Source organism: Halomonas halocynthiae DSM 14573 (assembly GCF_000425725.1).
Taxonomy (GTDB): Bacteria; Pseudomonadota; Gammaproteobacteria; order Pseudomonadales; family Halomonadaceae; genus Halomonas; species Halomonas halocynthiae.
Genome location: NZ_KE384441.1, coordinates 91,176 through 148,846 on the forward strand (window position 1 = coordinate 91,176; position 57,671 = coordinate 148,846).

The 57,671-nt window shown below is 56.3% G+C and carries 42 protein-coding genes and 3 tRNA genes (1 of these 45 only partly in view); 26 read left to right on the forward strand and 19 right to left on the reverse strand.

Going from position 1 to position 57,671, the window contains the following annotated elements; all coding sequences use genetic code 11:
• Positions 1 to 107 precede the first annotated feature (107 nt).
• A complete protein-coding gene (locus tag H616_RS0112275; protein WP_027967629.1) occupies positions 108 to 545 on the reverse strand; it encodes an REP-associated tyrosine transposase in 438 nt (145 codons plus the stop codon).
• Positions 546 to 826: 281 nt separating this feature from the next.
• Between H616_RS0112275 and H616_RS14965 the strand changes: the two genes are divergently transcribed.
• Positions 827 to 2,224 carry a cytochrome P450 gene (locus H616_RS14965; RefSeq protein ID WP_051234281.1) on the forward strand — a complete coding sequence of 466 codons (1,398 nt, stop codon included), beginning with the start codon at positions 827 to 829 and terminating at the stop codon, positions 2,222 to 2,224.
• 17 nt (positions 2,225 to 2,241) lie between these two features.
• On the opposite strand, the gene H616_RS0112285 is transcribed toward H616_RS14965, so the two are convergent.
• The 10 genes from H616_RS0112285 to H616_RS0112330 all read right to left on the reverse strand — a co-directional run bounded on the left by H616_RS0112285 (position 2,242) and on the right by H616_RS0112330 (position 23,926).
• Positions 2,242 to 3,495, reverse strand: a complete 1,254-nt coding sequence (locus H616_RS0112285) for a glycosyltransferase (RefSeq protein WP_035573190.1) — start codon at positions 3,493 to 3,495, stop codon at positions 2,242 to 2,244.
• The gene (locus tag H616_RS0112290) at positions 3,492 to 4,763 is read right to left on the reverse strand and encodes an aminotransferase class I/II-fold pyridoxal phosphate-dependent enzyme (protein WP_084155939.1); all 1,272 of its coding nucleotides are present in this window, start codon (positions 4,761 to 4,763) and stop codon (positions 3,492 to 3,494) included. The genes H616_RS0112285 and H616_RS0112290 overlap by 4 nt, the downstream gene beginning before the upstream one ends.
• Before the next feature lie 35 nt (positions 4,764 to 4,798).
• Positions 4,799 to 12,394: a type I polyketide synthase gene (locus H616_RS0112295; protein ID WP_027967632.1), complete on the reverse strand. Its 7,596-nt coding sequence runs from the start codon at positions 12,392 to 12,394 to the stop codon at positions 4,799 to 4,801.
• Between the two features lie 20 nt (positions 12,395 to 12,414).
• On the reverse strand, positions 12,415 to 14,010 hold the full coding sequence (locus H616_RS14970; RefSeq protein WP_035573192.1) for an LTA synthase family protein: 1,596 nt from the start codon (positions 14,008 to 14,010) through the stop codon (positions 12,415 to 12,417).
• The gene (locus tag H616_RS0112305; RefSeq protein WP_027967633.1) at positions 14,007 to 14,807 is read right to left on the reverse strand and encodes an SDR family NAD(P)-dependent oxidoreductase; all 801 of its coding nucleotides are present in this window, start codon (positions 14,805 to 14,807) and stop codon (positions 14,007 to 14,009) included. Before H616_RS0112305 ends, H616_RS14970 begins: the two co-directional genes overlap by 4 nt.
• Positions 14,786 to 16,039, reverse strand: a complete 1,254-nt coding sequence (locus H616_RS0112310; RefSeq protein WP_027967634.1) for a capsule biosynthesis protein — start codon at positions 16,037 to 16,039, stop codon at positions 14,786 to 14,788. Before H616_RS0112310 ends, H616_RS0112305 begins: the two co-directional genes overlap by 22 nt.
• Complete coding sequence (locus H616_RS0112315) at positions 16,040 to 18,088, reverse strand: capsular polysaccharide biosynthesis protein (protein ID WP_027967635.1); 2,049 nt, start codon at positions 18,086 to 18,088, stop codon at positions 16,040 to 16,042.
• A gap of 102 nt (positions 18,089 to 18,190) precedes the next feature.
• Positions 18,191 to 21,007 carry an FAD-binding and (Fe-S)-binding domain-containing protein gene (locus H616_RS0112320; RefSeq protein ID WP_027967636.1) on the reverse strand — a complete coding sequence of 939 codons (2,817 nt, stop codon included), beginning with the start codon at positions 21,005 to 21,007 and terminating at the stop codon, positions 18,191 to 18,193.
• Between the two features lie 42 nt (positions 21,008 to 21,049).
• Positions 21,050 to 22,204 carry an FMN-dependent L-lactate dehydrogenase LldD gene (gene lldD, locus H616_RS0112325; protein WP_027967637.1) on the reverse strand — a complete coding sequence of 385 codons (1,155 nt, stop codon included), beginning with the start codon at positions 22,202 to 22,204 and terminating at the stop codon, positions 21,050 to 21,052.
• A gap of 21 nt (positions 22,205 to 22,225) precedes the next feature.
• Complete coding sequence (locus H616_RS0112330) at positions 22,226 to 23,926, reverse strand: L-lactate permease (RefSeq protein WP_027967638.1); 1,701 nt, start codon at positions 23,924 to 23,926, stop codon at positions 22,226 to 22,228.
• A gap of 249 nt (positions 23,927 to 24,175) precedes the next feature.
• Here H616_RS0112330 and H616_RS0112335 point away from each other — a divergent pair, with 249 nt between their 5' ends.
• The 6 genes from H616_RS0112335 (at position 24,176) to H616_RS0112360 (ending at position 31,710) form a co-directional block, all read left to right on the forward strand.
• Positions 24,176 to 24,955 carry a GntR family transcriptional regulator gene (locus H616_RS0112335; protein WP_027967639.1) on the forward strand — a complete coding sequence of 260 codons (780 nt, stop codon included), beginning with the start codon at positions 24,176 to 24,178 and terminating at the stop codon, positions 24,953 to 24,955.
• A 216-nt stretch (positions 24,956 to 25,171) separates the two neighbouring features.
• On the forward strand, positions 25,172 to 26,155 hold the full coding sequence (gene fmt, locus H616_RS0112340) for a methionyl-tRNA formyltransferase (RefSeq protein ID WP_027967640.1): 984 nt from the start codon (positions 25,172 to 25,174) through the stop codon (positions 26,153 to 26,155).
• Positions 26,152 to 27,510 (forward strand): 16S rRNA (cytosine(967)-C(5))-methyltransferase RsmB, encoded by a 1,359-nt coding sequence (gene rsmB / locus H616_RS0112345; RefSeq protein WP_027967641.1) that lies wholly within the window; start codon positions 26,152 to 26,154, stop codon positions 27,508 to 27,510. The genes fmt and rsmB overlap by 4 nt, the downstream gene beginning before the upstream one ends.
• Positions 27,511 to 27,528: 18 nt before the next feature.
• Complete coding sequence (trkA, locus tag H616_RS0112350) at positions 27,529 to 28,902, forward strand: Trk system potassium transporter TrkA (RefSeq protein ID WP_027967642.1); 1,374 nt, start codon at positions 27,529 to 27,531, stop codon at positions 28,900 to 28,902.
• A 24-nt stretch (positions 28,903 to 28,926) separates the two neighbouring features.
• Entirely contained in the window at positions 28,927 to 30,375 is a 1,449-nt protein-coding gene (locus H616_RS0112355) for a TrkH family potassium uptake protein (protein WP_027967643.1), read from the forward strand.
• 96 nt (positions 30,376 to 30,471) lie between these two features.
• Positions 30,472 to 31,710: a TraB/GumN family protein gene (locus H616_RS0112360; RefSeq protein ID WP_027967644.1), complete on the forward strand. Its 1,239-nt coding sequence runs from the start codon at positions 30,472 to 30,474 to the stop codon at positions 31,708 to 31,710.
• Here the strand turns inward: H616_RS0112360 and H616_RS0112365 are convergent.
• Positions 31,707 to 32,456: an SIR2 family NAD-dependent protein deacylase gene (locus tag H616_RS0112365; protein WP_027967645.1), complete on the reverse strand. Its 750-nt coding sequence runs from the start codon at positions 32,454 to 32,456 to the stop codon at positions 31,707 to 31,709. The genes H616_RS0112360 and H616_RS0112365 overlap by 4 nt on opposite strands.
• 288 nt (positions 32,457 to 32,744) lie before the next feature.
• On the opposite strand from H616_RS0112365, the gene H616_RS14975 reads away from it, so the two are divergent.
• Genes H616_RS14975 through H616_RS0112380 form a run of 3 tightly spaced genes read left to right on the forward strand, consistent with a single transcriptional unit; the run spans position 32,745 to position 34,597 of the window.
• Positions 32,745 to 33,539, forward strand: a complete 795-nt coding sequence (locus tag H616_RS14975; RefSeq protein ID WP_051234282.1) for a pseudouridine synthase — start codon at positions 32,745 to 32,747, stop codon at positions 33,537 to 33,539.
• Entirely contained in the window at positions 33,536 to 34,345 is an 810-nt protein-coding gene (tcdA, locus tag H616_RS0112375) for a tRNA cyclic N6-threonylcarbamoyladenosine(37) synthase TcdA (RefSeq protein WP_027967646.1), read from the forward strand. Before H616_RS14975 ends, tcdA begins: the two co-directional genes overlap by 4 nt.
• A 12-nt stretch (positions 34,346 to 34,357) precedes the next feature.
• Positions 34,358 to 34,597, forward strand: a complete 240-nt coding sequence (locus H616_RS0112380; RefSeq protein WP_027967647.1) for a DUF1653 domain-containing protein — start codon at positions 34,358 to 34,360, stop codon at positions 34,595 to 34,597.
• A 6-nt stretch (positions 34,598 to 34,603) separates the two neighbouring features.
• On the opposite strand, the gene H616_RS0112385 is transcribed toward H616_RS0112380, so the two are convergent.
• Positions 34,604 to 35,293 (reverse strand): type 1 glutamine amidotransferase, encoded by a 690-nt coding sequence (locus H616_RS0112385; protein ID WP_027967648.1) that lies wholly within the window; start codon positions 35,291 to 35,293, stop codon positions 34,604 to 34,606.
• A 42-nt stretch (positions 35,294 to 35,335) separates the two neighbouring features.
• Between H616_RS0112385 and H616_RS0112390 the strand changes: the two genes are divergently transcribed.
• Both H616_RS0112390 and H616_RS0112395 read left to right on the forward strand, forming a co-directional pair.
• Entirely contained in the window at positions 35,336 to 35,629 is a 294-nt protein-coding gene (locus H616_RS0112390; RefSeq protein WP_156906466.1) for an MGMT family protein, read from the forward strand.
• A 50-nt stretch (positions 35,630 to 35,679) separates the two neighbouring features.
• Positions 35,680 to 36,285: a YjaG family protein gene (locus tag H616_RS0112395; RefSeq protein ID WP_027967650.1), complete on the forward strand. Its 606-nt coding sequence runs from the start codon at positions 35,680 to 35,682 to the stop codon at positions 36,283 to 36,285.
• Between the two features lie 55 nt (positions 36,286 to 36,340).
• On the opposite strand, the gene H616_RS0112400 is transcribed toward H616_RS0112395, so the two are convergent.
• From H616_RS0112400 to hisB, 5 genes are read right to left on the reverse strand one after another with little or no spacing between them, the layout of a single operon-like run.
• Positions 36,341 to 36,943 (reverse strand): hypothetical protein, encoded by a 603-nt coding sequence (locus H616_RS0112400; protein WP_240470594.1) that lies wholly within the window; start codon positions 36,941 to 36,943, stop codon positions 36,341 to 36,343.
• 3 nt (positions 36,944 to 36,946) lie between these two features.
• The gene (gene hisF / locus H616_RS0112405) at positions 36,947 to 37,720 is read right to left on the reverse strand and encodes an imidazole glycerol phosphate synthase subunit HisF (RefSeq protein ID WP_027967652.1); all 774 of its coding nucleotides are present in this window, start codon (positions 37,718 to 37,720) and stop codon (positions 36,947 to 36,949) included.
• Between the two features lie 2 nt (positions 37,721 to 37,722).
• Entirely contained in the window at positions 37,723 to 38,475 is a 753-nt protein-coding gene (gene hisA, locus H616_RS0112410) for a 1-(5-phosphoribosyl)-5-[(5-phosphoribosylamino)methylideneamino]imidazole-4-carboxamide isomerase (protein WP_027967653.1), read from the reverse strand.
• Between the two features lie 19 nt (positions 38,476 to 38,494).
• Positions 38,495 to 39,136, reverse strand: coding sequence for an imidazole glycerol phosphate synthase subunit HisH (gene hisH, locus H616_RS0112415; RefSeq protein ID WP_027967654.1), 642 nt, complete (start codon positions 39,134 to 39,136; stop codon positions 38,495 to 38,497).
• Between the two features lie 40 nt (positions 39,137 to 39,176).
• Positions 39,177 to 39,770 carry an imidazoleglycerol-phosphate dehydratase HisB gene (gene hisB, locus H616_RS0112420; RefSeq protein ID WP_027967655.1) on the reverse strand — a complete coding sequence of 198 codons (594 nt, stop codon included), beginning with the start codon at positions 39,768 to 39,770 and terminating at the stop codon, positions 39,177 to 39,179.
• A 200-nt stretch (positions 39,771 to 39,970) separates the two neighbouring features.
• Between hisB and H616_RS14980 the strand changes: the two genes are divergently transcribed.
• The 8 genes from H616_RS14980 (at position 39,971) to H616_RS0112460 (ending at position 46,005) form a co-directional block, all read left to right on the forward strand.
• A complete protein-coding gene (locus tag H616_RS14980) occupies positions 39,971 to 40,444 on the forward strand; it encodes an acetyl-CoA sensor PanZ family protein (protein ID WP_051234283.1) in 474 nt (157 codons plus the stop codon).
• Positions 40,441 to 42,744, forward strand: a complete 2,304-nt coding sequence (locus H616_RS0112430; RefSeq protein ID WP_027967656.1) for an AsmA family protein — start codon at positions 40,441 to 40,443, stop codon at positions 42,742 to 42,744. The genes H616_RS14980 and H616_RS0112430 overlap by 4 nt, the downstream gene beginning before the upstream one ends.
• 7 nt (positions 42,745 to 42,751) lie before the next feature.
• Positions 42,752 to 43,864, forward strand: coding sequence for an A/G-specific adenine glycosylase (mutY, locus tag H616_RS0112435; RefSeq protein WP_027967657.1), 1,113 nt, complete (start codon positions 42,752 to 42,754; stop codon positions 43,862 to 43,864).
• Positions 43,865 to 44,140 (forward strand): oxidative damage protection protein, encoded by a 276-nt coding sequence (locus H616_RS0112440; protein ID WP_027967658.1) that lies wholly within the window; start codon positions 43,865 to 43,867, stop codon positions 44,138 to 44,140.
• Between the two features lie 87 nt (positions 44,141 to 44,227).
• A tRNA-Phe gene (locus H616_RS0112445) sits at positions 44,228 to 44,303 on the forward strand.
• 7 nt (positions 44,304 to 44,310) lie between these two features.
• Positions 44,311 to 44,385 (forward strand) — tRNA-Gln (locus tag H616_RS0112450).
• A 48-nt stretch (positions 44,386 to 44,433) separates the two neighbouring features.
• Positions 44,434 to 44,509, forward strand: a tRNA-Thr gene (locus H616_RS0112455).
• Between the two features lie 722 nt (positions 44,510 to 45,231).
• On the forward strand, positions 45,232 to 46,005 hold the full coding sequence (locus tag H616_RS0112460) for a metallophosphoesterase family protein (protein WP_027967659.1): 774 nt from the start codon (positions 45,232 to 45,234) through the stop codon (positions 46,003 to 46,005).
• Between the two features lie 107 nt (positions 46,006 to 46,112).
• Here the strand turns inward: H616_RS0112460 and H616_RS0112465 are convergent, their stop codons facing one another.
• Positions 46,113 to 48,842 (reverse strand): AAA family ATPase, encoded by a 2,730-nt coding sequence (locus tag H616_RS0112465; RefSeq protein ID WP_027967660.1) that lies wholly within the window; start codon positions 48,840 to 48,842, stop codon positions 46,113 to 46,115.
• Between the two features lie 215 nt (positions 48,843 to 49,057).
• Here H616_RS0112465 and H616_RS0112470 point away from each other — a divergent pair, with 215 nt between their 5' ends.
• The 6 genes from H616_RS0112470 to H616_RS14985 form a co-directional block, all read left to right on the forward strand.
• On the forward strand, positions 49,058 to 50,356 hold the full coding sequence (locus H616_RS0112470) for a serine hydrolase domain-containing protein (protein ID WP_027967661.1): 1,299 nt from the start codon (positions 49,058 to 49,060) through the stop codon (positions 50,354 to 50,356).
• On the forward strand, positions 50,353 to 52,029 hold the full coding sequence (locus H616_RS0112475) for a ShlB/FhaC/HecB family hemolysin secretion/activation protein (RefSeq protein WP_027967662.1): 1,677 nt from the start codon (positions 50,353 to 50,355) through the stop codon (positions 52,027 to 52,029). Before H616_RS0112470 ends, H616_RS0112475 begins: the two co-directional genes overlap by 4 nt.
• Before the next feature lie 159 nt (positions 52,030 to 52,188).
• The gene (locus tag H616_RS0112480) at positions 52,189 to 53,382 is read left to right on the forward strand and encodes a patatin-like phospholipase family protein (protein WP_240470595.1); all 1,194 of its coding nucleotides are present in this window, start codon (positions 52,189 to 52,191) and stop codon (positions 53,380 to 53,382) included.
• A gap of 362 nt (positions 53,383 to 53,744) precedes the next feature.
• Positions 53,745 to 54,755, forward strand: a complete 1,011-nt coding sequence (locus tag H616_RS0112485; protein ID WP_051234284.1) for a helix-turn-helix transcriptional regulator — start codon at positions 53,745 to 53,747, stop codon at positions 54,753 to 54,755.
• Between the two features lie 271 nt (positions 54,756 to 55,026).
• On the forward strand, positions 55,027 to 57,105 hold the full coding sequence (locus H616_RS0112490) for a TonB-dependent siderophore receptor (RefSeq protein WP_420835263.1): 2,079 nt from the start codon (positions 55,027 to 55,029) through the stop codon (positions 57,103 to 57,105).
• 429 nt (positions 57,106 to 57,534) lie between these two features.
• A protein-coding gene (locus tag H616_RS14985) for an ABC transporter substrate-binding protein (RefSeq protein ID WP_240470596.1) crosses the window boundary here: on the forward strand, positions 57,535 to 57,671 show its 5' end (the start). Its footprint extends 829 nt past the window's final position; only the first 137 of its 966 coding nucleotides appear in the window; it begins with the start codon at positions 57,535 to 57,537; its stop codon lies off the right edge, out of view.

Here is a 57,671-nt window from a genome sequence, read left to right on the forward strand (position 1 = left end):
CGGTTTTGTGGGAGCTGGATTTATCCGGCGACTGATTGATTCTTGCGAGGTGGTTGGAATCGCCCGATAAATCGGGCCCCTACAGGGGGCGGGTGGTTGGTATTGCGTTACAGTAGCCAAATGGTGTTCCAATAGGGGTAGTCGTTGATGTTGTCGACGAGTTTTGCGCGAACTGGGTTGGCGATAATGTAGCGTGCTGTTTCGCGAATGTTTTCTTCCTTACGTAAGGCGTGGTCGTGAAAGCCGCGCTGCCATATTCCACTGCCAAGATCCCATGATACTCGTGCTTTGTATTTACGGGTGGCTTCTGAGAGGCCCTGATGTAGGTTGATTAGCCAGTGAATATGGTCTGGCATTATGACGTAGGCTAGTGTCTGGGCATTTTTCTGTATGGTCTCATGGTAGAAGTGATGTGCCGCGATGGTGGCGTTCTCGGGGTTAGTGAAGTGCTTTTCTCGATTTTTTGTCACGATTGTTATCAGGTAGTAGTGGTTTGGTAGTGAGACTCGGCCTTTGCGTAGTGAGTTGCCGTGAGGTTTGTGCATGGGGTGATACCTGAGCAGTGAGTTGGTCGTAGTATAGTTCTTGTTTTCTGGGTGGAATCGCCCGATAAATCGGGCTCCTACGAAGGTCAGTACAGCGATGGCTTTTGCCTGTGGGGTTTGGTTTTTGTGAATTAGTTGGAATCGCCCGATAAACCGGGCTCCTACGAAGGCCAGTACAGCGGTGACTTTTGCCTGTGGGGTTTGGTTTTGGTAGGAGCTGGATTTATCCGGCGATGGGGTTGGGGTGTTCAATGGGTTGATTCAGGAGCTCAGGAGGGGTCTTGGAAAAAACAGTGCAGCCAACGGCGTCTGAGCCGGTCAAGGTGCCGATGCCGCCGGATGGCGCGAGTCTTGTGAAGCGGATGTCTATGGCGCGGCATAATCTGCTTTCTGTATGGCAGGAGCGTGACTACCGGGTTAAAAGCATTCGCTTTCAGGTGTTGAATCAAGATTATGTGATCTGTAACAGCCCGCAAAGTGTGCGGCATGTGTTCATGCAGGAGCATGCGAACTATGACCTTAAAAGTCCGCAGATGCGTCAGGCGCTGGAGCCGTTGCTGGGTGATGGGCTCTTTGTCAGTGATGGTGATCTGTGGCGGGAGCGGCGTAAGGCGTGTGCGCCGGCGCTGAGTAATCAGTTACTGCCTGGGTTTTCTGATGTGATGAGTTCCTCTGCTCAGGAAACGGCACGCCACTGGCGGCAGCTTCCGGCGGATCAGCCAGTGGATATGCTGGGTGAAATGGCGCGGTTGACGGCGCGTATCATTGGTCGGACGGTATTTGGTGATGATACCCGAGAGGAGGAGGCGGCTCAGGTGGTGGCGGGGTTTACTGAGTATCAGCGCCATGTGGAGCAGCTTGATCTGGGCAGTACGCTTGGGCTGCCATTGTTGAGCCTGTTAGGGAACCCTTTGCGCCGACGCCGTACGCGTTATTCGGCGCAGCAAGTACACGATATTATCGACCGTATTATTGATCGTCGTGAGCAAGGTGATGCGAGCGACTTCAGTCTGATCGACCATTTTTTGCAGCGGGGGTCGGCGCAGACAGGGAAGTGTCCGATGAGCCGTGATGCGGCGCGTAATGAGGCAGTGGTGATGTTTATGGCGGGCCATGAAACCACGGCCAATGCGCTGACATGGGCTTGGTATCTGCTGGATCATGACCCGCAAAGTATGGATCGCCTCCACCAGGAGTTGGATGACGTGCTGCAAGGTCGTGATCCGACATTTGCTGATGTAGAGCGCTTGCCGTTTACCCGGGCAGTATTTGAGGAGGCGATGCGGTTGTATCCGCCGGTACCCTTGTTGAGCCGTCAGGCGCGTGAGTCTGACCGAGTTCTCAACCGGGATGTTCGGCCCGGTACGGTTATTCTGGTGCTGCCATGGTTGCTGCATCGTCACCGGTTGCTTTGGGATAATCCGGATCATTTCGTGCCTGAGCGTTTTATGCCTGATAGCCCGCGGCCTGATAAGTGCGCCTACCTACCCTTTAGTGTGGGGCCGCGCGTGTGTTTGGGAAAACGTTTTGGCTTGACGGAAGCGATTCTCTGCCTAGCGACCTTAGCGCAACATTTCCGCCCGCGCAGAGTGCCGGGCCATGAGGTGAGTATTGATTGTCGTTTGACGCTTCGCCCAGCAGGTGGGATGCCAATGTTTCTGGAGCGGCGGGTTGGTTGAGGGTGAGACGTGAGTCGTTAGTGGTGAATGGGTTTTTCAGCTAGGCAGCTTTCGAGGATGTCAGCGGCGTTAGCTGCGCCGTCGGACGTCTGTACGGCGCTGGAGAGTCTTGCGGCTTCCTGGCGGAAGCGGGGTTCGTGGAGCAGCCGCTCAAGGTTATTGATCAGTTTTTTGATACTGACTCGGCGTGCGGGCATGCGTAACCCGAAGCCGTGCTGTACGCCAATTTTTGCGTTGAGTCGCTGTTCGTAATGAGCCGGTAGAGCCAGCATGGGCACGCCGGCTGCCAGCGCTTGATACATGCTGCCGTTGCCACCGTGGTAAATCATGGCCTGGCAGTGCTCCAGAAGCTTTGAGCCGGGCGCGTAGCGGGTCAGCCGAAAGTTAGCGGGAGCCGCATCGAGGGTGGCCTGGCTGGCTTGGCCGCCGGTAGTCACCAGAAAGCGGTAGGGTAGCTTGGCGAATTGAGGGTAGATGGCGTTCAGGAACTGATCCAGTAACCCTGTGGATCCCATGGTGATGTAGATATTGGGGGTGTTGTCCCGAGCTTCTGTCTCAAGCGTATTTTCAAGTTCTGCAAACCAATCGGGCAGCGGTGCCTGCATGTCGGGAAAAATAGGCCCCACCATGTGGTAGTCATGGAAGCGTTTCGGTAAGGGGTAAAGTCCGGGCAAGTCTGGCGAGATCATCGGCATTCGGTAGAGCTGCTGGAAGGCGTCGGTATCCGCCAGGCCATGCTTGAGATACAGCTTGCGGCGTATCTTGGCCAACAGGTAGCGGTCGTAACCCCAGGCGGCGTAGTAGGTGAGTGCCGGCGGCGTTAGTAGGCGGGCGGCATAGCCGTTCATGACGCCCGCAACAGGTCGCCCGGTAATATAGGCTGCCGTACTGGTGCTGACGGTGGCATCTGCCACGACCAGGTCTGGGGCGACGGCTTCAATAGCACTCACCTGTGACTCGGTGATCTTGGTCAAGGGAGACCAGTGACGCAGGTGGGCCAGGTCCCAGAGTGATGCACGCCACCCGAGTCGCTGAAAGCGATCCCAGGCGTAAGGTAAGTTGGGCTCACGGGCATATATCAGGCGAAACCCGGCTTCTTCGACAAGGTGAAGCCGTGAGTCGGGGTGAGTCGGGTCATCGCCGGCAAATACCACTTCGTGTCCACGCTGGCGCAATACGTTGGCTATCTCGATACAGCGCAGCGTATGCGCCAGAACCCAGCCCAGCGGAAAGAACAGAATCGTTGATGGCTTCACTGTTTGAGTGCTCACGTCAAAAAGCTGCCCAGTGCCTGAAGCGTGGTGTCAATTTGTGCCTTGCTGTGCTCGCTTGATAGAAAAAAGCGCAGTCGCGCGCTTTTTTCCGGTACGGCGGGGTGAAGGATCGGCTGGACATTGATGCCATGTTCGAACAGCTGGTGAGAGAGCTGGGCGGCAAGCGGTGAGCTGCCAACGATGACCGGTACAACCGCAGCGCCGATGCTGTGGCCGGTATCCAGTCCCATGCCACGTGCCTGCTCAAGAAAATATTGCGAGATGGCGTGCAACCGCTGCAGCCGTTCGGGTTCTTGCTGCATCAGTTGTAGTGCTGTCAGTGACGGCGCTGCCACCTGAGCGGGTATGCCGACGCTGTAGAGAAAGCCTGGCGCCAGATAGCGCAGGGTTTCCACCAGCGGCTGACAGCCAGCGATATAACCACCGCAGCCCGCCAGGCTTTTGCTCAGGGTTCCCATCCAGATATCCACATCGTCGGCGGAGACGTCGAAGTACTCGCGTATGCCCAGGCCACGCTCACCAAGGACGCCGAAGGAGTGGGCTTCGTCAACCATCAGCCAGGCTTGATGTCGGCGTTTGATATCGATGAATCGCGGTAGGTCCGGCACATCGCCGTCCATGCTGTAGAGCCCTTCGATGACTACCAGTACGCGCTCGAAATGATGGCGATGGCGGGTTAGCAGTGCGTCTAGTGCGTCGCTATCGTTGTGAGCGAAGGAGATACGTTTGGCCCCCGACAGCTGGGCGCCCACCAGCAGGCTGTTGTGGCTGTATTCATCGTGCAGGATGAGGTCGTTGGGCCCCATCAAAAAGCCCAGCGTCGAGATGTTGGTGGCGTGTCCGCTGACGAAAACCACGGCGTCATCGACGTCGTAGCTGTCTGCGATGGCGCGCTCCAGTTGTTGATGCACCGGTCGTTCGCCAGAGACCATCCGGCTGGCCGAAACCGAGGTGCCGTAGCGTTCTACGGCATCGCGGGCGGCCTGGTTGAGGCGGCTGTCACCGGAAAATCCGAGATAGTTATAGCTGGCGTAGTTGATATAAGACTGACCGCCGATCGTGGTGGTGGCACTTGCACAACCTTCGTGAACACGAAAAAACGGGTCCTGTACGCCCAACTGGCCAGCACCCTGGCGCATCATGGTGATCTGCTGGTAGCCGGGCTGTTGGTCAAAGCGGGTAAAGCGTTCTGGCACCTTGGCACCGGCGGCGGGTTCCGCGTTGGTGGTAGCTGGCGCTTGCCGAGTGCGTTGGCGTGCCTGCATCAGCAGTTTGGCTTTGAGCGTGTCTCGATGCTCACTCACTGGGTACTCTCCGAGCCTGGGACGTCATAGCTTTCTGCTCCGTGGCGTGCGGCCAATGAGGCGAGTTCAGCATCGCTGTTATTGGCGTCGGGTTTGGCTTGATCCATCCGTGTCAGCAGAACGTTGGCGAGTTTGTTGATTGTGGAGGCTTCGCTGAGCACCATGACAGGAACCTGTACGCCAAGACGAGACTCGATAGCGGTCATCAGCTCTACTCCCATCAAAGAGTCGAAACCCATGTCGTAGATGGAGCGGTTCACGTCGATCCTGTCTTCATCGGCCAGCAGAATGGCGGCCAGCTCTGCACGCAGCAGCTCACAGAGTGTGCTGTGCTGTTCTTTCGGGCTGAGTCCGGCAAGTAATGCGGAGATGTCACCACCGTCATCATGACTGTGGTGTTCATCATCGGCTTGACGGGAAATTTCATTAAAACGTGGTGCTTCGGCATTAGGCAGCGAACGACGCAATGCGCTCCACTCCAGTTCCAGCACGCCCAGCGTTGGCTCGGATGATCCGGCCCTGGCGGAGCCAGTGCTGCCATGCCCCGCATAGTGGATCAGTAGCTGTTCGAGTACGCGCAGAGCGTCGTCGGAGTGCAGGGCCGAGCCGCCCAGTCGCTCTTGCAGTGCATCACGGGTGCGGGTGTTGCGGGCTAGGAAACCGACATCGTCGATGGCGCCCCAGCGCAGGCAGCTGGCCGGCAGCCCTTGGGCGCGGCGAGCGGCAGCCAGTGCTTCTAGCCAGTGGTTGGCGGCGACGTAGCTGGCTTGTCCGGGGTTGCCGAACAGAGTGGTGGCCGATGAGTACAGCACAAAGAAGTCGAGCTGATCGTTGCGTGTCAGGGCATCAAGGTGGCGGGCACCGTCGATTTTGGGTGCCAGCACCCGAGCGATACGCTCGGCGTTGAGATTGCGGATCAGGCCGTCGTCAATCACCGTGGCTGCGTGAACGATTCCGCGCAGTGGGCTAAGGCGCGTGCGGCAGTCATCGAGCAGTGTGCTCAGTGCTTGGCAGTCAGTAATGTCGCAGGCTGCCGCAATAACCTGTACACCCTGGGCTTCAAGCTCAGCAACGGCGGCTTTTGCGGCATCGCTGGCAGCGCCGCTGCGACCCACCAGAATCAGTTGGCGGGCACCGCGGCTGGCAAGCCATTGGGCTGTTTTCAGTCCAAAACCGCTCAGTCCGCCGGTAATCAGGTAGCTGCCAGTGTCTGGCAGCGTCAGGATGTCGCGGCCAAGGGTGTGCGGTTCTGCTGGCTGTAGCGGTTGATCGTGGGTGACCACTATCTTGCCAATCTGGCGCGCTTGCTGCATGTAGCGGAAGGCATCCACTACCTGCTGGCTGGAAAAGGCGGTGTAGGGCAGTGGCGTGAGGCTGCCGTCGGCAAACAGACCCATGAGCTCACTGAACAGCTCGCTGGTCAGTTCGGGCAGCTCCTTCATCAGCTGGTCGGAGTCGATACCGAAATAGCTGAGGTTGTTGCGGAACGGACGCAGGCCGACCTGAGTGTTGGCGTAGAAGTCGCGTTTGCCAAGCTCCAGGAAACGGCCGAAAGGGCGCAGTGCCCGTAAGTTCTGGTGAATTGCCTCTCCGGCCAGCGAATTGAGTACCACATCGACACCGCGGCCGTCAGTGGCATCGAGGACTTCCTCGGCAAAGGTCAGGGCGCGGGAGTCGTAGATATGCGTTACGCCCATCAGATGCAGGAAGTCGCGCTTGTCGTCGCTGCCTACGCTGGCATGGATCTCCGCACCGAGCCACTGGGCGACCTGTATGGCGGCAATGCCGACGCCGCCAGCGGCACCATGAATCAGTACCCGCTCACCGGGTGCCAGCCGTGCCAAGTATTTCAGCGCGTAGTAGACGGTGAAAAACGCCGTGGGTAGGGTGGCGGCAGCGGCAAAGCTGTGCCCCGTGGGAAGTGGTGCGATGGCTAGGTGGCTGGCAATCAGCCGGTCGCTGAAACTGGCCGGGCCAAAGCCGACCACGGCGTCGCCCACGCTCAGACCGCTAGCATCATCGCCGAGTGCTTCGATGACGCCGGAAAACTCAAGCCCTAAGGTGGGGCCGGCGAAACCATTTTCGATGGCTTCATCGGACAGCAGCCCTAGGGTGTACATGACGTCGCGGAAGTTGAGGCCGGTGGCCTTGACGCGAACGGTGACTTCTCCTGGGCCGGGCTTGGGTAGCGGGTGGGCTGTCCAGGCCAGGTTGCGCAGCTGGCCAGGCAGCTCGAACCCCAGGCGCATACTCTGCTCGGGGGTATCGGCGCGGCGGATAGCTGTTGAGCTGGGTGCTGGAAGCGTGCGAAGCCGAGTGACGAAGCGCTGCCCCTGGGCATCCAGCACGATTTCGGTTTCGGCATCGGGGGTGCTCAGCTCATCGGCCAGGGCGTTGATTTGCACATCGCTCAGCGCAGTGTCTGGCTGGCCTGATGAGAGATCGAGCAAGCGTACTGTGTAGCCGCTGGACTCGTTGGCCAGCGAACGGCCGAAACCCCACAGAGCGGCGTCCATGGGCACCTGTGCGCCTTGTGGCTGGGCCAGAGCGGCACCAGCGACGGGTGACGCGTCGGCCCACATGGCCGCTACGTCGCGGGTAATCAGCCACAGGCTGGCCTCGCTGCCCAGCGGCTCCAAGTGGTGCGCCAGTGCCATGGCCTGGTCACAGCGGGCGTCGCCCTGGCGTAAGTCAACGCAGGTCAGCGGCGTGCTGTTGTCGTCCAGCTCGCTGCACAGTACCGCGCTGCCTCCCCGGGCGCTGAGTGCGCTGATCAGTCGTTCACCCAGTGCGCGACTGGGCTCGTCGACGAGAATCTGTAGCGGGGTTGTTGCGGTACCTGCTTTAGTTTCTGCGTCTGCTGCTATTTCCGCTTGTGCCGCCTCAGTAACCTCGGGCCAGCTGGCCTGGAGCAGATACAGGCCGCGCCCAGCGTCACCCAAAGATAGCTGTTCGATGTTACTGGCACCAAGGCGTTTGAGTTCATCGACGACAGCACTGGGTGAGGTGGCCAGCAAAGGAGTGCCAGCGCCACTGTGCTGATCATCGTGCAGGCCCGGTGTGGCCAGCAGCGCATCCAGCCAGGCGCTGGGATGGGTGCCAATCAGCAGTAGCTGGGCGCCAGGTGCCAGGCGCTGGGGTAGCGCTCTGAGCAGACGACAGGTGCGTTCAACGTGGCTTGTCTCAAGGCTGATTAACGCCAGTTGAGCGGGCGGCAGAGGTGCATCGTCGCTACCCAGCACTTCCAGGTCGATCAATGGGAGGCGTTCCTGCAACTGTTCAGCCTGATGTTTGGCACTATCGCCCACACTGAGCAGACCAAAATCGCAGCGGTCGGCATGCTGCAGGCTGTATAACTGTTCTGACAACGCAGGGGTGGCGGGTCCGGCTTCCAGCAGGCGCAGACGTTGTCCAGTGGGTAGCTGGTTGAGTACGTGACTCAACACTTCCTGCAAGGTGCCGGCCAGACGGTGCCAGCTATCGGTGCCGGGTAGTTGGCGGCATAGAGTCGCCAGGCTGTCGGTAGAAAAACCCAATGACTCGGCGTTGTCATGTCCGGCAAGCAGTGCTGGCAGATGACGGCCCAAGCGACCGAGCTTGTGCACTGGCGCAAAGTGATCCGGGTAGTCGCGTACCAGCAGCTGCCAGATACTGGCTGCAGGAATGTCGTCTTCTGTGCTGTGTAGCTGCCAGCCGTTATTGTCTGCGACTAGGCGCTCGGCGTCCTGCAGCTGCTGAATCAACTGGTCGAGTAGGCGTTGGGCTTCTGGCTGCTGACGCGTCAGCTCACGATAGCGGGCGTGGGACAGGTGGCCAGAATTATCGTTTAGACCGCTCAGCGCATCAGCGGCAAAGGCGTCGGCCAGGCTATCGAGCAGCGGATCCACTTCGTTGGCAAAGCGAATTGCACTGGGGGCTGAAAAGTCGGCGGCCAGTTCTGCCACGGCGGTTTTTAGCGGTGCCGGATCAAGTGCTTGAATGCTGTTCAAGCGGGGTGCCGGCGTGAGCTGCACGTCCAGGTAGCTGAACTGTTGGTGGTGCTGGCGCTTGAGACGAATGGCACGGAAGCGAGTTTCATGGAGCACAGCGGTGGCGCGTCCCTGAGCATCGTAAAGTGCAAAATCGGCGGTGAAAGAGTGCGGCGCACGCTTGAGGATGGTGGCGTGAGCCAATGCTGGCTTACCCCTGTTGGCCAGGAGTTGCACGCGACCAACCTGTACCGGCACAAAGGCCAGCCCGCGATCTTCCAGGGCGTTACCGCCGGTTCCATGGGCGCTGGCCTCGTGAGCCAGCAGCGGGATGAACAGCTGGAAGGCACTGTCGAGTATGCCAGGATGCAGATACAGGTCGTCGCACTGCTGCTCGATGGCCTCGGGCAGGGTGATTTCGCCGATTACGCCGTCATCGGTGATCCAGGTGCGGGAAATGGCCTGGAAAGCTGGGCCATAATTCAGGCCAAGCCGAGCCGCCAGTTCTAGGTGCTGCTCGCGGGTGATGTCGGGTTTGCGCTGAGGTACCGCTGGCGCTTTACGGCGTAGCAGGAAACCGCGACTCTGAGTAGTTACCCGGGCGACGGCGTTGAGCTGCCACTCACCTTCGGCTAACGGCTCTCGCGAATGGATTTCGATGCGGCCATCATCACCTGCCAGATGCAGGCGCATGTTGCGGCCCTTGGGGCTATCGAGAAGTAAGGGCGCGCGAATCTCCAGCGCTTCGATGTCTATCAGCGGGTTGTCGCCACCGTGATGGGCGGCCGCCAGTGCCAGTTCAACGAAGCCAGCGCCGGGAAAGACGGCGCTTTCACCCACCACATGGTCGGCCAGCCACGGCAGGCGGCCGGTATCCAGCTGGCTTTCCCAGGTGTTGTGCTGCTGAGCCAAACGGTAGCCCAGTAGAGGGTGCTCATAGTAGCGCTCAAGCAGCCGGAGGCCGCTTGAGGTGCCGCTGATCCAGAAGTGCTCATGCTGCCAGCAGTAGTGTGGCAGTGCCACGCGGCGTCCGGCCACTGGGAAGGCGCTGTTTTGATTGTATGCCGCGCCGCTGAGCAGCGTCTGGCCGACGGTCTCGTTGAGGCATTTTTCGGCAGGGCGCTTACGCTGCAGTGTGGCGATTACCTTGCCGGGCTGCTCACGATCGCGCAGAGCATCGTTCAGGTAACGGCGCAGGATCGGGTGAGCGCCGATCTCAATAAACACATTGCTGCCGGTGTCGATCAGTGTGTTGACCGCATCATTAAAGCGGACAGGCTGGCGAATGTTCTGCCACCAGTAGTCGGCGTCCAGCTTACTGGTCGGTAGCTCAGCCCCAGTGACGGTAGAAATGTAGGTGATTTGGCCAGGCTGGGGTGCAATGTCAGCCAAGGTGGTGGTGATGTCTGCCTGAATGGCGTCCATGGCTGGGCTGTGGAAGGCGTAGTCCAGCGGCAGGCGCTTGGCGACGATACCTTGTTGGCTCAGTGCGACTTCCAGGTGGCCCAGTGCCTCGGCGTTGCCAGCTAAGGTGATCCCGCCTGGGCTGTTAATGCCGGCCAGGTACACGTCAGGGTAGTCGCCGCTGTTGAGCCAGGGCTGGATATCCTCGGCACTGATGGATGCCGCGCTCATTTCGCCTTGCCCGCGGGTTTTGCCCTGGAAGTAGCTACGATAGTGAATGACCTTGACGGCATTCGCCAGGCTTAGGGCACCAGAGGCCCAGGCAGCGGCAACTTCTCCAACGCTGTGGCCAGCAACTGCCGCTGGAGCAATGCCGTGGGTGGCCAGTAGCCGAGTCAGACCAACCTGCACGGCAAATAGCGCAGGCTGGGCGATTTCTGTCAATGTCAGGCGGCTGCTGCCATCCTCCAGCGTGCCGTTGCGGCCTTCCAGTTCTGCGCGCAGTGAATAGTCACCGTGCTGCTGATAAAGGGCGTCGACTTCGTCGATTGCTGCGGCAAATACCGCTGAGCTGGCCAGCAGCTCAGCGCCCATGGTGTCCCATTGGCAGCCGTTACCTGCGTAGATAAATGCAGGGGCACTGGCCTCAGCTAGGCGTTCACCGCGGAGGGTCTGAGGATCGGGCGCCGCGTCGCTGTCGGCCAGAGCCGCAAGTTTTGCGATGGCATCCTGGCGGTCGCTGACCATCAGCAGGGCGCCGTCGCGATGCTGCTCGCGGTGGTGGCTCAGGGTGTAGGCGATATCGTAAAGGCTGTCGTCGCTGCGCTTTAGCCAGTCGGCCAGACGGCCTGCAGCAGCCCGAAGTGCCGGCTCGCTGCGGGCGCTGAGCTGCAGAGGCAGCGGTCGTGGGTGTTGGTTTTCTGCCGTCGCTGGGGCTTCCTCAGCCTCAGGCGGGCTTTCCAGAATGACGTGGGCATTGGCACCGCCGAAGCCGAACGAGTTGACGCCAATAATCAGGCGGCCTTCACGCTTGAGTGGCTGGGCCTGGGTGACAACCTCAAGGTTCCATTCGTCAAACTTGATGTTGGGGTTGAGTGTGCGAATACCGATGGTGGCAGGTACTTCACGATAGCGCAGGCTGTACAGCGCCTTGGATAATCCGGCCGCGCCAGACGCGGTTTCCAGGTGGCCAAGGTTGCTCTTTACCGAGCCAATCGGCAACGGTGTGGCGCGCTGCATGGCCAGGGCTTCGCCGATCGCGCGGGTCTCGATTGGATCACCGACGGCGGTGCCGGTGCCGTGGGCTTCGAGATAGTCGATGTCGTTAGGGTCGATGCCTGCCTGGGTATAGGTTTCGCGCATCAGCGTGGCCTGAGCGTCGATACTGGGCACTGTTAGGCCTGATTTGTAGCCGTCGGTATTGACTCGTGAGCCTGCGACAACCGCCAGGATGGGGTCGCCGTCGGCTACTGCCTTATCGTAGTCTTTGAGTAGGAATATGCCTGCACCTTCCGAGCGCACGTAGCCGTCGCCATCAGCATCGAACACGCGACAGCGGCCATTGGCCGAGAGCATGCTGGCCTTGGAGAACACGATAAAGCCGTAAGGGTGCATGTGCAGGCTGATGCCGCCGGCCAGCGCCATCTCGCTCTCGCCGCTGCGGATTGTTTGGCAGGCTTGGTGAAAAGCCACCAGTGATGATGAACAGGCGGTATCGACAGCCATGCTGGGGCCGCGAAGATCGAACAGATAGGAAATGCGGTTGGCGGCAATGCTGGTGGTGTTGCCGGTAGCGGTCGTCGTCCCCAGAGCGGCCAGATCATCGGCTAGGCGAAAGGCGTGGTCGGTGGTGGAAATGCCGATAAAAACACTGCAGCGGCTGCCGCGTAGGCTGGAAGGCGCCATTCTGGCGTCTTCGATGGCTTCCCAGGCGAGTTCCAGCAGCATTCGCTGCTGGGGGTCGAGATGCGTGGCCTCTCGCGGGGAAATGCCAAAAAAATCAGCATCAAAGCCGCTGATGTCGCCAACGCTGCCGGCAGCAAAGGTTACACTGGTGCCCGGATGCTGACGATCAGGGTGCTGGTATGCCTCTTGGCTCCAGCGGTCTTCAGCGACCTGGGTGACTAGGTCTTTGCCTGCCTTGAGGTCTTGCCAGAAAGTGTCGGTGGTGGTGCCTGGGAAACGGTGAGAGGCACCAATAATGGCCACACGTTTAGTCATTTCTGCTCCTGCGGGTGACGTCAAGGCATCATGCCTCTGTTGTTGGGGGCTTTATGTGCAAGGATAGCGTTGAGCAGCTCAATCCCCAATTGATCCACACTTAGGTGGCTAGGGGGCGTTATTTTCCCTGACTTTTGCGTTGACCATATCAAGTAGTCCGTCTTGCCGTCCGGTTCGCCCAGTAGGGCATAGGTTGCCGGCATGATCGGTACATGGTCACCGTACCAGCACAGTAGCCCCCCATTGGGGCGAGCTTCTAGCTGTTGGCGTAGTGTATCAATCATTTGGTCTGCATTACTCAAATGGCGCAAGTAGATCAGCAGGTCATGGTAATGCGCGGCACTGGCCTGTGACTGGTGAGCGCTGGTTAAACGCTGCTCATCTCCTGCTCGGCGGTCCTCTAAGTGCAGTGGGCCGTGGTTTTCCATGGTAATCACATAGATGAACAGCGGCTTTGTTGTATGGCTCGCTTTACGCTGCTCATTGCTTTTCGGATCATCCTGTTTGGCGAATATTCTGTCCAGCACGCGGGCCACGGCGGCATCGCTGATGTATTGGCCATCACGCTCTTCTGCTGTGAAATGGCTGATATCAATAAACTCATCAGCACCTAGCGCAGGCATGACTCGGTCACGGAAGTAGAAACTGGCTGGGTAAGGGTGAATGACTACGGTGTGATAGCCCAGCTGTTTGGCCATGGTTAGCAGACTGGGAACGGTTTGCTTGACCAGCTGGCGATACGGAGAGAAGCGATGCACTCCCAGGTCATTTGGCGTCAGACCGGTAAGAAAGGCGGCTTCTGTGCGCACGGTGTTTGCGCCCCAGGCCGGCACATCCAGAGTGCCGTGGTCGAGGCTTTCGCTGGTCAGTTTGTCCCAGTGGGCCAGTACGCCGGTGTGTACGTGCTGGCTCCAGCGGCGGGGGTCAAAAAACGACTCACTCTGCACGGCGATGACATCGGGCAATGTGACGTCGTCATTCTGAGTTTGCGGGTGTTGAAATGCGGCGGGCGAGTGCCGAGTGTCAATGGGCAGATGCTGCAGGCGGGCGTAGCTCCACATGTAGCCGTAGAGCCCAAGGTGTGTCAGGTCGTGCACTGGGTCGAGAGTCGCCGCAGGTAGGTATTTCAGCCCGTGCAGTAGAAGCAGCAGCCCCACGGTAATCTGTGCGGCGATGCCCGCCGCAAAGAATGCCATACCCAGGGTGCCGATCAGCCAGGGTTCAATCCAGAGAAACGCAGCAATGGCTGCTGCGCCCGCCAGACTGGCACCAATGGCAAGCCAGATGCCGAAGAACGGCAAATAAAGGCGCGGGTGACGCACTGCGTCAACAAAGTATTCGAAGTCCTGATACAGAAAAGGCTCTTTCAGTGAGCGCCACTTAGCCAGGTTGGTCTGTAGCAGGACGAGCTGTAGGCACAGGATAAAGGCAGTGGCAAACCATGGCCGCTGCACCACCAGAAGAAAGGCAGAGTAGAGCAGCAGCCAGCTGGCCAGGTGAACTTGCAGTGCAGCGACTGGACGCTGCCGTAAGGGTAAGGGAGCGGGGCGAACGAGGTGCTCCATGGCTACGCTGACCAGCGCGCCTGCCACCAGTGCTAACAGCCAATTGATCATGGTTGGTTACCACGGTGTTTGCTGTCGCTGAGTTGACTGCCATAGCCAAGCCAGATGACCAGTCGCTGGGAAATAGCCGCTGGTAGTACGGCAAGGCACCAGCTGCCGATATTCAGTGGGAAAGGGAAGCTGATGCGTGCCCGGTTGCGCTCAACACCGCGGCGAATCGCTCGAGCGGCGCGCTCAGGGTGCCACTCCCAGGGCTTGGGGCCGAGCATGGCGTCGGCCATGGGGGAGCTGACATAGCCAGGCATGACCACGCTGACACCGACGCCATAGGGTGCTAGCCAACCGCGCAGAGCCTCTCCATATGCTTTGATACCGGCCTTGCTGGCACAGTAACTCGGCGTGACCGGCAAGCCATACCACGCCGCTAGAGAGCTGATGAATACGAGCTGCCCACTGCCGCGGGTACGCATGGCTGGGGCTAGCTGGCTGGCCAGCATCATCGGAGCTTGTAGGTTGACTTCAAGCAAACGTTGGCTATGTGCGGGAGACTCTCCTTCGCCGTTATTGGAAATGTTAATGCCAGCGTTGGCGATGACCAGGTCGGGCAGGGCGTCGCCACGTAGCTGTTCAAGCCAATGGCGGCGTGCCTCAATATCAGTCAGATCAACAATTTGAGGTTCGGCACGGGCACCATATTGGCGACACTGTTCAGCCAGGGCGTTGAGCACGTCGGCGCGTCGGCCCTGCAGTAGTAAGTGGTGGCCAGCACGCGCGTACTCTAGCGCCAGGGCTTGGCCGATTGCACCACTAGCACCGGTAATCAGGATCAGGCGGTGTTGGGTAGGCATGCCAGCATTTCCTCGAGTGGCGAACGATCAGCTTCCAATAGGGTGGCACTGTTACGGATGGCCAGGTCCATACCTGTATTGCAATAAAATCCCCCATTGACCTGAGTGCAGTAGCGCAGCGTTGTTAGAAAGCTTTGCAGTAAGGTGGCATCTGGGCGCTCGTTTTCTTCCCAAAACGCGTTCAGTGTGGCGCTGCTGGTCAAGCCATGGATGGCGTAGATAGGGTCGCTAAGAGTCAGAGTCGGGCAGCGATGCTCAAGCGCCACTAACCCAGCGGTGCTGTTGACCGTGACCATGCCTGACGCGTTGGGTAGTAGTTGGTTTAAGTCGCCAGACTCCAGGTAGACTACGCGCTGCTCAAGCCCCAGTGCCATGGCTTTGCGCTGGATATAGCCAGCATAGTCGAGTAGCCCCATGTCCAGCGGATGGTTCTTGATGACCAGTTGAGCCTGTGGTTTAGCATGAGCGGCAAAAGAGGTCATGACATCAGAAATGACATCACGCATGTCTTTGAAGCGTGAGTGGTCGCGTATCTGGGCATCACCGTTGAGTTGTAGCGGTAGTACGAAATAAGGTGTTTTGCTATTGACCAGTTGATTGATGCGCTGGGCGGCCTGCTTACGGTAACGCAGGCGTAACATGGTAAAGCGCTTGAGGTAACCGGCATATTCCATAGGAGCCGTCACCGGCGCATGGTTGCGATAGTGAGGGCAAACCAATGGGTTGACTAAGCCCGCCAGGTGATAGGCCACATCGTTAAGTGCTCGTACCTTGAATGAACTGCGAAAGCGGATAGCGGGCGTTGGCCCTAGGCGCTCGGCGGCCGCGGTGAACCAGTCGGGATTGCGCGGCAGCAGGGAGTGGCCATTGACTCCCTCGCGTTCCAGTGTGATCCAGTGAGGGCGCAGGTAGCCCTCTTCGAAAACATGCGTGCGTACGCCATGACTGGCAGCATGCTCTATCGCAGGGCGATGCACTGGACGGCGGTCACCAAACATGACTTGATCGGTAATGGCATAGCGCTGCCAGATATCGGCAAGAAACGCCGGCAGGTCCGACAGCTTGCCGCGAAACGTATCGCAGGGCAGCCCCAGTCGGAAGGCGTAGTCGCCTCCGTTGAAGTTGAGCACGCGAACACGGTGGCCTTGGCAAACCAGGTGTTGAGCAAGGCGTCGAAAGAACGTAGTGCAAGGCCCCTGAAGCAGTAAAAATGAGCGTCCATCTGCGTGCATCTAGTGTCTTCCGATAAAAGTGTTGCGATACCAGCGGTAAAGGCTGTGGGGTAGATGGCGCAAAGTGTGCTGCGTGTTGCTCTGCATCATGCTGTGAATGACCATCTCTGTTACGGTTTCTGCATTGACTACTTGGTGCGAATACGGGTCAACGTAGAGAGGGTAGAGAATCAGGCATCCGGCGACTAATTCGTCGAGCGAAAGCTTTCGCTGGCGCCTTGGGCAGCATGGCCCGCGCTCTTCAGTTAATCCCCATCCAGCATAAAACGGTGTGCCGTAAGTAACGACATGACAGCCGCGCAGTAGGGCTTCAAACCCAGCCAGTGAGCATAGCGTATGCAGCTCGTCTGCCTCTAGCAGCAAGTCGGTAATGCTGACATCAGTAATGCACTCATCATACAGCGCTTCACTGTCGGTTTCGAGACTACCCAGGCGGGCGCCGCTGACCACATCCGGGTGAGGTTTGTAGATCAACCAGGCGTCAGGGGCCGCGGCACGAGCTTGGCTCAGTAGTTCGCTGTTAGTCGTGAACCATGGTGAACCGTGGCGCACAGAGGCGTCAGTTTCGACCTGGCCGATGACTAAAAGGGTTCGCTGATCGTTACGGCGACGTGGTCGAGAGTGGCCAGCGCTGTTGATGTTGTATTTCGACAGACCGCTTTCAACCAGGCGCTCCCGCAAGCGTTTAGCTCGTTCGAGCAGGTGGGGAGGGAAATCATGATTGGCGAGTAGCTGCTCCAGGTCACTGGGGTGCTCAGGGTCGTAGTGAATACCGCAGCTGTCCACCACAAGAGAAAGGGGTTTGACTAGGTCTACCCCAAGGCCGACAGAGCGAATAAAGCCATCTTCCATCCGCCAGACAGGTGTATCGCGAGCTGCTGCTGGCAAATGTTTCACGGTGTCCTGCTGACTTGACCAGACCAGTAGCTTTTCTGACGGGGTTGGTAGGGCTTGCGCTGGCTGAGCTTGATGGCGCAAGTGGGCCAGTTCACCTAAAAAGTCTCCGACAAAGCGGCGTTTCCAGCGGGAAAAACCTACCCCAAGCCAGTTCCCGGCCAGCTGTGTATAGCGGCGTTTTTGGTCGCTAATTAGGTCTATGGTGGCTTCTAGGCTGCTGGCTCGGCCGGTATAGGGGTTGGCGTAGCGGCAGTAACGCAGGTAGGTGGCAGCAAATACTTCGTCTAAACGGCGTGTTACGCCACGCCGTGAGCAGCTGACGTGATCTTGAGTTAACCCCCAGCCAGCATAGAAAGGCATGCCGTGACAGACTACCTGGCAGCCGGCCAGTAACGCCTCGAACCCAAGCTGACTGGTAACAACATGTACGCTATCTACGGCATCAAATAGGCTCCAGGGGCTGATGTCTTCGGCGATCAATTGGCAACGTGGGTGCATTCGCGCTGCTTTCAGCAGGTGGCCTTGTTTGTGTCCGGAGACGACGTCAGGATGAATCTTGACTAAAATATCGGCGTCGGGATGCTGTTCTAGCGCGGCATCGAGCATTTGTTGAAATCGCTCGGCATCGGCCAGGCCGTATTTAATAGAAGCATCTCCAGCTGTTTGATCCACTACCAATACTTGGGGCCGAGGGCTATGGGGAAGTGGGCGCTCTGGGGCGTGATTGTATTTCGACAGTCGATAATGGCGTAAAAGCGCCATGCAGTTTTTGGCGCGCTCTAACTCTTGTGTAGAGAATGTTGCGCTGCTGATGACTTGCTCAAGTTCTGAAGGGCGGGTTGCATCGTAGTAAATGCCAACCGTGTCTACGACCAGACTGTGGGGCTGATAGCCGCTGACGCCGAGGCCCCAGGAGCGCAGGAAGCCGTCTTCCAGTGCGATATAGGGGAGGTCTCGCCTTTTTGCTTGCTGCCGAGCCTTGCGGCTGGTGGGCTTGCGGCCCCAGCCTAAGATGGCGTCAGGTCGATGCCAAGGTTTCATTGCGGTGAAACCTTGGTAGTCACTCAGGCAGGCAGCAAGAATGGCAAGCTGGCTAATACTGCGGTTGGCACAAACAGCAAGCGGGCGACGCGCGCGGGGAGAGTTGTCCATGCGGTCTCTTGTTAGTAAATGATGAGCAAATTTGAGCGGGCATGTTACCTGAAATGCTGTGTGGGCATATAATTACGTTATAGTCTGTGAATCAGCTTCCAGTTATTGTTTTGGCGCTTTCATCGGTTGAGTGACCCTGTCCACCAAATACACTAAGTTGTGGTAATCCACACCACTGTGGCTGCTTAGACCTATCTCACAGGTGCGGCTGGTAGATACTCCTTCGCTACAGTGTTGTACCGCCGGTTTTAGGGTGCGCAGGGCATGGTCATTTAGCTCTGGAAGGGAGAAGCCTTTGTCGCCAGCGAAGCCACAACAGTGTATATCTTCGGGTATTACTACGTTAGTGCTGCATTGGCGGGCAATATCTATCAGTGCCTGCCCCTCTCCTAAGTGCTGGGTGCTGCAGGTGACGTGGACTGCTATTGCGTCGCTTTGGGGAGTAATGCTTAGTCGGTCGAGCAGGTGATTGCGAATAAAACGCACAGGATCATATATATCCAAGCCGTTATCCGGCGCGTTTAGTAACTGCAAGGTGCAGGGGCTGGTATCGCAATAGATAGGATAGCGGCCGTTATTGCTCGCCATGGTTAACGCCGCCAGGAGTTCACGACGTTTTTCCTCCGCCTGTTGTGGATACCCTTTGGAGGCAAAAGGCTGGCCACAGCAGAGCGATTCCATGGCCGTAGGAAAAATCACCTCATAGCCTGCTTTTTCCAAGAGTTGACGGGTTTTTTCGACTAGGGGCTGCTGTTCTGTATCAGAGCGTGCTGGGCCCATGACGTGCGAAATACATGCTGGCAAATAAACGACTCGGGGGTTTCCAGCAGGCTGGGGCGTTGCCGGCGTTACCCAGCGTACCGGTTGTGGCGTGGCAGGGGTCCACGTGGGAATACGCCCACCACTGAGCCGTTGACTCATGTTGGCCCAGCGCTGCAAGCGTGGAGCACCCAGCAAGCGATTAGCGGTATTGGCGGCACTGAGCACTAGGCGCGCACCTTTGAGTGTGGTGGCAACATGCCCAGCCAGCCAGTCGGCCCGAGTATGGTGGGTTGCTTTGTCGGCGCGTAGTTCACGCACCAGGTCACCGGTATTAATACCGACAGGGCAGCGCTGAGCGCACAGGCCGGTGGCTGCGCAGCTATCTATTCCCTGGTATTGGTACGCCGCCTCCAGCTCGCTAACATCTATTCCTGCACGTTTTTTGGCTTGAATATCGCGCCAAATAACAATGCGCTGTCGTGGCGTTAGGCTCAGGCCGTTCGAAGGGCATACTGGTTCGCAGAAGCCGCATTCGATGCACTTATCGATAATCTCGTTCGCGGCGGGTAAGGGTTTGAGGTTTTTTAGGTGAATTTCGGGATCTTCCGATAACACCACCTCTGGGTTCAGAATGCCGTGTGGGTCCAGCAGGTGTTTTATCTTCCACATTAGCTGGTAGGCGTCACTGCCCCATTCCAGCTCCACAAAGGGTGCCATGTTGCGACCTGTGCCGTGTTCAGCTTTCAGCGATCCGTTAAACTCCACCGCTACCAGCTGTGCCACGTCGCTCATGAATGCCTCGTAGCGGGCCACTTGTTCAGGGTCGTCAAAGCCCTGTGTGAACACAAAATGCAGGTTCCCTTCTAACGCGTGGCCAAACAGAATAGCCTCGTGGTAACTGTGTTTTTCAAACAGTTCAATTAGACGGTTAACGCCCTCTGCCAATTGCGCGATGGGAAAGGTAACGTCTTCAATAATCACCGTAGTACCCACAGGCCGAACGGCGCCGACGGCAGGAAAAGTGCCTTTGCGGATGGCCCATAACTGGTCCGATAGCGTCGCGTCCTCAGTAAAATCTACCTGCTGTTCTATGTGAAACGGTGCTAAGACAGCACGTACTTGTGCCAGCTGTTCTTGCAGCAGCAAGTGGCCAGAGGCGCGAGACTCAATCAGCAAGGCGCAAGCGCCATCAGAGAGTTGTTTGATCCAGTCGGGCAGGCCTGGCTGGTTTTCCACCGAGCGCATGCTGCGCCGGTCCAGTAGCTCTACTGCTGCTACTGGCTGTTGTTTCAAAAGCGGTACCGCCCGACAGCAGTTTTCCACATCACTAAATACCACCAACGCAGTGGCTTTATGAGGGTACTCAGGCACGGTGTTGTAAGTTACCGAGCTGATAAAGCCTAGCGTGCCTTCTGAACCAACCATTAAGTGAGTCAGAATGTCTATCGGGTCGTCAAAATCGACCAGCGCGTTCAGCGATAGCCCAGTAGTATTCTTCATTCGGTATTTGTAGCGAATCCGCTCTGCCAGCGCGCTGTTGGCGCGGGTATCGCGGCCCAGCTGTGCCAGTTTTTCCAGCAGTTCACCGTGGCTGGAAGTGAACGCAGCTACGCTAAGTGGGTCTTCGCTGTCTACTACTTGACCATCCGCCAGCACTAAGCGCATGGCGCTAAGGGTTTGGTAGCTGTTTTGTGCGGTACCGCAACACATGCCGCTGGCGTTGTTAGCCACAATGCCGCCGATTTTACAGGCATTGATGGACGCGGGATCGGGGCCAATCTTTCGCCCCAGCGGGGCTAGTGCTGTATTGGCTTGAGCGCCGATAACGCCGGGTTGAAGTCGAATGCGGTCGCCATCATCCAGAATGTCTCGCCTATTCCAGCCATCACCAAGAACAATCAACAGGGAGTCGCTGATGGCTTGGCCAGACAAGCTGGTACCTGCTGCCCGAAAGGTCACAGGCACTTTATGTTGAGCGGCAAGCTGGAGTAAGGCCACCACTTCGCTTTCGGTAGTAACCCGTACTACCCGTTTGGGAATCAGGCGGTAAAAACTGGCGTCGGTGCCGAAGGCGAGTGTTGACAGCGGGTCGTCAAATCGACGATCTGCTGGGATGAGCCGATTTACAGCACTGACAAAATCGGTAGGTAAACGCATAACAGACTCCCTGGTTATCTGTTGTTAATGACAGATACGCCGTTACTGCGCGGCCTGTTTTAACTCACGTACGAGTAAATCAGTATTGATGTCGCTGATGGTGCGGGCACCAGTCAGCACCATGGCGACGCGCATTTCTTTTTCAATCAGTGTTAGAAGATTGCTAACACCGGCTTCACCGTCGGCTGCCAGGGCATAAATATACGCTCGCCCAAGCATGGTGCAGTCAGCTCCTAGTGCCAGCATGCGCAATACATCTAGGCCGGTGCGTATGCCTGAATCTACCAATATTTTTATGTCGCCTTTTACGGCGTCGGCTACCGCAGGAAGTGCCCGGCAACTGGAAAGCACGCCATCAAGCTGACGGCCACCGTGGTTAGAGACAACAATACCGTCGGCACCAAAGCTGACGGCGTCACGCGCGTCATCTGGGTCAAGGATGCCCTTGATCAGCATGGGGCCATCCCAGAACTCGCGAATCCATTCCAGATCCTTCCAGGAAATGGATGGGTCAAAGTTGTCGCCTAGCCAGCCCATATAGTCTGCTAAGCCGGTGGGGTTACCTCGGTATGCGGAAATATTGCCCAGATCATGCGGTTTTCCCAGTAGCCCCACATCCAATGCCCAGCGCGGGTGGGTCATGGCCTGCAAGAGGCGCCGGCTCGACGCGAAGGGGCCGCTCATGCCTGAGTGGGCATCGCGGTAGCGGGCACCTGGAACCGGCATATCAACGGTGAATACCAAGGTGGTTACGCCTGCTGCCTTGGCCCGTTCCAGTGCGTTGCGCATGAAGCCACGATCTTTCAGCACATACAGCTGGAACCACATGGGTTGGTCGATGGCTGGGGCGACTTCTTCAATAGCACACACCGACACGGTAGACAGCGTAAACGGAATACCATGATGGCTTGCGGCACGAGCAGCCTGTACCTCACCACGGCGAGCATACATGCCTGTTAAGCCCACGGGCGACAACCCCACCGGCATCGACAGGGTGTTATCAAACAGCTCAGTGCGAAGATCCAGCTCACTCATGTCATTCAGCACCCGTTGACGCAGGGCGATATCTGACAGGTCCTCAACATTACGCTTGAGTGTACGTTCGGCGTAGGCACCGCCGTCGATATAATGAAATAGAAATGGCGGCAATCGGCGCTTGGCAGATGCACGGTAATCGGTAGAGGCGGAAATGATCATCAGACATGCCCTGTCAGGTGGTTAACGAGCCATTAACGGATCACTGATGCCCAGTACATAAGCGGCAAACAGCGCGATAATGCCGGTCATCAGCACGTAATACAGCGTTGGCCACACGGTACGGCGCAGGATAGCGCCTTCACGGCCCAGTAGTCCTACGGTGGCAGAGGCAGCCACCACATTGTGAATAGCCACCATATTACCAGCTGCCGCACCAATGGCCTGAGCCGCTACGATCAGGGCGCTGGAAAGCCCCAGGTTGGTCGCCACGCCGAACTGGAACTGACTGAACATCATGTTAGAGATGGTGTTCGAGCCAGCGAGAAAGGCACCTAAAGCACCAATGGTTGGTGCCACCAGTGGGTATATGCCGCCGACTGTCTCCGCAACATAACGAGCCATCAGGATCGGCATGCTAGGCAAGTCGGCGGCGTTAACGCCAGAGTTGATCAGAATACGCACCATGGGCACGGTGAATAAAAGTACAAACCCTGCGCTGAGCAATACGCCACTGGATTCTTTAACCGCCTCACCCAGCTCTTTCAACTTCATACGGTGCAGAAAGAAAGTTGCCAGCACCACTATCACTAAAATACCGCCAGGCAGATAGAGCGGCTGAATACTCGCGTTGATACCTGCTTCACCCAGCAGGTTGTTGAAGCTTATCGAAACCGATTTAAACAATGTAGTGACCTGCGGGAACACTCGGCTGATCACTAACAACAGAGCCACCAGCAAATAGGGGCACCAAGCGCGAAAGCTGCTCATTTTATTGCTGGTTAGTTCGTCAAGCTTCATCTCAATGGCACCCAGCCATTCTTGTGGCCAATCTGCCTGGTCAGCGAAGTCCCAACTGTTTTTGGGTATTAAAAAGCCCATGCGAGCAGTTGTGGTGGCCACGGCAAGGCCAACTAGGCCACCTATTAGGGCAGGAAACTCTGGCCCCAGAAAAATGCCAGCGAGCATGTAAGGTACGGTAACCGAAGCTCCGGCAAATAAGGCGAAGGGCAGCACTTCAAACACTGATGTCCAACGCTTGGTTTTACCTGCCCCAAAAAAACGCACCAGCATGATCACCATGATCATCGGCATCAATGTGCCCACCAGCGCATGAATGATCGCTACCTGGCTGGTGATTATTTGCAGGTAAGCATCCCAGGATGAGCCATTGGCAGATAGTTGAGCACCGATGCTGGCGTGGTCTAACCCAGAGTTAATGCCCACAATAATTGGTGTGCCTACAGCACCGAAAGACACCGGTGTGCTTTGCACCAGCATGCCCATTAATACTGCTGCCATGGCTGGAAAGCCGATAGCTACCAACAGCGGTGCAGCAATAGCGGCTGGTGTGCCAAATCCAGAAGCTCCCTCAATAAAGCAACCAAATAGCCAGGCAATGATGATGGCCTGAATTCGTCGGTCTGGACTGATGCTGGAGAAACCGGCTCGAATGACAGTGATGGCGCCAGAGTGTTTCAGCGTATTAAGCAGTAAGATGGCACCAAAAATGATCCACAGCAGCCCTATGGTCACCACTAACCCTTGCAAGGTGGAGGCGAGTATTCGATTAGCACTCATGTCCCAGGCAAATAAAGCGATGCCCACACTGGAGAGGTACACCAGCGGCATGGCTCGGCGCGCAGGCCAGCGTAGCCCGATTAATAAAATGCCAGCAAGCAAGATAGGGACGAACGCAAAAAAGGCGAGTAGGCCGGTAGACATAAAGTGCTCTCATATTTGTTATTGGCAGATATTTGTAAATTGGTAATACCAATTTGCATGGCGTAATGTCGAGAGTAGAAAATCAACATAGAGACTGTCAATTTGAAGGGGGTGAACTTTAGTCGATTTGTGTCTGTGTGTTTTTATGAAGTTATTGAATAATAAGAAGTAAAAAGTTAATTTCTTAGATTGGTCTTACCAAGAAATAGCGGCGCTAAAAAGACGGTAAAGTCAGGGAGGGTGACTAAGATGGAAACGCAACAGATTCGCCGGCGTCGGCTATCTGACACCATTGTGGAGAAGTTGGAAATCATGATTCTTGAGGGCGTGTTAACGCCCGGCGAGCGATTACCTGCTGAACGTGTACTTGCTGAGCAGTTTGGGGTTTCACGGCCATCATTACGGGAAGCTGTGCAAAAACTGATCGCTAAAGAGCTGCTGATTAGCCGTCAAGGGGGAGGTAATTACGTTAGCGACAAGCTCGGATCGAGCTTTACCGACCCACTACTGGTGTTGCTAGAAAGTCGGCCGGAAGTACACAAGGATCTGCTGGAATTTCGTCTCACGCTGGAAGCGGACTGCGCCTACTATGCGGCATTGCGGGCCACTGATGTAGACCGTCAGCATCTGCAAAAGGCGTTTGACACGCTACAAGCCTGCTATGGCTCTTCCAGTTCCCGAGCCGAGGAGGGGGCTGCCGATGCAAGTTTTCACATGGCCATTGCCGAAGCTAGTCATAACATCGTTTTGCTACACACCATGCGTAGCCTGTTTGATATGCTTAAGCACAATGTTGTTACCAATATTGGTGGCATGTATGAGTTGCAGGGTGAGACTCGCGAACGCCTTGTGAGCCAGCATGGTGCACTATTCAGCGCTATTATGGATGCTCGTCCTGATGATGCTCGTCGCTTCGCTGGTGAGCATATTCGGTATGTGCAAGATGTATTGGTTGATAACCGAGCAAAAGAATTGAGAACAGCTCGGTCGCAACGGCGTGAGCTATTGGAAAATAATAAAGCTAAATAAGATCTATGGTGCCAATAATTCTGCACCATAACTCTGTTCTTTACTTCCCTCTTAACCCCAGGTGCTTGTGTCACCCTATGATCTGACCCTTTTCGGTATCTGGTCATGACAGCTTGCAGCCAACCATTGGTTAGGTAATGGTGCCGTAAGCGTGTGGCTTCGTTATCATGTGGTCTTCTGCTTGCCGATCACTCACTTTTGCTAGGCCATCGACCCATGTCCCGATCCTTACGCGTGATTTTTGCTGGCACGCCTGACTTCGCTGCTGCTAGCCTGACGGCGCTGTTAGATAGTCATCATCAGGTAATTGCTGTGTATACGCAGCCCGATCGTCCTGCTGGGCGAGGGCGTAAGTTAACGCCCAGCCCGGTGAAGCAGCTGGCCACGCAGCATGACATTACGGTTTACCAGCCGCTTAGCTTAAAAGAGGCTGACGCCCAGCAGGCGTTGGCGGCGCTGGATGCTGATGTGATGGTGGTGGTGGCTTATGGGCTGATTCTGCCACGCACAATTCTTGAAACGCCGCGGCTGGGTTGTATTAACGTACACGCGTCGCTGCTACCACGATGGCGAGGGGCAGCGCCGCTTCAGCGAGCTATTGAGGCGGGCGATGATGAAAGTGGTGTAACCCTCATGCAAATGGATGAAGGGCTGGATACCGGTGATATGTTGCGGGTCGCACGCACGCCAATTACCGACACCACTACGGGAGGGGAATTACATGATAGTTTAGCGGCGTTGGGCGGCAAGGCGTTATTACACACCCTTGACGACATGGCGCAGGGCAATGCTGTTGCTACACCTCAACCCGAACAGGGCGTGACTTATGCGGCCAAGTTAACCAAGGCTGAGGCCGAGTTAGATTTTTATCAGGATGCCGCACAGCTCGCTGCTCGTATTCGCGCATTTAATCCTTGGCCAGTGGCCTGGTGTGTGCTGGGTGATGACCGATTACGTTTGCTGATGGCCCACGTGGGTCACTTGGATGAGGGGGAGTCGCCCAGTGCGCCGGGGACGTTGCTGGCGCATCATGAGTCTTTCTTGCGTATCGCTTGCGGTGCGTCAGGCGATCAGGTGTTGTGTGTTAGCCAGGCGCAGCTGCCTGGTGGCAAGGTTATGCCGGTGTACGACTTGCTGTTGGCAAGAGCCGAGCGGTTGGCACCGGGAATTCGTTTAGGTAAGTCGGAGGCTTCACAATGAGCCGCAATACGCCATCAACGCCGCGTGGAAAAAGCGCTGTTGCCAAAAACAGCCCGGGAGTCGCCGTTCGAGCGGCGGCGGCGCGTGCTATTGCGCCAGTGCTTCTTGGCAAGGGCTCGCTCAGCCAGTTGGATGAACATCAAGTCGTCGCGCGTGATAGGGGGCTGCTCAAGGCGCTTTGTTATGGCACGTGCCGAGCGCTTCCACGGCTTGAGGCGCTGGGTGCCCAGCTGTTGGCGCGACCGTTCAAGGCGCGCGATGCGGATGTTCATGCCTTGCTACTGGTGGGTATCTATCAGCTGCTGTATTTGCGTATTCCTGCTCATGCTGCCGTGGGTGAAACAGCTGGCGCTGCGCGGTTGCTCAACAAAGAGTGGGCGACACGGGTGCTCAATGGCTGTTTGCGCCGCCTGCAACGAGAGAGTGCACAGCTTGAGGCTGCTGTCGATAAGGAGCTGGCCGTTGAGTTGTTGCACCCGCAGTGGTGGCTTGATGTACTGCGCAACGCTTGGCCAGATGATTGGCGTGAGATTGCCGAGGCGAACAATCAGCCTGGGCCAATGACACTGCGAGTTAATCGCCGTCAAGGAGACCGCGAGCAGTACCGTGAGCTATTAGATGGGCCGGGCATTCGCTCGCGACTGTGTTCTCATGCGCCAGATGGCCTGACGCTAGAGGAGGCTTGTGATGTGAGCGAGCTGCCAAGCTTTGGTGACGGACGAGCCAGTGTGCAGGACGAGTCGGCTCAGCTGGCAGCGGTGTTGCTGGGTCCGATAATTGCGCCGCGCCCTGGATTGCGTGTATTGGATGCCTGCTGTGCCCCAGGTGGTAAAACTGCTCACTTGTTGGAGTTGTTTGATATTGACCTGACGGCTGTGGATAGTGACGACAGACGTCTGGGGCGGGTTGAAGATACGTTGTCGCGGCTGGGGTTATCGGCCAAGCTGATTCATGGTGATGCGTCTGGCCGTGAGTGGTGGGATGGCGCTGCGTTCGATGCCATTTTGCTTGATGCGCCGTGTTCGGGGAGTGGTGTTATACGTCGCCATCCAGATATTAAGCGCCTGCGTCGTCCCTCGGATATTGCTACGCTGGCTGAGTTACAGGCTCGCTTGCTTGATAACCTCTGGCCGCTGCTGGTGCCTGGTGGCACGTTGTTATATGCCACTTGCTCCGTGTTGCCGGAGGAAAATGCTGATCAGGTCGCTGCTTTTATCGCGCGCACACCGGATGTGGAAGTGACCACGCCACGCAACCTATCCTGGGGGCGGTTGGCTGGTGCTGGCCAGCAGTTATTGCCAAGACCGGACAGTCATGATGGCTTTTTCTATGCCAGATTGAAAAAAGCGGATTAATTTGAACGCAGGGGTACGATGAAAATCATCATCCTTGGGGCGGGCCAGGTCGGAGGCTCCCTGGCCGAGCACCTGGCCTATGAAGAAAATGACATCACGGTTGTCGATACCGATGTGGAGCGGCTACGCGAGCTGAATACGCGTTTGGATATTCGCACAGTGACAGGCCCGGCATCCTACCCCGGCGTACTGCGTCAGGCAGGTTGTGAAGATGCCGACATGTTGATTGCGGTGACCAATACCGATGAAGTTAACATGATTGCTTGCCAGGTAGCGCATACGCTGTTTCGTACGCCTGCTAAGATTGCGCGGGTACGGGCGACGGCTTACCTGACCCGTAAAGGGTTGTTCGCACATGATGCGGTGCCAATTGATGTGCTGATCACGCCAGAGCAGGTGGTTACCGACCATATCCGGCGGTTGATCGAGCATCCTGGTGCGCTGCAGGTGTTGGAGTTTGCAGGTGGGCTGGTTCAGTTGGTTGCTGTCAGAGCATTTCATGGTGGGCCATTGGTGGGTCAGGAGCTGGGCCTGCTACGTGACCACATGCCAAAGGTGGCGACCCGGGTTGCTGCGATTTACCGTCGTAACCGAGCTATCATTCCACGCGGCGACACGGTGATTGAGGCTGATGATGAAGTGTTCTTCATTGCGGCCCGGCGAGATATTCGCGCGGTAATGGGTGAGCTGCGGCGCTTAGAGCGGAATTTTCGGCGCATATTGATTGTTGGGGGCGGCAACATTGGTCAGCGCTTGGCTGAGCACTTGGAGCACCGCCATCAGGTTAAGATCATCGAACATAACTTTGAGCGCTGCACCCAGCTCTCTGAGCATCTTAATCGTACGGTAGTGCTGCATGGGAGTGCGACCAGTCAGCGCTTGCTGGAAGAAGAAAATATTGAAGACTGCGATATTTTCTGCGCACTCACCAACGACGACGAAGTGAATATTATGTCGTCGATGCTAGCTAAGCGTATGGGAGCTAAGAAAGTACTGACATTGATCAATAATGCGGCTTACGTCGATTTGGTGCAGGGCGGTGAGATTGATATTGCTATTTCGCCACAGCAAGCCACGATTGGAAGCTTGCTGACCCATGTGCGGCGTGGCGATATTGTGAATGTGCATTCGCTGCGCCGTGGTGCTGCAGAGGCTATTGAAGCCATTGCTCATGGCGACACCCAGTCCTCCAAGGTGGTGGGGCGTACGATCAGTGAAATCGACCTGCCTGAAGGCACGACGATAGGTGCTATTGTGCGTGGCAGTGAGGTGTTGATTGCTCATGACGAGGTGATGGTGGAGTCAGGTGATCATGTGGTGCTTTTTGTGATCGACAAGCGTCGTATCCGTGATGTGGAGCGGTTGTTCCAGGTCGGATTGTCCTTCTTCTGACGGCATGATGAGGAGTGCTCACACATGAGTCTGAGGATGATTCTGCGCATCTTGGGCCTGTTGCTAATGATGTTCAGTATGACCATGGCGCCGCCCATTTTTATCTCGCTGATTTATGACGACGGCATGTGGACAGCATTCATGCTGGCACAGGCAATCATTGCCGGCATTGGGGCTGTGATGTATTTGCCCAATCGTTTGGCGCGTAAGGAACTGCGTACGCGTGATGGCTTTCTTATCGCGGTGCTGTTCTGGGGGGTGTTGGGGTTTTCAGGTGCCCTGCCGCTGATGTTGACGGGCAGCTCGGCGCTGTCGATGACTGATGCCGTGTTTGAATCCTTTTCTGGCCTTACGACAACTGGCGCGACGGTAATTACCGGCATTGACCTTCTGCCCAAGGCCATTTTGTATTATCGCCAGCAGTTGCAATGGCTGGGTGGGATGGGGATTGTGGTGTTGGCTGTGGCGATTTTGCCAACGCTAGGGGTTGGTGGCATGGCGCTGTATCGCACCGAAATTCCTGGGCCGCTGAAAGACTCCAAGCTAACACCGCGTATTACCGAAACAGCCAAGGCGTTGTGGTATATCTATCTGGCGCTGACCATCGCCTGTATGTTGGCCTATAAAGTGGCAGGCATGGACTGGTTTGATGCCCTGAGCCATAGCTTTTCAACAGTGGCTATTGGCGGTTTCTCGACGCATGACGCCAGCATCGGTTATTTCGATAGCGCTGCGATTGAAATGGTGTGTATCTTTTTTCTTATTATCTCTGCCATGAGCTTCAGCCTGCATTTTGTTGCTTGGCGCGAACGTAGTATTAGCCACTACTTGCGTGACCCAGAGGCGCGATTTTTGCTGTTGTTTCTGCTGGGGCTATCAATTATTACCGTTGGCACCTTATGGTTTGCTAAGGAAGCAGAGCCTATTTCCTTAGTGCGAGATGCGGTATTTCAAGTTGTTTCTATTGCCAGTACGGCAGGCTTTAGTGTTGAAGATTTTTCTGGCTGGCCCGGGGCGTTGCCTTTTCTGCTGTTTATTGCCGCCTTTGTGGGCGGATGCTCAGGGTCGACCGGTGGCGGCATGAAGGTTATTCGCATCATCTTGATTATGAAGCAGGGTATGCGTGAGGTAGTGCGTTTGATTCACCCGCATGCGGTGATTGCCGTCAAAATTGATAAAACGGTAGTGCCAGACGGCATTGCACAGGCTGTGTGGGGATTTTTCTCGGCTTATGTGATGGTGTTTCTCGTGATATTGGTGGGCATCATGGCAACGGGTGTTGACCAGGTGACTGCTTGGTCTACGGTGGCATCTGCGCTTAACAACCTAGGGCCTGCGTTGGGCGAAGCCAGTGCGAATTATGGTGATCTTCCGTTTTTGGCTAAATGGTTTCTGGTACTGGCGATGCTGATGGGGCGGCTTGAGATATTTACCATTCTGGTGCTGTTTACCCCGGCCTTCTGGCAAAAGTAATGAATAATGAGTCGCGAGCTGTTACTCGTGAGTCGTGAGTTGGCCCATCGAATGACATGGGCGATAATCGTTTTTTTCTTGCACAATTGAGCTGTAATGACCCAGACAACGGATACCGTAACCCCTTCGCCTGACGCTCCGACGACTTCCGGCCCCCGCCGTACGCTGTGCGTTGGTGATACCTGCTATACCTTGGTTGGCACGGCCCATGTGTCGTCTGAGAGTGCCGACGAAGTGCGTGCGTTGATTGCTTCCCAGGCGTTTGATGCTGTCGCCATCGAGCTATGTGAGTCGCGTCACCAGAACCTTGCCAATCCCGACCTTATGGCTGAGCAAGACCTGTTTCAGGTATTCCGCCAGGGCAAGGCGGGAATGGTCGCTGCGAGTCTCGCTCTGGGGGCTTTTCAGCAGCGGGTTGCTGAGCAGTCGGGTATTGAACCGGGGGCTGAAATGAATGCGGCTCTTGAAGAAAGCCAGCGCCTTGGTTTACCGGTTAAGCTGATCGATCGGGATATTGGCATCACGCTGAAGCGTATTTACAGCAATGTACCCTGGTGGCAGCGCTTTTCTTTATTTTCCGGACTGCTGGGCAGCGTGCTGTCGCGTCAGGACGTGGCTGTTGAGGATATTGAAAAACTCAAACAAGGTGATGTTCTTGAATCTACGTTTAATGAGTTTGCCAGTGAGTCTGAAGCGCTATTTACTCCGCTGATCAGCGAGCGTGATCGGTATATGGTGTTGCGTCTTGCTGAAACCTGCCCGCCAGGCAGTTATCGCCATGTCTTGGTAGTGATTGGTGCGGGCCACCTTAAGGGGATGGCTGAGCATCTGGAAACCCCTCTGCCGGACGTGCCCCGGGTTGAGCGCGAAGCACTCGAAACAACGCCGCCGCCGTCGCGAGTCTGGAAATTTTTACCTTGGCTAATTACGGCTCTGGTGCTTAGTGGTTTTGCCATGGGGTTTTCCCGCAACACTGAGCTTGGCTGGCAGTTGGTCATCGAGTGGTTTGTGATTAACGGCGTACTATCTGGGTTGGCAACGCTGGTGGCGTTAGCGCACCCCGTCACGGTAGTGGCCACTGCGTTTGCGGCACCGCTGACTTCGCTGAACCCAACGATTGGTGCAGGTTTTGTTGCTGCTGGGGTTGAGCTGGCCATGCGTAAGCCCAAAGTACGCGACTTTAAAACGCTGCGTCAGGATGTGACCCACTGGACAGGTTGGTGGCGCAACCGCGTGTCGCGCACCTTGCTGGTATTTATTACCGCTACGATTGGCTCAGCTGCTGGAACCTGGATTGCCGGCTTCCGGATAGCTGGTGCGCTGTTTGGCGGCTAGTTTAGCCGTTCGTGTGGGTACAGTGTTTCAGGTACCCATAGGTGTCCTTTGCGTAGCCAGTGCTGGGTTAGCATGGGTACGCCTTCTCCAGCGGGCATGGCCAAACGGATGATGTCAGATCGGCCTAGGGACTCTGCGGCAGGATCGATGACAATGCGTTCGACGTGCTGGGGAACCAAGTCAACCAGCATAGCGGCGGGCATGACGGCAAGAGAAGTGCCCACCACCAGCAGTAAATCCGCCGTGCTGGCGATTTCACAGGCTTCGCTGTATCTCGGCACGGCTTCGCCAAACCAAACGACGTCAGGCCGTAACTGGCTGCCTTTATCGCAGAGGTCGCCCATTCGAATGCCGCCCTTGGGCAGCGGATAGAGCATGCGACTATCAACGCTTGAGCGCGCCTTGAGTATCTCGCCGTGTAAGTGGAGCACATCGGTAGAGCCGGCCCGCTCATGCAGGTCGTCAATATTCTGGGTAATAATGCTGACTTGAAAGCCGTTTTTTTCCAGGTTTGCCAGTGCGTTATGCGCCGCATTAGGTTTGGCATAACGGATCTGGTTACGTCGCTGATCGTAAAAATGCAGCACGGTTTCTGGATCGTGCTCCCACGCATCGGGCGTAGCGACATCCTCGATACGGTAGTCAGCCCACAAGCCATCTTCGGCGCGAAACGTCTGAATACCGCTTTCGGCGCTGATGCCGGCTCCAGTAAATACCACCAAGTGTGGTTGCTGTGAACTGCTCATAGGGGCTCCTGTTACACGACCTGTTATACATCTTTTTTATACACAGGCGCAGCGCGCCAGATGGTTGTTGATATCTGCCTCGAATCTCGGGTCTTGCGGCAGGGAAGCATACCAATAACGCTATCTTCATTTACTGGCTTTCTCAATAACGGGCTGAGGCCAATCGCTGCAGATGACATCTGTGCCACCTACAGCGACAATATGCACCTGAGCGATTGCCTTGCCCCTTAATGTGTTGATATTTTTTTTATGACCATGCCTTAACGGCCCCTTTATTGATGAGCCCACATGCCAGAATCACTGCCGATAATTTATCAGGATAACCATCTGATTGCTGTGCATAAACCTGCTGGGTTGTTGGTGCATCGCAGCGCACTAGCGCGAGGTGAAAAGCACTTTTTGCTGCAGACCTTGCGCGACCAGATTGGGCAGCGGGTTTATCCAGTACACCGGCTGGATCGCCCGACGTCGGGATTGATCGTGATGGCGCTCAGCTCTGAGGTGGCATCTGGGCTGGTAGAGGAGTTCAGTGCCCAGCGTGTTGCTAAGCGTTATTTGGCAGTGGTACGTGGCATAGGCCCTGATTGTGAGCGTCTCGATTATGCCTTGCGTGAGGAAGATGGCTCGCGCCCCAAGGCCGACATGCCAGCCATGCCCGCCGTAACGGAAGTGCGTCGCCTGGATAGTGTGGAGTTGCCCGTTAGCGTTGATCGCTACCCCACTAGCCGCTACTCGTTAATGGAGGCGCGTCCACTGACTGGGCGTCGTCACCAGATTCGCCGTCATCTATCGCGCCGGGGATACCCGATTATCGGCGATGCCAGGCATGGCAAAGGGCTGCATAACCGTTTCTTTGCCGCTCAGCTGGACTGCCCTCAGCTGCTGTTGGCGTCTGTGGAGTTGAGTGTTAGGCACCCAGTGAGCGGTGAGATGTTGCGTTTGCATTGTGCGCTGGACCCAGTGATGACCCAGTTGTTTGAACGCTTTGGGTGGGCTGGTCATTTGCCTGGCGCAAGTGGCTCTTCTCAGCCGCTGTTAAGCAATATGAGGGTCACAAATGTACAAAATCCAGAGGCATCATGAGCGATTCACTGGCTATCGATAGCGATTATGATCTGCGTTTTGGAGGCATCCGGCGCTTGTATGGTGCCCAGGCGGTCGAGCGTTTTCGTCATGCCCATGTGGTGGTGGCAGGGGTTGGTGGCGTTGGAAGCTGGGCAGTAGAGGCTCTGGCCCGCTCCGGTATTGGTCGGTTGACGTTAATTGATCTAGACGATGTGTGCTTGTCTAACGTTAATCGCCAGTTGCATGCGCTGGATGGCACGGTTGGCCGCCCCAAGGTTGAGGTGCTGGCCGAACGTTGTCGGGCCATTCATCCCCATATTGATGTGGTGGCGGATTCGGCTTTTGTGACGCCAGCGAACCTAGCAGAGCGTTTGCCGGATGGAGTTGACTACGTACTAGATAGCATTGATAGCGTGGTGGCTAAGGCGGCGCTGATTGCTTGGTGTAGGCGGCGCAAGATACCGATTATTGTGACGGGGGCAGCCGGCGGTCAGACCGATCCGACACGTATTCAGACAGCTGACTTGGCGCGTGCTGTGCAGGATCCGTTACTGGCGCGCGTGCGGGCTCAACTGCGCCGTGATTATGGTTTTACGCGTAACCCCAAAAGACGCTTCAGTGTGGAATGTGTGTTTTCGGACGAGCAGCTGGTTTACCCCGCTGCGGATGGAGAGGTGTGTCATGCTAAACCGGCGGCGGGTGAGTCGACACGTTTAGACTGCGCCTCTGGTTTTGGTGCAGCTACCTTTGTGACGGGCGCCTTCGGTTTTGCTGCCGTGGCTCGAGTGTTGGCCAAGCTGGCACGTAATTCACCCCAGAGGTAAGACAGGTTTTTAATGAATAACTCTCAGCCAGTACCCGGTATTTATCGTCATTACAAAGGGCCACTTTATGAAGTGGTTGGCGTTGCCCAGCACAGCGAGACTGAGGAGTCGGTCGTTGTGTACCGCGCGTTATATGGTGACTATGGTCTGTGGGTCAGGCCGCTTGGGATGTTTACCGAAACGGTAGAAATACGCGATGAAAATGGGGCTGTTATGCAGCCCCGCTTTGCCTTGGAAAAGGCATTCAATTAAGTGGTGTCAGTCATGGCGGGCATTACGCAGCCACTGGCTCAGTACGCGATCAAGCAGCGGTGCTAGTTGCGTAAACTGCTCGTTATTGGAAAGAATGTCACTATCACTTTGTCGATAAGGACTGGTGGCGTCGCCTTCAGGCCGGGGCAAATGGGCCAGCCGTTCGCGGGTGCTGGCAGGTGTGGCTTCCAAGTGGCATAGCAGGCCCACGACACGCCCCGCATCCCAGCTGAACCCTTGTAGCGGGCTGGCTTCACTGCCACCGAGTGGTAACGCATCGTCGGGTAAGCCAAAAACATTGCGGTGCCAGGTAAATGCGTCGAAATGCTCCGGCAAATCGAAGGGGCTGGTCGTGTGGAGAGTCACCTTTTGCCAACCTGTTTCGGCGTAAGTGCCTCGTGAAACGCCAGCACACAGCGCATGAGCGATGCGGCAAGCGCCGTGGCCGATACCAAGAAGTGGGCGTGGGCTGTCCAGCGTGCGAGTAATCAGTTTGTCTTCTCGGCGTCCCCAGTTTGGTAACACGTCGCTTTCTGGTGCGTCGAGAATGATGAGTCCGTTGCTGTCGCCAGGGCGTGGTGGTAATTCGCCGTCGTACAGGTGGAAGGTGGTATGGCTATGTCCCATGCTATCGAGCCAGTCGACGATACGGGCTGGGCCCAGGTGGGGGCTATGCTGGAGAAGGTGAAAATGCATGCGCGTCCTCGCCGAAAATCAGCTGTGAGAAGGCCAGAGTACATGAAAGTAAGCTTGAAAGAACAGATACTTACTATTATTGCAGCGATTCCTCCAGGGCGCGTGACCAGCTATGGCCGTATTGCTACCATGACTGATGCTGGCACGCCGCGACTGGTAGCCAGGGCGCTGCGTGAGCTGCCAGCGGGGCATGATTTACCCTGGTTTCGTGTTATTACTGCCTCGCGACGGCTCGCAGAGCATGGGGCTGCTGATGAGCAGCGCCAGCGGTTGATGGCCGAAGGTGTTGTCTTTGATGACCGTGGGCGCGTGGCCCCTGAACGCTTGTGGCCATAGGCGGCCGATACCTGCTCTTTAGTCATTCACTCGACGTACAAGGAAAGCTCATGTCTCAGCCTCAGCCTGTTAAAGGTTTCAATCAGCGCTTGTATGCACTCGAGCCACAGGCTCAGCAGGCTTTCATGGCTGCGCTGTGTGAGCGTTTAGTGCCTAACTATGCGCTGTATGCACAAGCCTCAGGGCAGGGCGATCTTAACGTTTTGAAAGCTATCCTGGCGTTGGTGTGGGAGCGTTTGCAGGTTAAAAGCGCGCGAATCGACTTTGATCTGCAAGCCGACAAGCTGGTTGCATGTCATCCACCCGCCGAGGACGATAGTTTCGGGGCGCGACGCGCTATGGAAGTTGTGTCGGCATTGTCTGCGTTGCTTGATACCTTGCGCGGGGGATCGTTGGAGGCGGTTGTCGAAGTCAGCCGCACTTCCCGCAGTGGTGTGCAGGCTTTCATTGCCATGACGGAGGGCGAAGAGGACAGCGACGCACTGGCGGCCAACGTGCGAGAACATCCGTTGATGGCGGATGAAAATGACTTTCAGGATGCTGTGTTGGCAGCAGCGGAAACACCGCTCAGTCGAGAGGCGCTGAAGTCGCTGCGCCTGCTAGGGCGCAACGACGGGGTCAGCAATTTGGGGGTCAGCATAGACGGCGAGGAATAAGCGGTGGCTATTTCCTGGTCATGCGTTGATAACGCAGACTGTTTGCTGCAAGCGCTTAGAAGCGCAGTCCTGCGGTGACCATCATGCCTGCAGTACCAAAGACAATGACGTCGCCCTCTACCCGTTTGTAGCGAACGCCGACGCTCGGCAAAATGGCGGGTGCAACGCCTGACCTGTTGAATGGGATTTTATCGCGGTACTCGCCTTTATAGCCGCGTAGCAAGCCTGCGGTTAGCTTAGCGCGCACGCTGAATTCATGGTTTGGCTCCCACAGGGGGAACTCACGTCCGGCATACCAATACCAAGTGGGCTGGCGGTAGGAGTTTCTGAACCAAGCTGTACCCACTAGCCAGCGCTGGGGGTTGTGAAGCTCAATGGAAAGCAGGTTCTGATCGTTATTATGCTCGGGGTCCGGAGAAAAGTGCCGTGTATACAAGCTGGTCTGAACCAGGATGTGATCCAGTTCCAGCATCGAGGATTGGGCTTCAGCCGTTGGTTCCTGCTGTGCTAAAGCGCTATTGGCCGTGAAGGCTAACGCCAGCGCTGCCGTCAGACATGCGGCCAGCCGGCGGACTCTCTCAGCTTGAGAGCTACGCTTTGCGTGTTGGCGTGAGCGCTGGAGAGGACCGTGTGGTTTTGCTGTGGTGATCAAGAGCATAGTTTAGAGCCGCATGGTGATGCCACGACTTGCCATGTAGCGCTTGGCTTCAGGAATCGTGTACTCGGAAAAATGGAAAATACTGGCTGCCAGTACTGCGTCGGCTCCGCCTTCGAGAATACCGTCTACTAGGTGGTCAAGGTTGCCGACGCCACCTGAAGCAATCACCGGTACGCTGACGGCATCGCTGATTGCGCGGGTCACGCCTAAATCAAAGCCTTGCTTGGTGCCGTCGCGATCCATGCTGGTCAGCAGCAACTCTCCAGCACCATATTCCACCATGCGGCGGGCCCATTCCACGGCATCTAGGCCCGTTGTTTTACGTCCGCCGTGGGTAAAAACTTCCCAGCGTAGTGGCTCCCCCTCGGCTGACACCTGTTTCGCGTCGATAGCGACCACAATGCACTGGCTGCCAAAGCGGTCGGCGGCTTCGCGCACAAAGTCAGGGTTGTGTACTGCTGCGGTATTGATGGAGACCTTATCGGCTCCAGCATTGAGCATAGTACGAATGTCGTCGCAGCTACGGATGCCGCCACCTACGGTTAGGGGAATAAACACTTCGCCAGCAATCTGCTCAACCATTTCAACCGTGGTGTTGCGATCTTCGTGGCTGGCGGTAATGTCCAGCACGGTAATTTCATCAGCACCCTGAAGGTTATAGCGCTGGGCGACCTCGACAGGGTCGCCGGCATCACGGATATCGACAAAGTTAACGCCTTTGACCACACGGCCAGACTCTACGTCAAGACAGGGAATGATGCGTTTGGCAAGTGCCATGTTCAGCTCTCCTTGTGGCCAGCGGTCAAGGTATCACACAACACCTGGGCCTCAGACAGATTCAGGCTACCTTCGTAGATAGCTCGGCCGGTGATGGCGGCGACAATACCCGGTTCGTCGGCAGCAATCAGTGCTCGCAAGTCGTCAAGGTTAGTGACCCCGCCGGAGGCAATGACCGGCAACCCGCCTTCACGGGCGAGTTCGGCGGTTGCTTCAACATTGACACCTTGCATCATGCCGTCGCGAGCAATATCGGTGTAAACGATGGAAGAGACGCCGTCGTCGGCAAAACGCTTAGCCAGGTCGGTGGCTTTGAGTGTTGAAACCTCGGCCCAGCCATCGGTGGCGACAAAACCGTCGCGGGCATCTAGGCCGACGATGATGTGGCCGGGGAAGGCGCGGCACATTTCGCTAACGAACTCTGGCTCTTTAACGGCTTTGGTGCCGATGATCAGTTGGGATACGCCAGCCTTGAGATAGTGCTCGATAGTAGCGGCATCGCGTATGCCGCCGCCGATCTGGATTGGGAGGTCCGGGTAGGCTTGAGCAATAGCTGTAACAGCCTCGCCATTCATCGGCTTACCTTCAAACGCGCCATTCAGATCCACCAAATGCAAACGGCGTGCTCCGGCGTTAACCCAGCGCGTTGCCATGGCGACGGGGTCGTCACCATAGCTGGTTGCATCGTCCATGCGTCCTTGTTTGAGGCGCACGCACTGACCGTCTTTGAGATCAATGGCGGGAATAACCAACATGTTGTGTCCTTTCACGCCATTAAGGCGCCCAGTAAACGAAGTTTTCCAACAGCTTGAGTCCGGCCCGAGAGCTTTTCTCAGGGTGGAACTGTACCGCAAAGGTGGCGTCGCGTCCGGTGGCGACATGCGCTGTGATATGGCCGTAGTTGATGGTGCCATACACGTCGGTGTCGTTGCTGGCGGTTACATAGTAGCTATGCAGGAAATAGAAATGCTCATCCTGATGAATGCCGCGCCACAGGGCATGGTCTTGATGCAACTGTAGCTGATTCCAGCCCATGTGCGGCACTTTGAGCCGCTGGCTGTGAGGGTCGAGCATGTCGGTGGGGAAGCGGCGTACCTGGCCTGGCATGAACCCCAGGCATTCAGTGCCGCCATTTTCTTCGCTACGTTCGAAAAGCATTTGCTGGCCAAGGCAAATGCCCAGCAGGGGCTTGGACTGCTGAGCCAGCAGCTCATCTACCAAGCCACGCAGTTCGGTATGTTCAAGCTCGCTCATGCAGTCGCGGATGGCGCCCTGGCCCGGTAGCACAAGGCGTGTTGCGCCTAGAATGCGCCGAGCATCGCGGGTAATGACTACACGCTCCTGGGTGACGTGCTCCAGCGCTTTGGCGACAGAGTGCAGGTTGCCCATACCGTAGTCGATGACGGCGATGGTCATGTTGCGATCCTCTTAGTGGTCGGCAGTTTGGCCGGCAGGCTCATAGTACGCCTTTGGTAGATGGCATTTGGCCTGCCATGCGTGAGTCTTCAGCGGTGGCCATTCGCACTGCGCGGCCGAATGCTTTGAAAATGGTTTCTGCCTGGTGGTGAGCGTTGAAACCTTTCAGATTGTCGATATGCAGGGTTGCCTGAGCATGATTGACGAAACCCTGGAAGAACTCCCAGAACAGCTGAGTGTCCAGAGTGCCGATGCTTGCGCGGGTGAACTCAACATCCATAAATAGCCCAGGGCGGCCAGAGAAGTCGATAACTACGCGGCTTAGCGCCTCGTCTAGTGGCACATAGGCATGGCCATAGCGAGAAATGCCGCGCTTATCTCCGAGTGCTTGGCGGAATGCTTGGCCCAGGGTGATGCCGATATCTTCGACAGTGTGATGATCATCGATATGCAAATCACCATCGGCGTTGATATCTAAGTCGATCAGGCCGTGACGCGCTATCTGGTCAAGCATATGGTCGAGGAAGGGAATGCCGGTTTGGCTATTAAGGCGGCCTTGTCCGTCCAGATTTACAGTAACAGTAATACGTGTTTCCTGCGTGTCACGGCTGACCGTGGCAATACGCTCGGACATGTCGGATCTCCAGCGCTGGGCGCATATCAGAATGACGCGGCGTTTGGGTGCTTGAGGCGCTCTTGCTCTGCGCTTCAAAGCCGAGACAGCGAATCTCGTCTGCCGCAACAAAACAACCATTATAGAGAACCGTTGGCCCTATCCGCTACAATGCCAGACATTCAGGCTGGTCAACGCCGCCAGTTTTCAGGAGATACAGCATGCCGGTAACGCTTCAGTGTGTCGATCACACTGCCTGGGACGCCGATTCCCAGCTTCATACCGACCTGAGGCGTATCTATAACGATGCGCCTGAAGAACGACGCCCCATACCGGTTGATGAGTTTATTCAAAACCATTTGGCCGCCGGGCAGGTATTTTTTTGTGCGCGCTTCAATGATCGCTTGCTAGGGGCTATGGCTGTAGTGGAAGAAGATGATGTCTGGTGGCTTTCGCATCTTTGTGTGCGCAAGACGACGCGTCGTCGTGGTGTAGGAGCCCGTTTGTTGAAACTGGTTAGCGAGAGAGCGCACCAGCAAGGTAGCCGGTTATGCGTGGCTAGTCAGCATCTGTCCATGGCAGATCAGTTGTTGCTCAGTCGTGTGGGATATCGCCCAGTGCAGGCGGGCGATTATTTTGCGTTGGATATTTCTGTTACTCATCGTTCTGCTAAAAAGGGAGCCGACCCACAATGAAGCGAATGCTGCGAATCCTGTTGGCCGCTATCGGTATTCTGGGACTAGTCATGGTGGGGGCGGTTGTTTTTGTGACGACCTTTCTTGACCCAGAAGACCTCAAGCCACGTTTAGTGGAAATAGTCCGTGAACAAACGGGCCTTGAACTTGAACTGGGCGGGCAGCTGAATTGGTCGTTCTATCCCCGCCTTGGGGTTAGCGTGAACACCGCTGAAGCGTGGTTGCCCGGAAGGTCTGAGGGTCAAGCACCCTTTGCTGCGTTTGAGTATGGTGAAGTTAGCCTGTCGTTTGCCCCGTTGCTCAGGCGTGAAATAGCGATTGATGGGCTGACGATTGTGGGGTTGGATCTGAATCTTGAGCGTGATGCTCAAGGGCGTGGTAACTGGGAAGCACTGCTTGAGCGCCTAGACAATCAGCGTCAGAGCGTGAAGTCGGTTCTGGTGCCGGCCAGCGCGGGGGTTAACCCGAGCAGCCCAGACCTTGCTGTTAACGTGAATATTGCCAGCGTACAGTTGCAGGATGGGCGTGTGCGCTACGCTGATGTGCAGACTGGCAACGCTTACCAGCTGAGCAATTTGGTGCTTGCGGGCACTAATGTTAGCCCAGGCAAAGCCTTTCCGTTGAAAGGTAGCGTTGTGGTGGACTACTTCGAGACGCTCGATGCAGAGTCGTCGAGTTTGAACAGCCAGTTAGACCTGAGCACTAATGTGACCCTAGGGCTGACCGAGCGGCGTCATCTGTTAGAGGGATTTTCGCTCAAAGCCAGTTCGCACTTTGGCTCGGAGCGCTCGCGGCAAGAGTTTCAGCTGATGGCTGAACAGCTTGAGCTGGACCTGGGGGCAGATAGTCTTCGCCTGACCAATAGCCAACTGCAAGCGGGGTTATTGTACCCACTGTTGGGAGAGAAGCGCCTAGCGTTTGATATGCAGTTTGATCTTGAAGGTCATCTCGACACACATACCGCAAACCTGCGCCAGATCGCGCTTACTGGGCCGGACGGACTGAATGTTACCGGCAATCTGCTGTTTGAAGCGTTGAACACGGCGCCGCGCTATAGCGGGCAGCTTAAGTTAGCACCGTTTTCACTCAAAAAATGGTTGGCGCGGTTTGATGCCATGCCTGCCATGAATAACCCCGACGCGTTGAGCGATGTCGGATTGACCAGCCCTGTTGAAGGCGACTTGATGTCGTTAACCCTAGACGGGCTCAACATGACGCTGGATAGCAGCACCCTGAGCGGTCGTTTGAGCGCTGCGTTTGATGGCACTCAGCTGGACGCAAGCCTACAGGGTGACAGTATTCATCTTGATGATTACCTTGTGCTTAATGAAGAGGGTGCAGAGGTGGCGCAACTCGCGGGTATTACTCGCGCTTGGGCACAACAAGAGCATGTTGATTTACTTCCCGCAGAGTGGCTTGCAGAGGTGGCGCTGAACCTTCAGCTGCGTCTTGACGAGCTGGTTGTGGCTAAACAACGACTTCAGGATGTGACTCTCAACGTTGACGGTGATGACGGAGTGCATCAACTGACTCAGTTTTCCTCCAATCTTCATTCAGGAACGCTACAAGCCACGGGTACATTGAACGCCAGCGACGCGCCGCTGCAGTGGGCCTTATCGTTTGAAGGAGACGAGCTGCGCTTAGCCTCTTTGCTTGCTTCTCTGGGACACGAACCGCCGCCGGCAGAAGGGCTGCTGTATGGCCAGGGTGAGCTGACGAGCCAAGGCAATAGTGTGGAGCGGGTTACGCGTGGCCTAAATGGCCAGGTAGAACTAGGTATTAATGAGGGTCGGCTGACAGGGGCCAATATTTCACGCGAGCTGTGTGGTGTTGCAGCACGCTTGGAAGGCAAGCCGCTGGGTAGTGAGTGGCCTGAGGGCACCCCCTTTGAGCAAGCGACGGCGACTATTGATATCACGGATGGTATCGCCAGCACAGACGACCTGGTGCTGAATATCCCTGGTATCAATGTCGGTGCTAACGGTACGTTGGACCTCGGTAGCGAGGCGTTTGATCTGCGGGTGGCAGCAAGCTTCAGTGACGATGTGGATCCGGCCTGTGCCGTTAACCCAAGGCTTATTGGTGTGGCCCTGCCACTGCGCTGTAAGGGGCAGCTTAGCGAAGACAGCAGTAAATGGTGCCGCCTTGATAGCACTGCCGTGCAAGCGGCGTTAAGTCAGGCTTTGCAGCGTGAAATTCAGCGTCGTTTTGGCAATGGCGCTGAAAAAGCGCTTGATGAGCCCCTTGGTGAGGAGGCTGCAAGCGGCTTGCGCAAGGCAATCAAGGGGCTTTTGGAGTGAGATGTTGATGACAGATCAGCCCATGCCAGTCCTTGAGCCATTGCATTTTCAGCAGCGCCTGCTGGACTGGTTTGATCGCCATGGTCGTCATGACTTGCCTTGGCAGCAGCAGCGCACGCCATATCGCGTCTGGGTGTCAGAGATCATGCTTCAGCAGACCCAGGTCGCGACAGTTATCCCGTATTACCAGCGTTTTATGGCCCGTTTTCCTGACGTTGCCGCTCTTGCTGCAGCCAGTCAGGATGACGTGTTGCACTTGTGGACGGGGCTTGGCTATTACGCTCGGGGGCGTAACCTTCACAAAGCTGCTCAACTGATCGCAACGCAGTATGGTGGTGAGTTTCCGCTGGATAGTGTTGAGGTATTGGTTGAATTGCCAGGTATTGGGCGCTCGACGGCTGGGGCCATCATTGCGCAAAGTACAGGGCAGCGTGGGATTATTCTTGATGGTAATGTTAAGCGTGTCTTGGCGCGCTTGCATGCCGTCGAGGGTTGGACAGGGCGCAGTGCTGTGGAGCGCCAGCTATGGTTGTTGGCTGATAACTATACACCGCACCAGCGAGTTGCAGATTACAGTCAAGCGATGATGGACCTGGGGGCGACCCTGTGTCGCCGAGGTACGCCGGACTGTGAACGCTGTCCTTTCAGTGATGTATGTTTGGCGAACCAGCGGGGTGAGCAGCGCCGCTTTCCCGAACGTAAACCGAAAAAAGCGCTGCCTACACGGCACACCCTCATGCTGATACTGCGTGATGAGGCCGGACGGGTATTGCTTGAGCAGCGGCCATCTAGTGGTTTGTGGGGCGGGCTATGGAGCTTACCGCAGTTTGACTCTGAGACAGCGCTGCGCGGCTGGTTGGACAATCACGCACCAAACGCCACGGTTGAACGAGCATGGCCTGTTTTTACGCATGTGTTTAGTCACTTCCGGCTTGAGATAACCCCGCGACCGGCTCGCATGGCGCAGGCAGCGGGCATTAATGAACAAGGGCACTGGGTGAATCCGGCAAGCCTTGGAGAGATTGGTCTTGCTGCCCCAGTGAAAGGCTTGCTGGAATCGCTCGTACCCTTCAGTCTGGTGGCACACACTGCCACTAATGATTCGCAGGAGACGCTTTGAATGAGTAATACCGTGCTTTGTCGCAAATATCAGCAACAGCTAGAGGCGCTGCCACTCCCTCCGCTACCTGGCGCCAAAGGGCAAGAGATTCAGGCGACAGTCTCGAAGCGTGCTTGGGAAGAATGGCAATCACTGCAGACGCGGCTGATCAATGAGAAACACCTCAACCTGCTGGACAGCGAAACGCGCCGTTACCTGATGGAACAGATGGAGCGTTTTTTGGATAACCAGCCGACAGATCAAGCCGAGGGTTATGTGCCGCCTAGCGCTGGCTGAGTGATTACTGCCCGAAATTGCTATCATTTTGCCAATTTAGGGTTGACGAAAAATTCCAGCTGGGGTTTAATACGCACCGTTGGCAGCGGCCAGATAGCTCAGTCGGTAGAGCAGGGGATTGAAAATCCCCGTGTCGGGGGTTCGATTCCCTCTCTGGCCACCAAGACTGCTGGGGTATAGCCAAGTGGTAAGGCACCGGTTTTTGGTATCGGCATTCCCAGGTTCGAATCCTGGTACCCCAGCCACGCTAACGCATGTATCCGTTCTGCATGTTGTGATGCAGTCGGTCCCGCGCCGGCATAGCTCAGTTGGTAGAGCAACTGACTTGTAATCAGTAGGTCCCGGGTTCGACTCCTGGTGCCGGCACCAGTGGGAAAGACAGTAGTTTCAATATATTGCAGAACAGAAAAGCCGCCATCATGGGCGGTTTTTTCGTTTTTATCATACCTGTTCGAGTTATGGCGCTCTGCCAGAGTCAACGCCGCAAGGTAAAGGCATTACAGGGCTTGGAGTAAGAGGGCGGGCCTGTCGTTCATGTGGTGTCACGTATGACCGCGACATAAACGCAACCAAGAGCGTGTTCGGGTACGGTCGTCTAGCGGTAGGAATGTGCGCCTAAACCCCCTGATTTAGTGACCAAACTCACTCTGCCACTGTATTCGCCGGTGGGTGGCGAAAACTGGCCTATGTCACAGTGTGATAACTGGGTGGGCCGTTGTCAGGTTCGGGCGCCGGTTCAACATTTTCATGATTGTTGGTAGTTCTAGTAAATAGTGAGCTGCTTCAGTTGAAGTGAAGTAACGTTAAAATACGGCCCTGCCCAATAAGACATGGGACAATACCGTAGCGAAATACTCAGGTGTTGTATTCAGTTTCTGTGGCCAAGGAGTATTAACTTCATATGGTTACTATCGCGATCTTGTCAGGCCGCTGCACAATCCATTCTAGTTATCTGATTATTGAAAACGTACCTGCTGCACTTTGTTTTCACGATACGTCCACGAAGTGCATTCTCTATGCTTTTCGCCCAGCTTGCTAAGGGTTGGCGGTAGGGCTATATATGAAATGTTACGTATTTTGGAGAGTCCCTTGTGCGTCTGAGAGTTATTTCTGATCTGCATCTTGAGCACTTCGATGATGCTCGCGACTTACCCGATGTACCCGCTGATATTGTGATACTTGCCGGTGACATCCATGCGGGCGTGAAGGGGCTTCAGTGGGCGGCGGACCGCTTTTCAAATCTGCCGGTTATCTACGTGGCGGGGAACCATGAATACTATGGGCATTCCATCCCTGAGCTGTCTGCTGAGCTGCGATCAGAGGCTGAAAGGCTTGGAATTCATCTGCTCGATAACACCAGCGTTGAGATAGGCGGTATACAATTTATCGGCAGCACCCTCTGGACTGATTTTAGGCTGTATGAAAACGATCCTGAGCATAGCCTAGACGCAGCCTATGAAAAAGCGCTAGCTTTCATGCCGGATTTTAACATCATTGAACAGTCTGATGGGGTGACGTTTACCCCGCAAGAAAGCCAAAGACTCCACAAGCGTGCCGTGCAATGGCTGGCACACGAGCTGGACGCGCCTTTTGCTGGTCCTAAGGTAGTCATCACTCACCACGCACCGCTGGCAAGTTGCATCCCAGATCAGTACCAAGGTGATGCGCTTTCGCCTGCGTTTGCATCGGATCTGTCACGATTGATGGGAAAATCTGCTCTCTGGGTACATGGGCATGTTCACGAAACAGTAGATGTTAATTGCATGGGAACGCGCGTTATTGCCAACCCAGGCGGGTATCCTGATGAGTTTATACCCCCTTGCTTCCTGCCTGACTTCGTCGTGGAAATCCCCGCGTCGGGTTAAGCCTGGTTGCCAGATAAGGCCGCAGATGATTCCCGCCAACGTTTTCATCGCCGTGTGATATAAGGCTCTCTATCGCTTGCGTGGCTGTCCTCTGTGTACCGCCATTCTCACGTGATCAGTTCGATCTCCCTCTGTTCCTGTACCACGGCTTCGGTACAGGCGAGCGCGCGGCGGGCGATGTCGGGGCGGCCTGCTTGTTGGGCCAGCCCGGCACGCAGTCGGTGAAGTTCGGCGAGGTACCAGCGCTCCCCGCTCACCCGGACGATTGCGAACGCCTGCCGCAAGGCGCGCATTCCTGCGATGGGGTCGCCCATGTTCCCGGCGACCTCAGCGGCGAGCCCATGGCCGAAGGGTAGCGTGATCCTGACGTCCATCGCATTGAAGCCAGAGATACCCTCTGCAATCCGCGAGGCTCCGGTTGTGTCGCCGGCCATTGCCTGCGCCCAGCCTGCCAGCATTTCGCCTGCGTCGCCCCACACGGGCACCGCCTCTCTCTGGCATAGGGCAACAAGCGCTTCGGCCCGCTCGCGGGTCAGTTCGATATCGCTGCGGAGGCGGGCACAGACCGCCCCGCACCAGAGCATCTGGGCACGCCCGAAGGCAGTGCCCAATCGGTCGGCGCGCGCACTGCCAGCGGTGAAGTGCCGCTCAGCCTCTGCCGAGGCACCGGTCAGCTCGGCGACACAGACCGCGTATTGGCGACATACAACCTCCGGGTCCTCACCGAAGAGGGCATTACCGTCCTGCTCGGCATGGCGCGGTGCGATCTCCAGCACGGCGGTGATTTCCGCGGCGCAGGCGGGTAGGACGCCGGTAAAAAACCGGGTCTGCCCGACGGCGTTATGGGCGACCATCGCCATGTGGGCCGGTGCGTGACCTGCGAGTGCCTGTAGCCCTAACGCGAGATCTTCGGCGCGGGTCAGTTCAGCTCGCGTCAGGTGATCGTTCCAGAGCCCTGCGAGAGCTGGGATCGTCGTGACGGGGTCGCCGACTTCGGCAGCGAGATGCCCCGCACGGCGGTAGACCTCCCGAAGCTCTTCCGCAGTAAATCCATCCGAGACGATGAGTGCCGCCCCGAGCCCTAGCAGGGCGTCGAGTTCGGTCGCGCGGTCGGCCTCAGGTTTCGCCGTTCCGGTCCCGATGCCTCGGGTCAGCAGACCCCGTGCGCGGCGGAATTGTTCTGCTGCATCCGTGGACGCGCCGCGCGCCTGCGCACGCCGCCCTGACAGCACGCGATAGTGTGCGGCACGCGGCCAGTCGGCACCGCGCTCAAAGTGGTCGGCCAGCACGGGGGCGATTTCACTCGCTGCGTGACCGTGGCTGACCTCTAACCGCAGACCGACCCTTCGGTGCGTGCCTTGCCTGTTCGCTGCCGGCAGCCCATCGTAAAGTGCTTCGTGATGTAGTGCGTGCCGGAAGGCATAGCGCGAGGCCACCGTTCCGTCGGGCCGGTGGCTGAGGCCCGCGTGAGTGATGAACCGCCGGTTCCGTGCAAGGTGTTCCAGCTGCCGCTCTGCTGCCTCCATCTCGTCGCGGTTGTCGGCCAGGTCGATGGCGGAAAAGATCGGGCCTGCCACGCTGGCGGTTTCAAGCAGGCGGCGTTCCTCGGCCAGCAGGCGGCTGGTACGTTCGGTCTCGATCAGGGTGCGAACACTTGGGGCGATGGTTGCGACCAGCGCCTCGGGTGGGGCGGAAAGCTGCCAGCCAGCCTCGTCGCGCTGCACAAGGCCTTGCGCCTGCCAAACGTCCGCCGCCGCATCCACGAGCATGGCATGGCCCTCGGTTCGGTGGGTGAGGGCTTGCGCCAAATCAGGAGGAAAGGCGTTGCCTTGGAAGCGTTCTGCAAGGCATCCGGACACTGCCGATTCATCGAGACCTCCAAGGGGGATCAAGCTGCAATCTGGCTGCCGATGTAGCTGACTCAGTGTTGTCGCAAGCATCCCAGCGCGGTCCAATTCGTCATCGCGATAGCTGCCCAGAACCAGTAATCGCGCCGGTGTGCGTTGTAGCCCCCAGGTCGCGAGCCAGGCTAGGGTGCTGGGGTCTGCCCAGTGCAGATCCTCTAGCACGAGAATACCAGGGCAACTACAGGTCAGCCGCTCCATTAGCTCGGAGAACTCGCGTAGCATTGAGTCGCGGCGAGTACGGTCCAGCGCTTCCGGCTCCGAGCGACGCCCGGGTTGTTGTTTGGCCCAAGAGGGCGCGACGAATGGCAGAAGTCGTGCCAGAGTTGCCTCTTCCGGCCCGGCCATGAGCTGTGTTAACACATCCATCAATAGTCCGTAGGGTTCGCGCGCGCCAGGGTGAGCAATAGCCTGTGCCCGAGCAATCCACAGCGGCGTGTGCTGGGGTAAACCCGTTACAAATGCCTCCAAAAGGCGTGTTTTTCCGGCTCCTGCCTCGCCTGAAATCAACGCCATCGCCCGTCGACCGCATCTGGCGGCGTTGGCCCTGTCACGTAGGATGTCCAGCTCTTTATCCCGCCCGAGGCAGAGCACTGTTGGCGCCGCCATAAGGCCCTCTGGCGCAGCGCCGATCAGAGGGATCGGGCGCGTCAGCCGGTAGCCTCGGCGGCCCACGGTCTCGATTAGCCCCGTGTCTTGGGCGTTGTCTTCCAGCACTCGGCGTAATTCGCGAATGCATTGTTTGGGCCCCGCCTCGTTGCCATGGCCGTTGCCCCATATCATGCGCCGCAAATCAGCGGTGCTGATGACGTCGCCTTGCTGCTCTATCAGTGCTACCAGAACGGACAGAGTTTTGGGGCGCAAGCTCACCTGTACGTCGCCGCACAGCAGAATGCTTTCGCATAGGTCTACCTCGATATCTTTCGAAATCATGCTGTAGGGGCCTCAGGGCTGCCTGGCTCAGATCATAGCGCACGACGCGACGCGAATAGTGCAGCTGCTAGATCAAGGACTTATGTAGGGAGAAGGTTATACCAATATTTAACCGTAATTAAACTTTACACTTGTTCGTTTGCAATCAGAAATGGGCTATCTTCGGTTTCGAAGCAATCCAAGCAGAAAGTGCATAACAGACAAGGAACAGGCACATGACAGCGATTCGATTCCATCACAGAACAGCTCGTCGGTTTCGGCCCGGCCTCTCTGTTTGCACCGTGGCTTTTGCCCTCGCGGCCCCCGTTGCGGCGCAGGCTCAGGCTCAAGATCAGGCGCAGCAGTTCTGCGTGACCGACCCAGCAGCAGTAACAGCCCGTGCAGCCATCACGTTACCCGACACGCCGCTGCCTGAGGCGCTGGCCGACGCGCTTGATGCGGCCGCACGTGGGGCGTTGGACGGGGCCGCTGCACCGGGGATTATTGCGGGCGTTGTCACTCCCGAGGGCCGGTGGAGCGGTGCCTGGGGTGTTGCGGACCCCGAAACCGGTGCGGCGATGGAAGTCGGCATGCACACACGGGTCGGATCGGTCACTAAGACTTTCACCGGCACCGCTCTGATGCAACTGGCCGACGCTGGCAAGCTGTCGCTCGATGATACGATCGACCAGTATGTGCCTGGCGTTCCCAACGGCGACATCATTACCCTGCGCCATCTGGCCAGCATGACCAGTGGCTTGCTGAGCTATACGCAGGCGGACCCTTTCCTTGATCAGTTCTTCGCGGATCCTAGTCTGCACTATACGCCGCAGGACCTGCTTGATTTTGCCTTCCCTGGCTCGCCTATCTTTGCGCCGGGGGAAGAGTTTAATTACTCGAACACCAATACCGTGCTGCTGGGGCTCGTGATCGAACAGGTGGCTGGGCAAGATATCGACACTGTCCTTACTTCGATGATCCTGGACCCGCTGGGCCTGACACAGACCATCGGCCCTGACGGTGCTGCCCTTATGCCAGAACCTTATCCGCAGGGATTTACTCTGCAAGGTGATGCTGCCACGCCGGCTGCGCCCTCGAACGCGACGCATTGGGACCCGTCCTGGGGATGGACGGCAGGCGGAATGATCTCGACCCTCGATGACCTGCTGATTTATGGGCGCTCCCTCGGCACAGGCAAGGGCCTGTTGGGCGCGGAGGCGCAGCAGCAGCGTCTGCGATCCTTCCCCGAGCCGGCGGGCTACGGCATCGCCATGGGCTGTGTTGACGGCTGGGTCGGCCACACGGGTGAGCTGCCAGGCTACAACACGACGGTGTTCTACGATACGACGACGGACACAACGGTCGTCGTTCAGGCCAACAGCGACATCCCTTCGGGTGATTGTGGGGATGAGGACGTGCTGCCGGACAACCCCGCTGACCTTGCGTGCAGCTCGCCCGCGAGTCGCGTGTTTGAAGCGCTATCCGTTGCCCTCGGGCATCCGTTTTCGATGACACCGACGGACTCAGCAGAGTGAGCACGCTGACATTGCTGTTCCAGCACAGCCGTTCCTCAGCTCTCCGCCTGGGGGCTGTCGCTCTGCTTTGTGCCTGTTACGCGGGCCCAGCGTTGTCGCAGGGCTTGCCAGACGTCAACCGTATCCTATCTGGGCAAACTGTCATCCTACAGCGCTACGAACCGCCGCCTCAGGTGGGCCGTGTCGCTATCGGCGTGCAGGACGAGCGCGACAAGATCGACTTAGAGCGTGCCAAAAGCATCCGTATTCGCCTGGCTTCGGTGAGCGTTGATGGGGCGCGGACCCTACCGTTGTCGACGTTGACGCCGATCTGGCAGGGTCGAATCGGTGCCGAAATTACGTTGGCTGATCTTTACCGCATGGCAGATGCTGTTGACGCGGCCTATCTCGCTGCGGGCTATTTTTCCAAGACAGTGGTGCCGGTGCAGGATTTTTCTAACGGACAGATCCGGCTGCAGGTATTCGAAGGCTATGTCGACCGTATCGAGATCAACAGTCATATTCCTGGCATCGAGACCCGGCTGGCCCCTTACCTGCAACGTATTCTCGACATGCATCTGATTCGGGTAAAGGCGGCCGAGCGTGAACTGTTGTTGATGAGTGATCTTGCCGGACTTTCGATTGAAGGGACGTTTGTGCGCCCCGAAGGTGCGACGGGCGGCGGGCTGCTGCGCCTAGAAATCGAACAAGATCGCCGCTCAGGAGTGATCGGACTCGACAATCTGGGTTCCGACACTGTTGGCCCATTACAAATGGCCGGTGTGGTGACCTTTAACGATGTCCTGAGCCGGTTCGAGACCACCAATTTGACCGGTGTCATTACACCGCAACACCTTGATCGAATGACCTTGCTTCAAATGATGCAAAGCTATCCGCTCGGCTCGAACGGGCTTAACGCGGGCTACAGTGTTGTTTACCTGCGCCAACACCCCGACGGGGGAGCCGGCGCGCCGGACATCGATGTGACATCCGCCATGGGCACGGCGTTTATGTCCTACCCGTTTCTGCGGACGCTGGAGCGCTCGCTCTGGGGGCAGGCTGAGCTGACGGTGCGTAACGATGACGTTGACGTTTTTGGTTCGGCCGCAGCCCGTAGCCGACTCCGCTGGGTGACGAACTCACTGCAATATAGTCAGAGCTTTGAGACATCAGAGATCAACCTCGAAGGAGCGGTGAATCTCGGCACAAACTCGGATATTGATATGGGTGAGGTGCCGGACGATTTCCACTTTGTTACCGCCGAACTGGACTACACACAGGCTTTCAGCGAGACGACGACAATGACATTGCTGGCTCGCGGCCAATATGCTGGCAGGCCCCTGCCGGGCGCTGTTCAGTTCGGTATTGGCGGCGAGACGTATGGCAGGGCCTTCGATAGCGGCACCATCTCTGGCGACAAAGGTGCAGCGGTCTCGGCTCAGCTGAGCCATGAGGTCGATGCTGGGCTGGCATTCCTGCCCACGCTTTCAACCTCGGCCTTTGTGGATTATGGCGCGGCCTGGTCTGACGACGTGTCTGGGCGCATGTATCTTGGCTCTTATGGCGTGGGCCTTGGGGGAGTATTAGGGGAACGGCTGAGTTTTCAAGTTATCGGCGCGCTTCCCTGGACCCGTTCTGACATAGTGGACGACAAGGGCGGCAAGCTGATTTTCCAGCTGGCAATGCCGTTCTGACCCGACAGGGGCAATCTCCCTATTTATCACAAGGTCTTGATCAAGTATGCATCGAGGCCACTTTCCCTGTATTTCATCATGCCTTACCACCGGCTTATAAAACCGAGACGTGGGGCTGGGGGGGTTAAGGCAGGCTCTTCTCTGATGAGGAAACTGTTCTTGCCATGCACCATTGGCGTGAGTCGTGGCGATGATCGACGTGCGGTTGTAGAGATAATCGTCATAGCGCATGATGATTGCGTTGTTTCAGGCCAGAGTGTGAGGCGTGCTGTCAGTTTGAAAGCATCCATCATCGCCAATGACATACGTGCAGGTATATGGGCAAGGAGCGCGGAAGATATGCGTAAAAAATCGATTAATTTAGCACTTCAGGGCGGAGGTTCCCACGGCGCATTTACTTGGGGAGTGCTGGATTATTTTATGGAAGATGAGCGCGTCAGTATCGAGGGGATCTCGGGTACGAGCGCAGGAGCAATGAATGCGGCTGTGATGGCGCAGGGCTACATGGAAAATGGTGCCGAGGGCGCGCGGGAGTCGCTTGAAACCTTTTGGTGGCAGGTGGCGCAGATGGGGAAGTTCAGCCCCATAAAGCGAAGCCCCCTGAGTGTTTTGACCGGTAACTGGAACATGGGGTATTCGCCGACCAATGTGATGTTTGACCTGCTTAGTCGAGTCGCCTCTCCTTATGATATCAATCCATTGAATATTAACCCGCTGCGTAACCTGGTTGAATCCACGATTGATTTTGAAAAAGTAAGGGCATGTGGCAAATTAAAACTGTTCATTGCTGCAACTAATGTTCACTCAGGAAAAATAAAAGTATTTGAGCGTGAAGAGCTCACGGCGGAGATGATTCTGGCGTCTGCATGTCTTCCAACAATTTATCAAGCGGTTGAAATTGATGGTGTGCCATATTGGGATGGCGGCTATGTTGGCAACCCGCCGCTGTATCCTCTGTATCACTCCACTAAGTCGAAAGATATATTGGTTGTTCAAATTAACCCGGTTGAACGCAACGAGACACCAAGAACCGCCATGGAAATACAGAATCGTATTAACGAAATTTCGTTCAATACGTCTCTGTTAAGAGAGTTGCGCGGCATTGAGTTTGTGCACCGTCTTTTGAAAGAAAATAAATTGAATGAAGACTACTATGCAAATATTTTAATGCATCGTATTGAAGCGACTGAGCAGCTGGGTGGATTATCAGCTTCCAGTAAATTGAATGCTGAATGGGAGTTTTTGGTACACCTGCGGGATATTGGTCGAGAATCGGCTAGCGTTTTTCTCGATGAAAATTATGAGCGTCTGGGTGTCGAGTCAACGCTGGATTTGAAGCACGAGTTTTCGTGAGAGACTGCATGTTCAGTAAGGGTTGGAGTGTTTTTTGGTGTTTTGGTATGTGAAGTCTGAGGGTAAGAAAAAACCAGGTAGGTGGGAAGACGCGATTCATTGTTACATGATGATAATGAAAAGCGAACTCCTGTGCGTTTGATAGCTATTCTCAGTAAGTGTATGCTGAGGGGCCGCTGAAGAACTTTTAGGCCGTCATGGGTGGCGGTTTTTCTTCCGACTCCTGAGTGTTTCATGATGTCAGCCCTTTCTCACCTTTATCATGGTTCTCTTAAGCATCTTGCGCCGCCAGAGGGCGAGCCGTCTCAAAAACGTCCGTGCCTGCAAACTAACAAGAATGTTGCGGTGGGGTGAGCGAGCCAATGCCGCACCTTGATCAGCAACATGTTGGTAGAGCGTCTAATTGCCTGCTACCTATGCAAATTAGTGCGAGGGACCTGGAAAGGTTCGGTGCACGACATGGTATTCACTATTGTTTTGGTGATGAAGCGTTTGCTGACGAAACCTCTGTGAAGGGAATTCGTACGGGAAAAAAACCATCGCATCCTATCCTGAGTGGCCGAGTGCTTGAAGAGATGCCGCGCTCTGATTGGTTAATGACGTTTTCTGATGTTGATGTGCTGGCATCTTATGGCTCATGTTCTCGTTTGGCTGCTCCACTGTTTATTTGCATTGTTCTGGAAGGATCAATCGACGTTTGCATTAACTCGCGGCAGCACCGGTTGAGTGCCGGTAGTGCTATGAGTGTGAGTCTTGCTGAGCAGTTTCCTCTGCGTGTTCACCAGGCCGCGGGGCAGCGCTTGAAAACGTTGAACCTGTCATTGGGTGATAGCGCCATTAGTGTGTTAAATCAGCAAGCGGCTTTTGGTTCGCTGCTGGACGCCGGTAGGCCGCAGCTACATTTATGGTCGCTACCGGGTTATGTCACGCCGATGCTTGAGCAAATTGCGACACCTCAGTCCTTTGATGGGCAGCGCTGCTTGTTGTTAGAGGCAATTTGTCTGCAATTGCTTTCTCATGGACTACCGTGTGAAGCGCGTGCTCAGCGCTTTGGTGTTACGCCTGGTGAGCGAGAGCGTTTGGAGCGAGTCCGCTGTCAGCTTCACAGAGCGCCTGCTGAGCCCCACAGCCTGGCAGGGCTGGCGCGGCAGGCATCAATGAGCCCATCAAGTCTGCGCACCAAATTTCAACGCTATTACGGCTTGTCGCTGTTCGATTACCTTCGTGAACGGCGTTTGCAGCTGGCCTATCAGTTGCTTGAACAAGGCCATAGCGTGCAGCAGGCTGCCTACTTAAGTGGCTATAACCACGCCACCAATTTTTCTACTGCGTTTCGTCGTCGTTTCGGCATATCACCAAGTGCTGTGGGCTAGTGCTGTGGGTTGGGGCTGGCTAAGTTCTGCTAAGCGTGATGTTTGTGTCATTTCGCATAGCGCTTTTGTCATTTCGCATAGCCGACGCCCAGTGCTAAAATGTAATAATTCGCATTACTGATTAATCTCAAGTCTAGCCTCAATGCGTCGCCCACGCGACGGAGGCCCAAAAGGATAAGTAAACAGTATGCGTTTTTGCACACAGTTCCCCCCAGCAGTGTTTGTTGCCGCGAAGTTTGGGTCTGGTTTGCTTGCGGTGAGCATGTCCTCAATGGTGCTGGCTCAAGGTAGTGCACTTGATACATCTTCGGCCCATGAAAATCGTGAGGCCGAGGCTCCATTAGCCCTTGCGTCGATGACGGTGACGGCCCAGGCGGCGACCAAAACAGAGACTCCGTTTTTGGAAACGCCCCAAGCCACATCGATAGTTTCTGCTGAAGATATTGAGCGACGAGGAGCCCAGACGGTTCAGCGCGCACTGAACTACACGCCGGGTGTTTATACTAATCAGGTCGGTGCCTCGAACCGTTACGACTATATTGTGTTGCGAGGGTTTTCCGATGGCAGTTTGAGTAATACGTTTCTCGATGGCTTGAAGCTGATGGGAGACATTAACTCGTACAGCTCATTGAGTATCGAACCATACATGCTGGAATCTATCGAAGTGGTCAAGGGGCCGGCCTCGGTTCTTTATGGCCGGTCGTCGCCGGGTGGTTTGGTGGCACTGACCAGTAAGCGTCCCCGTTTCACAGGCACGCCCACTGGCGAGCTACAAATAGGGCTAGGCAATAATAGCCAGAAACATGCGGCATTTGATGTGACCGGTAGCGTGGATGACAAGCAGCGCGCGGCTTTTCGCATTACAGGTACCGCGCGGAGTGCAGATACTCAGTTTGGCTCAGTTGAAGAAGAAAGCTACGCCATTGCGCCATCGCTGACCTGGGACATTACGGATGACACCACGCTGGGCCTGATGGCCTATGTTTCTAGGCAGCCGAAGGGGGGCTATCATGCTGGCTTGCCGTTTGAAGGAACAGTGAGTACGCGGATGGGGCACCGCATCAGTAACAATTTCTTTGAAGGCGAAGAGAGTTACGACAAATTCAAAAGTAACCAGACGTTACTGGGCTATGATATTGAACACCGTGTTAGCGACACTATCAGCGCGCGTCAGAAAGTCCGCTACTTGAACTCCGATGTCGAGTTAGGTCAGGTGTATGCCTATGACTGGGCTAGTGAGACTACGCTGAATCGCTACTACTCGGGTGGCGACGAGTCGCTAAAGGCCTGGACTGTTGACAACCAGTTGGAAACACGCGTCTCAACAGGGGAAGTCAAACATCGCGTGCTCGCAGGGCTTGATTACCAAACCCGTGATAACAACGTGGATTGGGCCTCGGGGGCTTTTCCGGCGATTGATGCGTTCAATCCAAGCTATGGCGCTGGCCCCATCGGCGATATTGCGGTTACCACCCGTGAGCAGCATGAATTCGAGCAGGTCGGTGTTTACCTGCAGGATCAGCTGAGCTGGGACCGTTGGCACCTGACTCTGGGTGGGCGCTATGACTGGGTCGATATCAACAACAGAAACCGTGATACGGATGCCACCAGTAAGCTGGATGACACTCAGTTCAGTGGCCGCGCAGGTTTGTTGTATGCCTTTGATAACGGTGTGTCTCCGTACTTGAGTTACTCTACATCATTCACGCCCACTAGCTTTGTTGATGCCTCGGGTGATGTGCTTGAGCCGATGAAAGGTAAACAGGTTGAGACTGGGCTGAAATTCCAACCTCGCGGCACGCAGGACCAGTACTCTGTCGCACTGTTCCATATCAACCAGGAAAATGTAGCCACTAAAGAGCAGCCGACAGACCCTTATCGTGCGGTAGGTGAAATTAGATCGCAGGGCGTTGAGCTTGAGGCGAGTACAAACATTACTGACGCGTTACGTCTGCAAGCGGGCTATGCCTACACGGATATTACCTATGCAGAAAGTGATGACGGAAATGAGGGCAACAGTGCCATCTATGCACCGAAACATCTTGCCTCTGCGTGGGGATATTACGATGTAATGAGCGGGCCGCTGGCGGGGCTGAATGCCGGGCTTGGGGTGCGTTACTACGCGGATATTCAAGCCGACCGTGCTAACACCGAGCAAGTGCCTGATTACACCTTGGTAGATGCCACCTTGGGTTACGACTTCAGTCAGGTGGGTTTTGAGGGAGTGTCTGCCCGTCTTAACGTGAATAATGTGCTGGATAAAAGCTATGTGGCGTCATGCAACTCGCTGGAATTTTGTTATTTCGGCGCTGAGCGCAGCGTCAAAGCCACGTTAAATTATCGCTTCTAGGTTAGTGTTTTGCTGCATTGGCCGAAGCGACATGTATTATTGTTGAGCTTGTCTACAGCGTCGTTTGCTTTTAGCAAGCGACGCGGAGGACCGAATGTATAATATTCGCGCTGCCACCTTCGAGGTTCTAGGGCGATGTCTGCTACATCCCACGACGCTGACTTTAGCGTCGGGGAAAGTTTACGGCCTGATTGGTCACCACGGCTTGGGTAAGCCCACCTTACTTTGCATACGGGGCGGGTCATTGCGGAAGGGTCGCCAGCTCAGTTAATGCGCAGTGATGTGCTGGAAAGTCTCTACGGTATTGCGATGCCGGTTATAGCTCATCCCAGCGGTGAACATGCGGTTGCCCTGGTTCACTGAACAATCAACCTGTGGTATCTCATCCCATCACGCTCTTACTTCGGTGTTATTTCTACGATGACGGTTTTGTCATATCGATGGATTAATTCGCTGCGTACGGTGTTCTCATCTACGTGTTTTCTGCTTCGCCGGTTGCTGGCATCTCGTATGCTGAAGGCGGCGTTGGTCGCCATACTGCCTGTAGCGCTGATGCCCCTTGCTCT

Excerpts from the sequence above, each read along its gene's own strand:
- H616_RS0112310 (WP_027967634.1), bottom strand. The coding sequence starts at position 16,039 with ATGCACGCAGATGGACGCTCATTTTTACTGCTTCAGGGGCCTTGCACT.
- H616_RS0112305 (WP_027967633.1), bottom strand. The coding sequence starts at position 14,807 with ATGCCTACCCAACACCGCCTGATCCTGATTACCGGTGCTAGTGGTGCA.
- tcdA (WP_027967646.1), top strand. The coding sequence starts at position 33,536 with ATGAGCGATTCACTGGCTATCGATAGCGATTATGATCTGCGTTTTGGA.
- lldD (WP_027967637.1), bottom strand. The coding sequence starts at position 22,204 with ATGATCATTTCCGCCTCTACCGATTACCGTGCATCTGCCAAGCGCCGA.
- H616_RS0112290 (WP_084155939.1), bottom strand. The coding sequence starts at position 4,763 with ATGCAGGCACGCCAACGCACTCGGCAAGCGCCAGCTACCACCAACGCG.
- H616_RS0112390 (WP_156906466.1), top strand. The coding sequence starts at position 35,336 with ATGAAAGTAAGCTTGAAAGAACAGATACTTACTATTATTGCAGCGATT.
- hisA (WP_027967653.1), bottom strand. The coding sequence starts at position 38,475 with ATGTTGGTTATTCCCGCCATTGATCTCAAAGACGGTCAGTGCGTGCGC.
- H616_RS0112490 (WP_420835263.1), top strand. The coding sequence starts at position 55,027 with ATGGTGCTGGCTCAAGGTAGTGCACTTGATACATCTTCGGCCCATGAA.
- H616_RS0112360 (WP_027967644.1), top strand. The coding sequence starts at position 30,472 with ATGACCCAGACAACGGATACCGTAACCCCTTCGCCTGACGCTCCGACG.
- mutY (WP_027967657.1), top strand. The coding sequence starts at position 42,752 with ATGACAGATCAGCCCATGCCAGTCCTTGAGCCATTGCATTTTCAGCAG.
- trkA (WP_027967642.1), top strand. The coding sequence starts at position 27,529 with ATGAAAATCATCATCCTTGGGGCGGGCCAGGTCGGAGGCTCCCTGGCC.
- H616_RS0112385 (WP_027967648.1), bottom strand. The coding sequence starts at position 35,293 with ATGCATTTTCACCTTCTCCAGCATAGCCCCCACCTGGGCCCAGCCCGT.
- hisH (WP_027967654.1), bottom strand. The coding sequence starts at position 39,136 with ATGACCATCGCCGTCATCGACTACGGTATGGGCAACCTGCACTCTGTC.
- hisF (WP_027967652.1), bottom strand. The coding sequence starts at position 37,720 with ATGGCACTTGCCAAACGCATCATTCCCTGTCTTGACGTAGAGTCTGGC.
- H616_RS0112335 (WP_027967639.1), top strand. The coding sequence starts at position 24,176 with ATGGAAACGCAACAGATTCGCCGGCGTCGGCTATCTGACACCATTGTG.
- rsmB (WP_027967641.1), top strand. The coding sequence starts at position 26,152 with ATGAGCCGCAATACGCCATCAACGCCGCGTGGAAAAAGCGCTGTTGCC.
- H616_RS0112380 (WP_027967647.1), top strand. The coding sequence starts at position 34,358 with ATGAATAACTCTCAGCCAGTACCCGGTATTTATCGTCATTACAAAGGG.
- H616_RS0112330 (WP_027967638.1), bottom strand. The coding sequence starts at position 23,926 with ATGTCTACCGGCCTACTCGCCTTTTTTGCGTTCGTCCCTATCTTGCTT.
- H616_RS14970 (WP_035573192.1), bottom strand. The coding sequence starts at position 14,010 with ATGATCAATTGGCTGTTAGCACTGGTGGCAGGCGCGCTGGTCAGCGTA.
- fmt (WP_027967640.1), top strand. The coding sequence starts at position 25,172 with ATGTCCCGATCCTTACGCGTGATTTTTGCTGGCACGCCTGACTTCGCT.
- H616_RS0112400 (WP_240470594.1), bottom strand. The coding sequence starts at position 36,943 with ATGCTCTTGATCACCACAGCAAAACCACACGGTCCTCTCCAGCGCTCA.
- H616_RS0112295 (WP_027967632.1), bottom strand. The coding sequence starts at position 12,394 with ATGACTAAACGTGTGGCCATTATTGGTGCCTCTCACCGTTTCCCAGGC.
- H616_RS0112430 (WP_027967656.1), top strand. The coding sequence starts at position 40,441 with ATGAAGCGAATGCTGCGAATCCTGTTGGCCGCTATCGGTATTCTGGGA.
- H616_RS0112440 (WP_027967658.1), top strand. The coding sequence starts at position 43,865 with ATGAGTAATACCGTGCTTTGTCGCAAATATCAGCAACAGCTAGAGGCG.
- H616_RS0112315 (WP_027967635.1), bottom strand. The coding sequence starts at position 18,088 with ATGGACAACTCTCCCCGCGCGCGTCGCCCGCTTGCTGTTTGTGCCAAC.
- H616_RS0112320 (WP_027967636.1), bottom strand. The coding sequence starts at position 21,007 with ATGCGTTTACCTACCGATTTTGTCAGTGCTGTAAATCGGCTCATCCCA.
- H616_RS14975 (WP_051234282.1), top strand. The coding sequence starts at position 32,745 with ATGCCAGAATCACTGCCGATAATTTATCAGGATAACCATCTGATTGCT.
- H616_RS0112470 (WP_027967661.1), top strand. The coding sequence starts at position 49,058 with ATGACAGCGATTCGATTCCATCACAGAACAGCTCGTCGGTTTCGGCCC.
- H616_RS0112395 (WP_027967650.1), top strand. The coding sequence starts at position 35,680 with ATGTCTCAGCCTCAGCCTGTTAAAGGTTTCAATCAGCGCTTGTATGCA.
- hisB (WP_027967655.1), bottom strand. The coding sequence starts at position 39,770 with ATGTCCGAGCGTATTGCCACGGTCAGCCGTGACACGCAGGAAACACGT.
- H616_RS0112465 (WP_027967660.1), bottom strand. The coding sequence starts at position 48,842 with ATGATTTCGAAAGATATCGAGGTAGACCTATGCGAAAGCATTCTGCTG.
- H616_RS0112355 (WP_027967643.1), top strand. The coding sequence starts at position 28,927 with ATGAGTCTGAGGATGATTCTGCGCATCTTGGGCCTGTTGCTAATGATG.
- H616_RS0112275 (WP_027967629.1), bottom strand. The coding sequence starts at position 545 with ATGCACAAACCTCACGGCAACTCACTACGCAAAGGCCGAGTCTCACTA.
- H616_RS0112365 (WP_027967645.1), bottom strand. The coding sequence starts at position 32,456 with ATGAGCAGTTCACAGCAACCACACTTGGTGGTATTTACTGGAGCCGGC.
- H616_RS14980 (WP_051234283.1), top strand. The coding sequence starts at position 39,971 with ATGCCGGTAACGCTTCAGTGTGTCGATCACACTGCCTGGGACGCCGAT.
- H616_RS0112485 (WP_051234284.1), top strand. The coding sequence starts at position 53,745 with ATGCCGCACCTTGATCAGCAACATGTTGGTAGAGCGTCTAATTGCCTG.